This window comes from Pandoraea sp. B-6, from assembly GCF_000282835.1.
Taxonomy (GTDB): domain Bacteria; phylum Pseudomonadota; class Gammaproteobacteria; order Burkholderiales; family Burkholderiaceae; genus Pandoraea; species Pandoraea cepalis.
On sequence record NZ_KB290500.1, the window covers coordinates 36,670 to 78,450 of the forward strand.

The following is a 41,781-nucleotide window of genomic DNA, read 5'->3' on the forward strand; positions in this document are numbered from 1 at the left end:
CCACGGTGATGACATCGCTCTTCACATACGCCACGGAGAAGATCGATGCGGTCGCGATCACGGCGGCAATGCCGAAGAGGGTACGCATGACCTTGTTGGGTGAGCCGCCCGCGGCCTTCCACTTGTCGCCGACCCAGCCGCCGAACAGCTCGCCGATAAAGCCGCAGAAGAAGATGATGAAGCTGGCGCCGCCCATTTGCTTGATATCGAACCCGTGAACCTTGTGGAGGTAGTTCGGCATCCAGGTCAGCAGCCCGTAGAAGACCGTGTTGAAGCACATCCAGCCCAGCGCCATGCACCACACGGAACGGTATTTGAAGAAATCGAGCGAACGACCGGAGAGGTTGGCCGGTTCGGCGCGGTGCTCGTTTGCTTGCGCTTCCTCGATGTAGGTCGCCTCTTCGTCGTTCACGCCCGGGTGTTCGCGCGGGGTGTTGCGAATGTAGCGCCAGGCGACGTAGCCGGCGAGCACGGTGCCAACGCCCGCGACGACGAAGGCCAGACGCCATGAGCCAAGCATCGTGATGAGCCAGGTGATGATGATGGCACCCAGGGCGGCGCCCAGCGGCGCGCCGCCGTCGAGCAACGTGGCGCCGCGCCCGCGTTCATACTGCGTCATCCAGATGGCATTCAACTTGCCGCCTGCCGGATAGATCGGTGCCTCGGCCGCGCCGAGCCCGAAACGCGTGAGCAGCAACGACGTGGCATTGGTGCACAGGGCGGCCGCCGCCTGAAAGATGCCCCAGAAGACCGTGGCCAGCGCGATCACGATGCGCGGCTTGTGTTTGTCGGCCAGCATACCGCCCGGAATCTGCATGACGGCATACGTCCAGAAGAATCCGCTCAGGATCAACCCTTCCATCGCGGGCGTGAGGTCGAACTCCTTCGAGATCAGCGGCATGGCCACCGACAACGACGCCCGATCGATGTAGTTGATCGAGATCAGACACAGCATCAAGAAAAAAATCTTCCAGCGCACAGCGCTCTTCGTGCCTGCCATAGCGGCAACCCTGCCTGTCGACTGCATGGTGAATCTCCAGAGTAGATGACTTACATAGCTTTCGTCGCGACTTGAGAGTGAGTATAGAATCTGTAATCTGTAATTACAATATCGGTAAATAATTGATTTCATTGAAATCTATTCTAGGGATTTCCCTATATGGTAGGATGTTTATGACACTGATAAACACGCTCGAGACCGTGACCCTCCCCCTCCAGAAGTCCCTCAAACTCCGCACGCTAGGCATGGCGGCCGAGATTACGGCGCGCTTGCGCGTCATGATCGAAGAAGGCGAGCTGCCGCCGGGCGAGCGTATTGACGAGAAGGCGCTTTGCGAAATGTTCGACGTCTCGAAGACGCCGTTGCGTGAAGCGCTCAAGACGCTGGTGTCCGAGGGGCTGGTGCTGCACCGGCAATACATCGGCTACCGGGTCGCGCCACTCGATCTCGACGAGCTTCGCGCGACGTTTGAAGTCCTCCATGGCCTGGAGGGCATGGCGGGCGAACTGGCGTCTCGGCGATTGACCGAGAGCGCGCTGGCCGCGATCGAACGGAAGCACGAGCAGATGCTCGACGCGCACGGCAAGGGGCTTCGAACGGAGTACTTCCGGATCAACCAGCAGATTCACCAGATGATCGTGGACGGCGCGGGCAACCCGGTGCTCTCGTCGCTCTATGCCACATTAATGAGCAAGGTGCACCGCGCACGCGGCGCCGCGAACGCGGATCTTTCGCGTTGGCAGGAATCGCACGAAGAGCACGACCGGATCATGGCGGCCCTGCGCGAAGCCGGACGGCCGCACTTGGGCGAGGTGCTCAAGGCGCACTCCGAGAACACAGGGACCGAAGTGCTGAGCGTGGTCGCCGAGGCCATTCGGCTCGGCGAACCCCACCGTCGCGGACGCGAGATCGGGGCAAGCTGACGCGTCGCGCCCACGCATCGGCCGCAGGGACACTGGTGAGAAGGCACGTCGGGATGGCCTGAGCGTTGGCGCAAGCCAATCTTACGACCGGTGCCGGTGTACCGAACGCCCCTCTGTGCCACACCATCGACGCCATCGGCAAGATTGCCGATATTCTCGAACCCCAGACCTCCCGATCCTGACCATGACGCTCGATTCGACTCTCCTTGCCGCGTTTGCGCCGACTGGCGTGCTGCGTGCCTGCATCAACCTTGGCAATCCGATTCTGGCGGGGCTTGACGCCCAATCCAGGCCGGTCGGCATTTCAGTCGATCTGGCGGGTGAATTGGCGAAGCGGTTGGGCGTCGAGCCTGCGCTTGTCGTGGTCGATGCCGCCGGCAAATCGGTGGAGACGGTGACGAACGAGCAGGCCGACGTGGGCTTTTTCGCCATCGATCCGCGCCGCGCCACGACGATCGGTTTCACGGCACCGTACTTGCTTATCGAAGGCTTTTACCTGGTGCGCGACGCCTCGCCGGTGAAGACCAACGCCGAGGTCGATCAGGCGGGCACGCGCGTGGTCGTCGGTAAAGGCAGCGCGTATGACCTGTTCCTGACGCGCGAACTCAAGCACGCGGACATCGTGCGCGCGCCCACGTCGCCGACGGTGGTCAAGACGTTCATCGAAACGGGCTGTGAAGTGGCCGCTGGCGTGAAGCAACAGCTCGAACACGACGTGGCCGCACTGACGGGCTATCGGCTGCTCGACGAGCGTTTCATGGTCATTCAGCAAGCCATGGGTATGCCGATCACGCGCGGCGAGGCGGCTGTGGCATTTCTGAAGACGTTTGTGGAAGACATGAAACGCGAGGGTTTCGTGGCAGATGCCATGCAACGTCATGGTGTGACGGGGGTCAGCGTTGCGCCTGCGGCGTGAGGCGACTTACGCATCCACCACGAAGCCAAAGGCGGCGAACGAAAGTTGACCGATTCGTCATCGTCGAAGCTCCTTCTCCGAATCGAACATGCGTCGACGATGTGTGAAGTTCACACTTGCCGATCATCCCCGTCATGGACTGTCGCCACATGCAGCTGATTTGTTGCTCCATGAATGCTGACGGACATGCCTGGACCGGTCATGCTCCACAGCGATAATTTGCGGATTATCGCTGTGTTCACCGACAGCACGTGAGGGCAAAGTGTTGCCGGACGTATTATTTGCCAGCCGGTGCCGGCGCGTTCATCAAATCCGGCCGGCGATTGGCGCGATCTCGTTTTAATCCCCAGAAATAGGTAACCGCAAGACAGGGCACCAGTGACGCAATCGAATAGGTCACCCCTGCCAGTTGGTTGCCGGTCAGCGCTACCAGCGACAGGCTGATGAGCGGTAAAAATCCGCCGAACAGGATGTTGCCCAGTTGCTGCGCCAGTCCGAATCCGGTTGTCCGACTCTGAGGCGGAAAGCACTCGGCGATAAATGCGGGTAGCGGCGCCATGATCATGGCGGTCAACACGGCGAGTACCGTAATAAGTGCCGCGACCACACCCCAGGCCTCGTTGAGCACACCCGTGCGGATCCCAGCAAAGGTCGGATACGCGCTGGCCATCCATAGCAGTATGCCGATGAACATCACCCGTGCTCGTCCGATTCGATCGGATAAGCGGCCAAACACCGGGAACATAGGCGTCGCGATTATGATGCCAACCGCCACGCAAAGACTGGCGTGAGTCGGTTCCACCTTGAGCACGTTCTGCAGAAAGTACAGCATGTAGACAATCGACGTGTACAACGATACCGAAGTGCCCCCTTGGGCACCGAAAATCGCAACCAGAATGGCTTTCCATGAGGATTTGCTGGTCACCGTGTCGGACAGGGGCGCTTTCGACAAACGCCCGCTTGCCTGCATTTCCACGAACACCGGCGTCTCCTTCATGCCCAACCGAATCATCGTTGCAATCGCGACGATCGGTGCGGAGACCAGGAAAGGCACGCGCCAACCCCAAGTGGCGAATGCGTGGGCGTCAAGCGTCAGTCGCAATGCAGACACTATCGCCAGGGCGAGCAACAGGCCGACCCCGGCCGTGCTCTGCAAGACGCTCGTGAACATGCCGCGCTTGTCCTGCGGTGCGTATTCGACCACATAGACCACAGCTGAGCCATACTCCCCACCGAGCGCAATGCCTTGCGTAATGCGCAGCACCAGCAAGGCGACGGGTGCGGCCACCCCGACTGCGCCATAAGTCGGCAAACAACCGATGCCGACAGTCGCGACACCCATCAACACAAGTGTGATGACAAAGGTCTTTTTGCGCCCGATACGATCCGCCATAGGGCTAAAGATAATCGTGCCGATGGGTCGCGCGAGGTAAGCAATGCCAAAAGTCGCGACGCCCGCGAGCGCAGCGACGGTTCTGTCCTGCGACGGCAGAAACAATTGCGTCAGTGTGCCCGTCAGCGCGACGTACACGAAGAAGTCGTAGTACTCGAGCATCGTTCCCAAGCTCGAGGTTGTGATGATCTTCAACATTTGCCGTAGCGCCGCCGGTTGGCGATGATGCGTGTTCATGACTGTCTCCTTCCATTGATTTTTATTTGTATTACATAGCGCACGTCGTCTGCCAACGCTTCACTTGAGAAACCGGCGAACCGCGGCCTGTGCTCTTCACCGCAAAGAAGAATGGCCTGCATCGATGCGGCCATCTCCAAGGCTGTCGGCAACGATGCTTCCGCCGATTGGCGAACCAGTTGCTTGGCCATTCGCAAAGCGTGTGGAGGGCTGTTGGCGATTGTTTCAGCCAGTCGCTCCGCCTCCGCGTCCAATGCATCGACGGCCACGACTCGCGAGACGATGCCGGCATCAAGCGCTTGGAACGCATCGATGAATTCGCTGGTCAGCGTCAACTCCATTGTCTTGGCGACCCCGACAATCCGAGTAAGGAACCAGGCCCCGCCGATGCCAGAGACCAAACCCAGTCGCAGAAAGCTTTCCGAGAAACGGGCATTTTCCGCGGCAATGCGCAAATCGCACATCAATGCAACATCGAATCCCGCGCCCACTGCGGCACCATTGACGGCAGCGATAGATGGCACCGGCAACGCATGCAACGCGCGGGGAATGCGATGCAGGCTACCCGCGAGGCGCTCCCTGACCGCCTCGACAGAGCCTTGCATCAGATCGGCGCCAGCCTCCATGTCTTTCACGTTGCCACCCGTGCAGAAATGCTTGCCCGAGGACCGGAGCAAAACGCAGTGCACGTTCGAAAGCCCGCTCGCCCGCTCCAGGGCGTCTGCCAACGCTTCGGTCATCGCCACATCGAGCGCGTTACCGGTTTTCGGTTCATTCAGCGTGATTGTCATCACGCCGTTGACGACGCGGGTCAAGACCAATCCTTCGCTTTGAGCGTCGTCGGTCGTCATGACATCCTGTCTGGTGTTCATTGCGTAGCGATTCATACAGATACTCACTTATTGAGAAATTCCGGCGCTCGCTTCTGCAAGAACGCCGCCATGCCTTCCTTCTGATCGTGCAACGCGAAGCCAGCATGAAAAAGCCGTCGCTCGAATAACAGACCGTCGCCCAGGGACGACTCAACGGATGGGCATATGTCAGCGCCCGCTGCAAATGTGTTGTCTGAGCCAGTGATGAAAGTTGCATGCACTGGGTCGTCGGCATCGATCCGACCAAGCGCGTCAGTTAGCGGATTGCATGGATTGTCAGATGCCAGCCTGAGCAACGTGACCCGTCGATGCTTCTCGACAAGTACGGGAGCGCACGTCACCCCCACCTCCTACAGAGAGACCGGCGCATCTTGCGCAGCGGCGGTCTGAATCACGCCCAGGCCGATCAGCCTGGTGATCTCCTCGTGGGTAACACCGTATTCCGCGAGTACCTCAATTGAGTGCTGCCCGACTAGCGGCGCGGCGACATCCGCGGCACGCGTGTCGTCGCTTTTGCCGAGCGCAAAGCCAGGCAGCCGCACCTTGCCGGCAATCGGATGATCAACGCTCGAATCGATTCCGCTTTCGCGATACTCGCGAGAATCCACCACCTCCCTGTACGTCGAAACCGGAGCGCACAGAATGTCGCGAGCGGCCAACAGGTCGAGCCATTCGGATGTGGTGCGGGTCGCAAAGCATTCCCCCAGCGCGCGGCGCAGGGCAGCCCGATTGCGCACGCGATCCGTGTTGGTGACAAAGCGTGGGTCCGATTCGAGATGCGGCAAGTCAACCGCCTCGCAAAGCGACACCCATCTGTGCGGGTGATAAGCGGCAATCATCAGCCAGCCGTCACGGGTTTGGAAGGCTTCGTTGGGAGACGCATAAGGCGCGGCACTGCCGACCTTCTCCGGGTTGGTATCGGAGGCGAGAAACGACGTGAAGCCGACCTGCTGCAGCGCAATAGCTGCCGTAAACAAGCTGATGTCCAGATGCTGGCCTACGCCACCGCGATGTACCTCGTGCAGCGCTGCGAGCACGGCGATAGTGGCCATATAGCCGCCCACCATGTCAGCCACAGGAACCGGTACCTTCAACGGCGCCGAACCTGGCTCACCGAGCGTGCTCATCAGCCCGCTGGCGGCCTGAATGATGCCGTCCACGGCGGGACGACAGCGCGAGGCGCCGGTTTGTCCAAACGCGGAGATCGAGCAGTAAACAAGCTTGCCGTGAGTTGCTTCAAGCGACGCATAATCCAGACCCCACGTTGCCATGACGCCGGGCCGGAAGTTCTCGACAATCACATCGGCCTGCCGAACCATCTCCCTTATCGTTCGCTGGCCAGCCTCGGTTTTCAGATCTATCGCCAGACTGCGCTTGTTGCGATTGACACTGAGATTGGCGACGCTCTCGCCGTTGATCCATGGTGGCCCGATCTTGCGCCCCAGCTCACCGAACGGCGGCTCGATCTTGACCACGTCCGCACCGAAATCGGCCAGCATCATGGAGCAAACCGGCCCGGCCAGCACGTGCGAAAAATCCAGCACGCGTACGCCTCGAAGACTGTCTCTTATCATTTTTTCCTATCCGGTTCTGCGCTGCAAATGACATTCGTGTCACCGATTTGCAGCCATTGAGAACAGGATAGAGAGCGCGCGTAGCGCGGACAAACGACTTTATTGATCGTACCTTTTGACTTTTTGTAAAGTCATGTGCCCCGCCATCAGCGCTAGCTCTGCACCACCGTGGCAAGCCATTCGCGAAACGCGCGCAACGCCGCTGTCTGCCGCTTGCCCGAGGGCCATGCGAAATAGTAGGTGTATGCGCCGCGATCGAGTGTCGGCCCAAACGGGATGACCAGCGTGCCGTCGTTCAAATCCTTCTCGACCAGCGCCTTCTGTGCGATCGCCACGCCGTGCCCCTCGATCGCCGCCTGGTAGGCCAGCAGCGATGTCTCATAACGCATGCCGCGCAGCGCGTTGATTCTCGACACGCCCGCGGCGGCCAGCCACAGCCCCCAGTCGTCGGCGCGAGCGAGCGAATGCAGCAGTGTTTGACTTTCGAGCTGTCTCGGCCTTTTCAAGGTGAGTATGGGCGCAGCCACCGGCACCAGTTCGTTGGGAATCAGGCGCTGCGTGTTCATGCCGGGCCAGTCGCCATCGCCCAGTTGAATGCCCGCGTCAATGTCTTCGAGCGCGAAGTTCAGCGGCGCCGACGACGTGGTCAATTGCACATCGATGTTTTGATTTAGCCGGTGAAAGCTGGCGAGCCGCGGAATCAGCCAGCGCACCGCGAACGTGGCCGGCGAGCGGATGCGCAGCACGTTGTTGCTCTGGCTGCCAGACACGATCGCCTCCGTCGCTTCGCGCAGCGTGGCGAAGAGCGGCATCAACTCCGACAGATAACGAGCGCCCACCGCGGTCAACACGAGACCGCCGCGCACCCGTTCGAACAGCGGCGCCTTCAGAAAATCCTCGAGCGCCCTGACCTGCCGGCTCACCGCCGCTGGGGTGACGGCTAACTCGTCGGCCGCCTTGGAAATGCTGAGCAGACGCCCGGTCGCCTCGAAGGCGCGCGTGGGATTGAGTGGCGGAAGCGAGTCGCGGCGGGCCATGTTCGAGGATTGTCCAGAGAGTATGGGTTAGTGCGACGATACAAAAATCGACGGCGCGCCTTCGTCGGGCAGCGCAAAATTGCGCTTCATGCGCGCGATTTCCTGTAATGGGCTGCCGCCGAACAGCCGCTTGAACTCGCGACTGAATTGAGACGGACTTTCATAACCGACCTGGCTACTCGCCGCCGCCGCGGTCGTGCCGAGCCGCGCCATCAGGAGCCGCGCCTGATGCAAGCGCGTGGACTTGATGTACTGCAGGGGCGAGGTGTCGGTCACCGCCTTGAAGTGCACATGGAAAGTCGGCACGCTCATGCGCGCTTCGGCGGCGAGTTCCTCCACCGTCAACGGTTCCGCAAAATTTGTATGAATCTTGCGGATCGCGCGGGAAATGCGGCCGAAATTGCCTTGGCGACTCAACGCGGCGCGCATCGAGCCGCCCTGCTCGCCCAAGAAAACCCGGAAATAGATTTCCCGCACCAGCGCCGGCCCGAGGATCTGAGCCTCAAGAGGATTCAACATGGCCTGCAAAAAGCGCAAGACGCTCTGCCCCAGCGGTATATCGAGCGTGGTGGTTGCCATGCCGCGAGGTGGCATCGGCGTCATCGCTTCGTGCTCCTCGATCTGTAGCAGCAAATCGGCGGCAATGCCGAAATCCAGCCGCAAATAAATCGCCAGTAACGGCTCGGCTTCGCTCGCGTCGGTCTCCATCGAAAACGGCAACGGCACCGAGACCACCAGATAGCGCTGGGCATCGTAAAGATAGACCTGATCGCCCCAGAAGCCGCGCTTGCGCCCCTGGCACACGATCACGATGCCCGGCTCATAGAGCACTGGCGTTCTGGTCAACGACCGATTCGAACGCAGGAAGCGTATATCTGGCAGCGGTGAAAGGTTATAGCCCTCATTGGGCGCGAGCTCGAGCAACAACTCGATCATCTGTTGGCGCACGCGCCCCTGACGTTTCGATGCGGATTCCATGGCGGCGACAAAAAAAACTTAGCGATCGACGAGCGCAGTTTCGCATCGAGTCGGGAAAAGCACCAGCCACTCATAGGATCAGGCAAGAATCACAGACGAATGCGCGTTTTCCGCCGTGTCCCGCGCTCATAACATTTTCACAGGTTGTCGCATGCGGTCATGCCGAGGGCGCGTCATCGGTCGACGCGCGTCGCGCACTTCGCGTGCTTCGAGTGTATTTCCCGCTCACGACAATCACCCTTCCAACATGGACTCAAGGATATTTCATGATCGAAGTAAGGAATCCCGCGGACGGCAGCGTGGTGGGTCACGTCAAGCATCATACTGAGCAGGAGGTGCGTGAGGCGATTGATCGCGCCTGCGCTGCTTTTCCTCAATGGTCCCGGAAGCTGGCCAGGCAGCGCAGCGACTTGCTGCGCAAATGGTTCGAGCTGGTCAGGCAAGACAGGCAGGACTTTGCCGAACTGATCTCGCGCGAGAACGGAAAGTGCCTGACCGAAGCGCTCGGCGAAATCGACTATGGTCTAGGCTTTATCGAATGGTATGCGGAAGAGGCCAGGCGCGTGTATGGCGATACGATTCCATCGCACGCCGCCGATGCTGCAGTGCTGGTCACCAAGGAGCCGATCGGCCCGGTAGCGTCGATCACGCCTTGGAATTTTCCGTTCATGATGATTGCACGCAAGGTCGCTACCGCACTCGCGGCCGGTTGCACGATCATCATCAAGCCTGCCGAGGAAACGCCGCTGACCGCCTATAAGTTGCTTGAATACGCAAGGCGCGCCGGCATTCCCGAGGGTGTTTTTGAAATGGTGACGGGCGACCCTGCGTCCATCGGCGGCATGATGACCAGCGACTCGCGCATCCGGAAGATTTCGTTCACCGGATCGACCAAAATCGGCCGGCTGCTCGCTCGGCAAAGCGCAGATACGCTGAAAAAGCTGACGATGGAACTCGGTGGCAACGCGCCGTTCATCGTGTTCGATGATGCAGACATCGAACAGGCAATTTCAGGGCTCGTTGCGGCAAAACTACGCAACTCTGGACAGGTCTGTATCTCGCCGAACCGCATCTACGTGCAGGCCGGCATTCACGATCGCTTTGTGCAGCGCCTGACGGAAGCCGTCGAGCGAATCCGTGTCGACCAGGGATTACAGCCCGACTTCGTAGTGGGGCCTCTGATCAATCAGGCGGCACTCGACAAGGTGTCTCGGCTCGTCGAGCAGGCGCAAAAGAGCGGTGCGAAAACGTTGCTCGGTGGGCGGCGACACGACAACGGTGGTCTCTTCTATGCGCCGACCATCCTCACGAACGTCGCCGACGACATGGATATCTGCTCGACGGAACTCTTCGGCCCGGTATTCCCGGTTTACACATTCGCCTCCGAGAAGGAGGTGATTGCGCGTGCGAACGCCACCGAATACGGTCTGGTCGCTTACGCATTTACCCGCGATCTCGGGCGGGCATTTCGCCTCTCGCGCGACATCGAGGCAGGCATGGTGATCCTGAACTCAGGCTCGGTGGGTACGGCTTCCGTTCCGTTTGGCGGGGTCAAGCAGTCGGGCTATGGTCGGGAAGGAGGCTATTACGGCATCGAAGAGTATGTTCAAGTGAAGTATGTGCTGATGGCTGGGTTGGCGGAGGCCGCCCAATAGGTTCGATTGGGGGTGCGGACAAATACATGAACTATCGGGAGGTAGTTCATGTATTGACCCAGTGAGAACCCGCTCACGTCATTTTCGAGGTTCAGACGATGAGCTAGGCATTGGAAGAAGACATCAAAAGGTGGACGGCCGGGCGCGAGATATGGGTTCCCCCATCGTCTCGCCGAAAATCGAGCCATAGTCTGGCCGGCTTTATTCCCCCCTCACCAGGCGCCCTCGCCTCGTTGCTTCCCCTATTGAATGGGTGCGCATACATCGCTGGCGAATTCGGCCCACGAATATGTTTCATGCCCGGGTTGATCTTATGATGGGATCTGTTATCTCACGGGTGGCCAGATGAGTTCCCAGCATAGTGAAAGCGATTCGCCGGCATTCTGGAGAGAGCAGGAGATGCTCCTTCTCCAACAAATAATGAGCCTCGTAGGCAAAGGGCTATCGCCGGACGTCATTCTTCGTGAAACGCTCCATCTGATGTCCGAGCTCCTCGGGCTGAACCGTGGGCGCATCGTGCTTCTGGACGATGGTGCGACTGACAGTTGCAGAATCCAATATGCGTATGGCCTCAAGCCGGACGAAATCGAACGCGGGCGCTACAAGGTCGGTGAAGGCATAACGGGGCATGTACTGCGCCATGGCCAGTTGACGATCGTGCAGGACATCGATCGAGACGATGTCTTTCTTGCGCGGGCGGTTACACGAGACCGCCTTCCGCCGGGGCCCGTGTCGTTTATCGCGCTCCCCATCCGAATTGAGGATCGAAGCGTCGGCGTCCTGGCGTGCCATCGAATTCGTGTCCGCAATCGTGCATTATCGAGCGACGTGTCTATTTTGCGGATCTTGTCGACACTGGCCGGCCACCTTCTTCATCTTGATTCGATGATGAAGGCAAAGACTCGCGCACTCGAAGAGCAGAACGAGATGTTGATGCACGCGCTTGAGCATGAGAGCGCGAAGTACGGAATCGTGGGGACTTCGCCTGCGCTGCTTAAAGCGATTTCGGAGCTGGAGCGAGTCTCGAATGCATCGGCGAGTGTCTTGCTGCTCGGCGATTCAGGCACCGGCAAGGAGCTGTTCGCCAGAGCACTGCACTTGTCGGGTCAACGCCGTGACAAGCCGTTCATAAAGGTGAACTGTGCAGCAATCCCCGACACGCTTTTCGAATCCGAATTGTTTGGCTACGAGCGGGGTGCGTTTACGGGTGCGACCGGTGTGCGAGAGGGGCTGTTCGAACAGGCGTCTTCAGGGACGATCTTCCTTGACGAAATCGGTGAGCTGCCTCTCACGTTGCAGGGAAAGCTGCTTCGTACATTGCAGGAGGGAACGATAACCCGGCTAGGTGGGAAGCGTGAAATCAAGGTGGACGTCAGGCTTGTGGCGGCGACGAACAGAAGCCTGGAAACCGATGTTGCGAACGGCCTGTTCAGACAGGATCTGTACTACAGACTCAACGTTATTCCTATTCGGCTTCCGTCGTTAGCCGAGCGCAAAGGTGACATTCGCGCTTTGGCATTGCATTTTCTCAGCCGTACAAACCAGGCAAACCAGCGCAACGTCAATCTTGCGCCCGATGCACTCGCAAGGCTCGAGGACCATCAATGGCCTGGCAATATCCGCGAACTTTCGAATTTTATCGAACGCGTCGTGCTGCTCGCCGACAGGCCAATACTCCATTCGGACGATGTTGAACGGTTTCTACCCGCAGCGGAACCGGCGCCACTGTTCGAGACTCCCGGTTCGCCCCTGCAGCAGACGGTTCAAATTCCGGAAGGGGTGCGTCAGTACATGGCGAACGACTCACATTCGGCAGATGAACTGCGTCAGGCATTGCGCTCGGCTGGCGGCAACAAGTCGCGAGCAGCGCAACGCCTCGGGCTGACGCCCCGTCAGTTCTCGTATCGCTGGCAGAAAATTTGCAGCTAGATACGACTGACAATGTTCGACAAATTGTCGACATTGTCAACAATTTGGGATTGGGTGCTCATTGGGCTTGCAGCGTGGTCGGCCATAAAAAATATAACAAATACAGCACCCTATAGATTTTTACCCTGCCCTGGCACGGTCGTTGCTTTGATGGATGTGCGATCTCGCAGATCGTTTCATCCGGCTCATATGCCACGTCTGTCACCAGGAGAATTACCTTGAGTACCGAAACCGTCACCACGTACCTACGCCCCATCGACCGCGAAGGCCTTCTGAAGTTTGCCGCCGCCGGCCGTGAAAATCCCGAGCGCAAGGGCAGCAACAAGGTCCATACGGTCATGCAGGGGCAGTTCCGCTCGTGGAGCTATGTAGGCACCCACAACCCGGTCGTCGTGGACGAGCCGGTCCATCTCTTCGGTGAAAACACGGTGCCTGCGCCGGGCGAGATCGCGCTCTCGGCGCTGGGCGGTTGCCTGAGCGTCGGCATTACGGCGGTGGCGACCTACCGCCAGGTCAAGCTTTCGCGTCTCGAAATCTTCCTGGAAGCCGACATCGGCAATACCGCCGCGTGGGGCGCTGGTGGCGCCGAACGTCAACCCGCGCAAATGGGCTTCCAGGAAATTCGTGTGAAGGTCCTCATCGAGGGCGACGCCACGCGCGAAGCGCTGGACGACATCGTCAAGCACGCCAATCACTTCTCTCCCGTTGCCAACAGCATGCGCAATCCCATCCCGTTCAGCATCGCGCTCGCGGAGTAAGCCGCAGCACGCTCCATCACACTGAATAACGGGAGTATCGCATCATGAAAGCGGTTGAATTTCCTGGCGACCGGATCGATTCGACGTGGACCGATTCCCACGTCATGGCAAACGTGACGGCCATCTCCGACGGCCCGCTCGCAGAAGCCGCGCATCGTATTGATGAGGGTCATTACCCGCTCGAAATCCTGGGGTCGCTCGGCACCGCAGGCGCGTTCGGCGCGCACCTCGAGCGAGGCGGTCGTCGGGTTGGCCTGGCGCTGGACGCTATGCGCGCTGTGAGTCGCCGTTGTGGGTCAACGGGATTTCTCACATGGGCACATGACGTCTGTGGGCTTTACATGGAGCAATCCGGCAATCCTGCGCTGACTGGCGAACTGCTCGACGATCACACGATGGGGCGTACCTTCGGGGGTACGGCGCTTTCGAACCCGATGAAAGCAATTGCCGGCATCGAAAAGATACTGCTACGCGCAGTGAAGGTGCCCGGCGGATATCAAGTTAGCGGCGCACTGCCGTGGGTAAGTCATATCGCGCCGGGACATTACTGCGGCGCCATGGCAGGCGTGTTCCGCGACGATGGCTCAGTGTCGCACGAGATCATGTTCCTGCTGAAGCTGACGCCCGAGGTCGTATTGCGCCAATGCCCGGAATTTTCGGGCATGGAAGGAACCAGCACCTGGGGCGTGCGCCTCGACAACTACTTTGTCGGCGACGCCGCAATGATCGCAGATCCTGCTCGTCCTCTCATTGCGAAGATACGTGCTGTATTTGTGTTGCTGCAAGCCGGGATGGCAATGGGCATTGCACAGGGCAGCATCGACTCTATCCGCGAAGTCGAGCCAGTCCTTGGTCACGTCAACCAATTTCTGGAAGACGGTCCGGCCGAGCTTCAGGCGGAGTACGACGAGCTGTGGAGTCGCGTCGCCAAGCTCGCGCAAACGCCATACGACGGCAGCAAAGACTATCTACTTCATGTGCTGGACGCGCGCGTACAAGGCGCGCAACTGGCATTACGTGCTGCGAATTCGGCGCTTATGCATCAGGGCGCGCGCGGCTACCTTATGAGCGCTGCGCCGCAACGCCGTATTCGCGAGGCTCAGTTCGTCGCGATCGTAACGCCTGCCATCAAGCACCTGCGTTGGGAGATGGCTCGTCTGTCGAAAGAGGAGGTCCCCGAATGAGCACCCCGACGAATTTGCCGTGGCGGCAATTCCTCTGTCGCGCCTGCGGCTTGATTTACGACGAGGCATTGGGCGATCCCGATAGCGGGCTTGAACCGGGGACGAGATTTGAGGACATTCCGGAGGACTGGGCTTGTCCGCTCTGTGGCGTTGTCAAGGCGGATTTCGAGCCTTACGAACCGTTGGAGCGCACTGCACGCTCGGACGATGCCGCGGTCGTTACGCCGACACGTGAGCTCGGCGTCGTGATCGTGGGCGGTGGCATTGCCGGTTGGAGTGCGGCAGAGGCGTTGCGTGCGCTCGACCCCGCTGTACCTATTACGCTCGTGACCGCATGCAACGGCGACAGATACCTCAAGCCGGAACTGTCCGTCGCACTCGGGCGCAGCCTGAAGCCTGCCGATCTGGTTCGGGAGTCGGCCGTCAATGCAGCTAGGCGCCTTAATGTGCGTCTGATGACAGAAACGTTTGTCGTCGGCATTTCTCCGTCCATCAAACAGGTACGTACCACGCGAGGTGCGCTTCGCTATACGAAGCTCGCGATCGCGCAGGGCGCGCGCCCTGCACTACCGGAGCAAATGCCGGCCTCGCTATGTTGGCGTGTCAATGATTTGGCGGGATGGTCGGGGATTCAGGCACGCCTGGATGGCGCGAAAAAGACCGTTGCGATCGTCGGTGCCGGGATGATTGGGTGCGAACTCGCGGAGGATTTTGCGCGTGCAGGCCATGCCGTGTCGCTAATCGATATCAACCTCGGCCCGCTGGCCAGTCTGGTTCCAGCGGTCGTCTCTGACAGGCTCCTGACGGGCCTACAGGATGCGGGTGTCAGATTCTTGGGGGGGCGTCGCATCGAGAGGATCGAGAAAGCGGACAACGGCCAAAGGATCATTCAAATGCAAGGCGGCGAGCAAATTCGCGTTGATGAAGTCGTCGCTGCGACGGGGCTCGTCACTGAGACCCGCCTCGCGAAAATGGCCGGGCTCGCGTTTGATCGAGGCATCGTAATCGATCCGCACACGATGCAGACAAGCATCGAAGACATTTATGCGATTGGCGATTGCATCAGCGTTGCCGGCGTGCCATGCCGATTCATCGAGCCGATCGTGCGGCAAGCGGGGGCGCTTTCGCATCACGTGCTCAACCGCGAGCATGCCGGTTATGTTCACAGCACGCCGCTGATTCGTCTGAAAACGAAGGCATTCCCCATCGTTATCCACGGCGTCCCGAGCGCCAAGGGTACGTGGGGTGCTCCCGATGATCGAGAGGGTCAGATTCGGATTGAGCAGCGCCTCGATGGTCGAGTCATTGCCCGCATCGAAGCGGGTTTCGCACAGCAGCGGCTTGTCGCTTGAATGCCTTGCTGCCCGTAGGGCGGCTAACCCGAGTCCGAATCAAACCAGGTGCGTCGAACATGAAAGATGAAAATCCGTATCGTCCGTATAGCGCAGACCACTCGCTGGAGCGCTGCTCATGCGGCATGCACGCCAGTCAGGACGAACACGATGCCCGCAGCGGCGTTGTCGCTCGCCCCCCAGTGCACGATGAAGACGTCCAGTCGCGCCATTTCCTCGAAATGGTAGCTGTCAGGGCGCTGTTCCCCCACGACGCGCTGCGCCGGCGATTCCTTCGCGCGGTCGGCATCAACGCCGCGCGTGCCGCCATTGCCAGCGTGCTCCCATTGGCCGACCTTCAGGCGATGGCGGAAGAAAGGCGTCCTCTGGAGAAGAAGGACCTGAAGATAGGTTTCATCCCGATCAACTGCGCCACACCGCTGATCATGGCGGATCCCATGGGCTTCTATCGGGAGCAGGGTCTCAACGTCTCGCTTCGCAAGACGGCCGGTTGGGCGCTGGTTCGAGACCAGATGCTTAATCACGAGCTCGACGCGTCGCATTTCCTGGCACCGATGCCGCTCGCTATTTCCATGGGGCTTGGGTCTTCCGCCCAGCCCATGCGAGTCGCAGCTATTCAGAACGTCAACGGCCAGGCCATCACGTTGGCGCTGAAGCATAAGGACAACCGGGACCCGAAGCACTGGAAGGGCTTCAAGTTCGCCATTCCGTTCGAGTATTCCATGCACAACTTCCTGCTCCGCTACTACCTGGCGGAGCATGGACTTGACCCCGACCGTGATGTTCAGCTCCGCGTGACTCCGCCTGCGGAAATGATCGCCAATCTGAGGGCCGGCAACATTGATGGGTTCCTCGGACCGGATCCCTTCAATCAACGTGCTGTGTATGACCAGGTGGGTTTCATTCACATCTTGTCGCGCGACATCTGGGACGGGCACCCGTGCTGTGCGTTCGGTGTAGCGCAGGGCTTCATTGACCAGAACCCGAACACATTCGTGGCGTTATACCGTGCGTTGCTGAAGGCGTCCGCGAGCGCTCACAAGTTAGAGAACCGTCCTGCGATCGCGCGCGCCATCGCGACGCCAAACTATCTGAACCAGCCGGAATCGGTCATTCTGCAAGCGCTCAGTGGCCACTACGCCGATGGGCTCGGAAATGTGCGTGATCAGCCAGATCGAACGGATTTTCAACCGCTTCCGTGGTACTCGATGGCCACCTGGATGCTCACGCAAATGCAGAGGTGGGGCTACATCAAGAAGCAAATTTCCTACGATGACCTTGCCAAGAAGGTGTTCTTGCTTACAGATGCAAGTGCGCAAATGAAGGCACTGGGGCAGGAAGTCGACCACGATGCGTTGGCTGGCGGGATGCGGAAATTCTCAGTGATGGGCCGTGAATACGACCCTGCCAACCCGGCCAAATACCTTGCAAGTTTTGCGATCAGGCGGACCTGATTCAAAGGATATGAGATGAAGTCTTCAATTCGATTGCAAGCTGCACTGGTGTCACTTGCCATGGTTGCGATTTTTCTCGTTTGCTGGCAATTCGCGACAACGGCGGGGAAGCAGGCCCAGCACGCGCCAATGACTGCGGAGCAAAAAGAGTATGCACAGTTGATGGGACAGACGCCCGACGACCCATCGTCGGAGCCGAAGAGCGACGGTTTCCCCACACCCGCACAGTTCTTTTCCGTCGCGGCGCAGAACCTCGCGCACCCATTTTATGATCATGGTCCCAATGACAAAGGAATCGGCATTCAATTGGGCCATTCCCTTCTGCGTGTCGCCGGCGGCTATCTACTCGCCGTCATCGTGTCGATCCCTTTGGGTTTCTTGATTGGCATGTCTCCGCTGCTCTATCGCGCTTTTGATCCATTCATTCAGTTGCTCAAGCCGATCTCTCCGCTCGCGTGGATGCCAATCGCGCTATACACGATCAAAGACGCCTCTGTCTCTGCAATTTTCGTGATTTTCATCTGCTCGCTATGGCCAATGCTGATCAATACCGCGTTCGGCGTGGCGAACGTAAGACGTGAGTGGCTAAACGTTGCCCGCACTCTCGAAGTCTCGCCGTTGCGCAAGGCGATGCAGATTGTCTTGCCCGCCGCTGCACCGACCATCATCACCGGCATGCGTATCTCGATGGGGATTGCGTGGCTTGTCATCGTGGCTGCCGAGATGCTGGTCGGCGGAACGGGCGTCGGCTATTTCCTATGGAACCAGTGGAACAATCTTTCGCTGACAAATGTCCTGTTTGCGGTGCTCGTCATCGGCGTGGTTGGGATGCTGCTTGATCAACTTTTTGCCCGCCTGCAAAAGAAGGTGACCTATGCAGAGTAATGACAATCGCGCCGCAAGCGGCAGTGCTTTCATTGAGGTCGACAACCTCTCGAAACGCTATCGCGCAGATCTTCCGCCGGTCTTCGAAGACGTGACATTCAAGATTGATCGTGGCGAGTTCATTTGCGTAATTGGTCACTCCGGCTGCGGAAAGAGCACGATTTTGAACGTACTCGGAGGGCTTGAGCAGGCGAGCGGTGGCGGGGCCGTCATGGGCGGGAGAGAGATTGCAGGCCCGAGCCTCGATCGGGGGGTCGTGTTCCAAGGTCATGCGTTGCTGCCCTGGCTCACCGCGAAGCAGAACGTCGAATTCGCCGTTCGCTCCCGGTATCCGGATTGGACGCGTCAGCAAATCGACGAGTGCGCAATGCGCTTCCTCGATATGGTCGGCCTCACGCGCGCGATCGACAAAAAACCATCGGAGCTATCGGGCGGCATGCGCCAGCGAGTGGGGATCGCTCGCGCATTCTCCGTCGCACCAAAGATGCTTCTGATGGACGAGCCGTTCGGGGCACTCGATGCGCTGACGCGTGGTGTTATCCAGGATGAACTTCTGCGCATCTGTCTGGCGACTCATCAGACCGTTTTCATGATCACGCACGATGTCGACGAAGCGATCCTGCTTGCTGATCGAATCTTCTTGATGAGTAACGGGCCGCGCGCGCGCCTTGCAGAAATTGTGGTGAACACGATGCCACGGGAGCGAACGCGAGAGACGCTTGTCCACGATCCGCAGTTCTACAGGATTCGAAACTATCTTATCGATTTTCTGGTGAGACGCTCCGCCACGATTCAACAGGATATCGAACATGGTCGTGAAACGCATCAAACGACGCAAATTGTTCGTCCAGGCTTATCTCAGGACAACGTTACGGAGCTTGATCAAGGCCGCGCGCTCCGCATGGGCAATACGGCTTAATTTTCCAGTGGTAGTTTTTTTGAGGATAGTCACATGATTTCGAGTCGCACACAGGTTACCGAGATGATCGTCTCGGCGAAGGTACGCAAGGGCCTCAAGTGGGCAGATGTTGCGGATAAAGTCGGCATGGCCAAGGAGTGGACGACTGCCGCATGCCTCGGTCAAATGCAGTTGAGCAAGGAGCAAGCTGCCGTCGTCGGTGAGATCTTCGAGCTTTCCGACGAGGCCATCGCATGGCTGCAGATCGTTCCGTATAAGGGATCACTGCCGACGGCGGTTCCGACGGACCCGCTGATCTACCGCTGGTACGAGTTGGTGAACGTCTATGGCACGACCATCAAGGAACTGATCCACGAAGAATTCGGGGACGGCATCATGAGTGCCATCGACTTCTCGATGGACATCCAGCGTCAGGCGGACGCGAAGGGCGATCGCGTCAACGTGGTGCTTTCCGGCAAATTTCTGCCATACAAGGCCTACTGACCGGCTGGCGGAAATGCCTATGACGCTCACCGGGGCCATCTAAGGCCTGGCCATCGGCGCCGTGCCCGGCTTGACTGGAACTGGCGCGTGATGGCCGGGCACTAAGTGCGCAATCGACGCTGCGATAAAGCGAAGTCCACGAAGTGAATTTTGCGGAACAAGAATACGGCGGATTTCCGGAACGCAAAATCGCTGAAAGCCTTGTGGCGGAAAGCAGCCGGAGTCGAACCGACCTGGGAGCGGCTGACGCCCCCAACCGGGTTTGAAGCCCGGCCGCATCACCGGATACGGATGCCTTCCTTCGGACAACGCAATGTGACTGACTAAATCGTCGTGCACGCGCTCAGGCATCGCTTGAATCACCTGAGTTCGGCATCCCGACTACTTTACGCCGCGCCCCATTCCGCCCCGGGGCGGCGCACATGCCAATCGCCAACGCGGCGAGTATATCCCGCACGATCGAAGAACTCCAGAATCTGGATCGCACGCTTGCGCCCCAGGCCCGTCGTGTCGCGAAACGCAGCGGCTTCCACCTTGCCGCCGGCGTCGGCGATCATGCCGGCGAGTGTCTGGACACAAGCGTCGTCGTAGAACAGATCCTTCACGATCTGATGCACTCGTCCCTGTCTCGCAAGCTTGCGCAATACCGCACGCACCCGCTCTTCAGGCACGTTCAGCGAACGCCCCATGTCCCTCACCCACGGCGGATCGAAACGACCCTGCACCACCAGCGGCAGCAGCGCGTCTGCCAACGCCGTCTCGTCATCCGTCATTTCCACACGGTGCGCCGGCAGATGCCACCACGCCCCGGTACGGGCCAGCGCTCCGTCGCGCAACATGGCCTGCACGAAGGCGCGCCAACGCCACGCATCCATCGACGGCCACGTCATGCGGCCCAGCCGTGCAGCATCGAGTCCCGGCTCGTCCGGCTGGCGCGCGTGATAGTCGCGCAGCACATCGAGCACGCGTGTGCGCACGGTGTCCCACGCCTGAGGGGCAAACGCGAGCGATTCCCCCTCCCCTCCCGCCAGCACCACCGCATTCGCCGGCCACTGCCATTGCCCCGCCGGCAACCCGGTGAGCGCAATGACCTGCTCGCTCGTCAGTCCAAACGCGGCCTGCGCGAGTAGTGCATCCAATCCTTCGCCATCGAGCGCGCGCGCCACGGCGTCGAGCCACGCCAACCGCGCCGCCGACCGACGCCTGCGCTCCGGCGCCGCAGGGTCAAGCACCCGCCCGCCACCCACCGTTGCCGTCGCCTGCGGATTGCGCACGATGAAGCGGTCGCCCGGCATCGTGCACACCGGCGTATCGAAGACCAATTGCACGCGCATCGCGCCACCGGGGGCCAGCGTGTCCCCTTCCAGCAATACCGTGCGGGCCTGCCCATGCGTCGTGCCCGCATGCACATGCAGCGGAAACCATTGCGTGAGTGGCGCACTGTCTTCAAGCCAGTGCAGTTCGACATCCACATGCGTCGACGGCCCCGGCAATCCCGCCGCCACGATCCAGTTGCCCCGCCGAAGCTGGTCGCGCTCCACCCCCGCCAGATTCAGCGCACAACGCTCCCCGGCGCGCCCCGCCTCCACCGAACGGTTCTGCGCATGCACGCTGCGCACCCGCACCGGCAATCCCTGCGGCATCACGGTGAGGTTGTCCCCCACGCGCACCGTGCCAGCGAACGCCGTGCCGGTCACGACCGTACCATGGCCTGCCAGCGTGAAGACACGATCGACGGCGAGACGAAACAATGCGTCCTCGCGACGCGCCGCATTGCCGGACGAGTGCAATGCCTGCGCCGCCTGCGTGAGCTGCTCGCGCAGCGCCGCCACGCCCGTGTCGCCCGGCGTCGTCGCTGACACCGGCACCGTCTCGGCCTCGGCGAACGGCGTGTTCGCGAGCCATTGCGAAATCTCCTGGGTCACAGCGGCCAGCCGCGCCGCGTCGACGCGATCCGCTTTCGATAGCGCGACCACGCCACGCCTCACCCCCAGCATCGAAAGAATGGCGAGATGCTCGCGCGTCTGCGGCATGATGCCGTCGTCCGCCGCAATCACGAGCAGCGCGAAATCAATGCCGACGGCCCCCGCGGCCATCGTGTGAATCAGCTTTTCATGGCCGGGAACATCGATGAACCCCAACACCTCGCCATCCGGCAATGGGGTGTAGGCGTACCCCAATTCGATGGAAATGCCGCGCGCCTTTTCTTCTTTCAGACGATCCGTGTCGACCCCGGTCAACGCGCGAACGAGACTCGTCTTGCCATGATCGATGTGACCGGCGGTGCCCACGATCATGCGCGAAGCTCCGCAAACTGCAACGCCAGACGCGCTTCGTCAGTCGCTTCGAGACATCGCAGATCGAGCCATAGCCTTTGATCGGCAATCCGGCCGATCACCGGATACGGCAGCGCGCGCAATGCCGCTTCAAGCGCCGCCAGCGCGCGTCCGCTGCCGCGTTTGCCGCCGCCAGCCGGCACGATCGCCAGGCCATAACTCGGGAGCTGCTCGACCGGTAGCGCGCCGCTGCCGATCTGGCTCACCATCGGCGCGGCGCTCACGGTATAGGCATCGCCCAACGACTGCGCGAGCACCGGCGCCAGACGTTGCGCCTGCGCCATCATGTCGTCGCGCGTACGCGTGAGCAGCCGCAATGTGGTGAGCCGCTCGGCCAGATGATCGGGATCGCGATAGAGCCGCAGCACGGGTTCCAGCGCCGCAAGCGTGAGCTTGCCCACGCGCAGCGCGCGCTTGAGCGGATGCTTCTTGATCCGTGCGATGAGATCCTTGCGCCCGACGATCATGCCCGCTTGCGGACCGCCCAGCAGCTTGTCGCCGGAGAACGTCACGAGATCGGCGCCGGCGGCGATCGTCTCCTGCACCGTGGTCTCGTGCGGCAGCCCCCAGCGCTCCAGCGGCGTCAGGGTGCCGCTGCCGAGATCGACCGCCACCGGTACGCCATGCGGCTTCGCAATCTGCACGACCTCCGCGACGTCGACACTCTTGGTGAAGCCGGTGACCGCGTAATTGCTGCAATGGACCTTCATCAGCAAGGCCGTCTTCTCGCCGATGGCATTACGATAGTCGGCCGCATGCGTACGGTTGGTCGTGCCCACTTCGACAAGCTTCGCGCCCGCGTGCGTCATGATGTCGGGAATCCGAAACGCACCGCCGATTTCCACCAGCTCGCCGCGTGACACCACGACGTCGCGACGCTTGGCAAGCGTCGCCAGCATCAGCAGTACTGCCGCCGCGTTGTTGTTCACCACCGTCGCCGCCTCACCGCCCGTCAATTCGCACAGCACGGGCGCGACGAGATCGTCGCGGTCGCCGCGTCCGCCCGTTGCGAGATCGAATTCGAGGTTGGCCGGCGCCGTGAGCGCTTGCATGACCGCTTCCACGGCAACCTCGGGCAGCAACGCTCTCCCGAGGTTCGTATGCAGCACCGTGCCAGTGAGATTGAAGACGGGACGCAGCGTCGCCCGGTTGCGCTCGGTAAGCGCGCGGGTCACACGTGCCCCGAAACGAGCCGGGACCAGGGTGTCATGTGTCAGCGTGCCCGCAAGCGCCGCCGCGCGGCACGCGTCGAGATCGCGACGCAACGCGTCGGTCACCTGCGTGCGACCGAAGTCGGCCAACGCTGCCTGAAAGTCGGGCATCCCCAGCAGCCGGTCTAGCGACGGGAGATCCGCCGCCCCTGCAAACTCAAGATCGTGCTCGGCCATCCGCACCCCCGCAATCCCTTAAGCCGTTTCGGTGTTCTGCCAGAGCAACGGATTGCCATTGGCGCGCGCGTACCCCGCTTCGCCCATCAGCACGTCGAGGGCCAGGCTCGCGAGATCGTCGGCAACCGGCTCCACGAAAGGATCCTTGTCCTGGTAGAAGATCTTGCGATAGCTATGACAGTCGTCGCACGACTCTGCCCGGATCGGGGATGACGCCACGCGTTTGGCCGCGTCGTCGAGCGCCGGACGACCATCGGCACCCCTGACAACGTCCCCTCCGACATGCGCCGCCTGCAGGTCCGCCCCCGATGCCGCCGCATCCCCTGTTTTGTCGAGCACGTGATAAGCGACATGCTGGCTCGCTTCGCAATGTGTGCATTTCACGCGAACCATATGCCACTCGGTCGAGCATAGCCCGCACGCGAGATAACGATAGCCCTCATGCGCCCCGCCAATGCGCACGACGCTCGCCACCGGCAGCGTGCCGCACATGGGACAGACGTTGGGGACGTCGAGCATCGGCACGTCGCCCGCGTCGAACGTGCTTGCCACGCCCGTCCAGAGCACTTGCAGCGCCGCCGTCAGGAACGGCGCGCTGGCGGCATCGACGCCCTTGCCATGCCCGGCGAGCAACGATTGCGCCGCCGAGTCGAGCGCGGCCGGACTGGAGGCACGAACCCGTTCAAGCACAGCGCGTACCGGTGCGGGCAAGTCCGGCTGTGCCGACATGGCATCGAGCAACCGCGCGAGCAGCGGCTGCCATCGGCCCGCGTCGTATCCCCCGTTCGCGGGCACGAGCGGCATGCAGTGCAATTGCGCCTGCTCGATCGACTCGGCCGTCGGACGCTCCGCCTGAAAAGTGTCGAGCACACGCTGCTGTGCGTCGACCAGCGAGGCCATGAGGCGCAGGTAGTCGCCGAGTGGATGGCCGTCGGCCAGTTGACGCAGTCGTGCCGCGCGCGCCGAGAAAACTTCGGCGCGTTGCGGCATGCGTAGACGGGGGATGGCGGTCCGATCGAGCGACTCGATCTGTCCGGGTTCAAGGATGCGTTGCAAGGTAGCCGGCCTCGTAAGAGCGCCCGGCCACCGGGGCCGGACTCATTTGTTGAGCTGCTTGTACCAGGCGCGATGGTGCTTCCACGCCCAGCCGCGGGTGACGGTGCCGCGCGTCATCGCGCGCACGGAACCCTTGATCCAGATCGCGGCATAGATATGCGTAATGATGCCGCAAATCAACACGAATGCACACACCGCATGCACGTCGGAAGCCAGACGAATCACCCCGATCGGGAAGTAGAACGCGAAGTAGGCGCGCCAGATCACGATGCCCGAGAGCAACAACCCGATCATGCACAACACCATCACGTAGAAAAGCAGCTTCTGGCCGGCGTTGTAGCGCCCGACTTCCGGCAGATTCTCTTCGCGATTGTTCAGCACGTCGCCGATTTTCTTCATCCACTCGGTGTCGCGCGATTCGAACCGGTTGTAGCGCGCGAGCCGCAAGGCGAGGCACACGAAGGTGACGAACATCACCAGCCCGACAAACGGATGCAGAATCCGCGTCCACGATCCACCACCGAACAGCGTGGCCAGCCAGAACATCGACGGATGGAACAGCGCGAGCCCCGAGAGCGCGAGCAGAATGAACGTGCCCGCGACAATCCAGTGGTTGATGCGCTGCCCGGCACTGTAGCGCTCGATCAGATCGTCCTTGTCCGCCTGACGATCACTGCGTTCGTTCGACATGGTCAGACCTCCTCGTGCGTGGCGACGCCCTTCTGGCCATCGGGACCGTTACCCTTGCGGGATGCGTCGTAGCGGCGGGCCGCCGCCTCATCGTCCTCGGTCGTCTCGTTCGGACCGGTCTTGATGTAGTGGAAGAACCCGGCGAGCGCCGTCAGCGCCATGGCGGCCACGCCCAACGGCTTGGCGATGCCCTTCCAGAGCGTCACCATCGGACTGATGCGCGGATTGTCCGGCAGACCGTGATACAGCGACGGCTTGTCGGCGTGATGAAGCACATACATCACGTGCGTGCCGCCGACCCCCGCCGGATCGTAAAGCCCGGCGTTCTCGAACCCCCGCGACTTCAGGTCTTCGATGCGCTCGGCCGCCTGATCTTTCATGGCGTCCTTGGTGCCGAACAGGATCGCGCCGGTCGGGCACGTCTTCACGCACGCCGGCTCCAGCCCCACCGACACCCGGTCGGAACACAAGGTACATTTGTACGCCTTGTGATCCTTCTGCGAGATACGCGGGATGTTGAACGGACATCCGGTGATGCAGTACCCACAGCCGATGCACGCCTCTTCATGAAAGTCGACGATGCCGTTGGCGTATTGCACGATGGCCCCCGGCGACGGGCACGCCTTCAGGCAGCCCGGGTCCTCGCAATGCATGCAGCCGTCCTTGCGGATCAGCCACTCGAGGTCGCCCTTCGGGTTCTCGTACTCGGTGAAGCGCATGAGCGTCCAAGAATCGGCCGTCAGGTCCGCCGGGTTGTCGTACACGCCGACGTTCGTGCCGACCTCGTCGCGCAAGTCGTTCCATTCCATGCACGCCGTCTGGCAGGCCTTGCAGCCGATGCATTTCGACGTATCGATGAGCTTGGCAACGTCTCCCGTGTGCGACTCGCGCACGGAGGGCGAGGGCAGCGTGGTGGCTGAGCGCCGTTTGATATCCAGTGATTGCAATGCCATGGCGCCCCCTTATGCCTTCTCGACTTTCACCAGGAACGACTTGAACTCGGGTGTCTGCGAATTGGCGTCGCCCACAATGGGCGTCAGCGTATTCGCGAGGAACCCGGGCTTGGTCAGTCCCTTGAAGCCCCAGTGAATCGGAATGCCCACATGGTGAATCGTCTTGCCGTCCACCTTGAGCGCGCGAATGCGCTTGGTCACGACCGCCCGGGCCTTGATGAAGCCGCGATTGGACGAGACCTTGACCGTGTCGCCCGCCACCACACCGATCTCCTTCGCGAGCGCCTCGCCGATCTCGACGAATTGCTCGGGCTGGATGATCGAATTGAGCAGCGCGTGCTTGGTCCAGTAGTGGAAGTGCTCGGTCAGACGGTATGTCGTGGCCACATAGGGGAACTTGTCGGCCGTGCCCATCACGGCCAGATCGTCCGGGAACACACGAGCGCCCGGATTGCTCGTGGCCTTCGGTTGCTTCGGATGCAGCGGGTTGTAGCCCAGCGGCGTCTCGAACGGCTCGTAATGTTCGGGGAACGGCCCTTCGGCCATGGCTCCCTTCGCGAAGAAGCGCGCCACGCCCTCAGGGTTCATGATGAACGGACTCATGCCGAGCGCCGGATCCTCGTCGACCTTGAAGTCCGGCACGTCCGCCCCGGTCCAGATCTTGCCGTTCCACCACACCAGCTTGTGCTTCGGATTGAACGGCTTGCCCGCAAGATCGGACGACGCGCGGTTGTACAGAATGCGACGGTTCGCCGGCCACGACCATGCCCAGTTCAGCGTCTGCCCGATGCCGGTCGGATCGCTGTTGTCGCGCCGCGCCATCTGATTGCCCGCCTGCGTCCACGCGCCGGCGAAGATCCAGCAGCCCGACGACGTACTGCCGTCGTCCTTCAGTTCGGCGAAACCCGCCAGTTGTTCGCCGGCCTTGCGGGTGACCTTGGTCGGATCCTTCGGATCGACGAGGTCCCTGAGCGCCCGACCGTTGTACTCCTTGGCAAGTTCTTCGGGCGACGGGCGCTCCGGCTGGGCGTACGGCCACGACAGGTTGACGATCGGATCGGGGAATTTACCCCCCTGCGTCTTGTACATCTCCCGCAGGCGCAGGAACAGTCCCGTCATGATCTCGATGTCTGTGCGCGCCTCGCCCGGCGGCTCGGCACCCTTCCAGTGCCACTGCAACCAGCGCCCCGAGTTGACCAGCGCACCGTCTTCCTCAGCGAAGCACGTGGTCGGCAAGCGGAACACTTCCGTCTGAATCTTGCTGGAGTCGACGTTGTTGTGCTCGCCGAAGTTCTTCCAGAACTCCGACGTTTCCGTCGCCAACGGATCCATGATGACGAGGAACTTGAGCTTGGCGAGTGCCTGATCCCACTTGAACTTGCCCGGCGCTGCCGCGAGCGGGTTGAACCCCTGTGCGAGGTAGCCCGTCATCTTGCCCTGGTTCATCAACTCGAGCACCTGCAGCAGGTCGTAGGGCTTGTCGAGCTTGGGCAGATAGTCGTAGCCCCAGTGGTTCTCGGCCGTGGCCGCGTCGCCCCACCACGACTTCATCAGGCTTACGTAGAACTTCGGATAGTTCTGCCAGTAGCTGAGCTGGTTCGGACGCAGCGGCTTTTGCGTGCGTGCCGTCAGGTATTGCTCCACGGTCTGCTCGGCCTGCTTGGGCAACGTCATGTAGCCCGGCAGCAAGTCGGTCATCAGCCCCAGGTCGGTCAGGCCCTGAATGTTCGAATGACCCCGCAGCGCATTCATGCCGCCGCCCGCCACCCCGATATTGCCCAGCAACAGTTGCACCATCGCGCCGGTACGAATCATCTGCGAGCCGATCGAGTGCTGCGTCCAGCCCAGCGCGTACATGATGGTCATCGTGCGCGTCGGAGTGGAACACTCGGCGATCTGCTTGTAGATCTGGTCGATCTTGTCGGCGGGCGTGCCGCACACGCGCTCGACCATCTCGAGGGTATAGCGCGAGTAGTGCTGCTTCATCAACTGAAACACCGTGCGCGGGTGTTGCAGCGTCGGGTCGGTGAGAACGTATCCGTCCGCGCCCTTCTGGTAGTCCCAGGTGCTGCGGTCGTACGTGCGCTTCTCGGCGTTGTAACCCGAGTAGATGCCGTCTTCGAACGCGAATTCGTCTTTCACGAGGAACGTGAAGTCGGTGTAGTTCTTGACGTATTCGTGCTGGATCTTGTCGTTCGTGAGCAGGTAATGGATCAACCCGCCGAGGAAGACGATATCCGTGCCGGAACGGATCGGGGCGTAGACATCCGCGACCGATGCCGAACGGTTGAAGCGCGGGTCGACCACGATCAGGCGCGCGTTGTTGTGCGCCTTGGCCTCGGTGACCCATTTGAAACCGCATGGGTGCGCCTCGGCCGCGTTGCCGCCCATGATGAGAACCAGATCCGCGTTCTTGATGTCGACCCAATGGTTCGTCATCGCACCGCGGCCAAACGTCGGGGCAAGACCTGCCACCGTCGGGCCGTGTCAGACACGTGCCTGGTTGTCGAATCCCAGCATCCCGGTACTGCGGATGACTTTGTGCGTGATATAGCCGACTTCGTTGCTCGACGCGGACGCCGCCAACATGCCCGTCGTGAGCCAGCGGTTGACGGTCAGGCCGTCATCCGTCTTCTCGACGAAATTGGCGTCGCGATCGTCCTTCATCAGCTTGGCGATGCGATCGAGCGCATCGTCCCAGGAAATCCGCTCCCACTTGTCGGAACCGGGCTTGCGGTACTCCGGGTGCGTGAGACGGTTCGGGCTGTGGATGAAGTCGATGAGGCTCGCCCCCTTCGGACACAAAGTGCCGCGATTGACCGGGTGGTCGGGGTCGCCTTCGATGTGGAAAATACTCTTCCGCGCATTCTTCGCCCCGTCGCCATAGCTGTACATCAGCAGGCCGCAGGCCACGGAACAGTAGGGACAGGTATTGCGGGTTTCCGTCGCTCGCGCCAGCTTGAACTGGCGGACTTCCGCCAGTGCCGCATCGGGCGCGAACCCGAGCATTGCCAGGCTGGACCCGGCCAATGTTGCGCCACTCACTTTCAGGAACTGGCGCCTCGACATATTCAGCATGGGGGAAATCTCCTCAAATATTCGAAAACTTTGCGGGAGTTCGTTGAGTATAGAGCAAACCATTGCGGTTTTCCGTGACTTAGCACAAACCATGCCGAATGTTGCGCCGCAGCGCACAATGCAGGAACTTCCTCAACAATTTGGTATTCTGAGCGTCACTTTGGTCACCGTCCCCGGGAATGAACCCCTTGCCCCCTGAAGATGACGTGACAAACCTGATGGCATGTCCCAACTGCGACACGCTGCACCGTCGCACGGACGTGCCCCCGCGAGAGGCGGCCCGCTGCGTGCGCTGTCATTCGGTGCTTTACCGCGCCCCCGATCTGCGCCTGTCGCGCGTGCTGGCGCTCACGCTGACTTGCCTGATCGTGTTCGCCATCGCGAACGCGTTTCCCATCGTCGAGATCGAGGTGCAGGGCATCTACACGCGCACCACGCTCATCGGCGCCGCCTGGGCGCTGTATCGCGAAGGCATGTGGCTCGTCGCCTTGCTGGTGTTTACCACCACCGTGCTCTCGCCGCTCTCGCAATTGCTCGCACTGGTCCATCTGATCGGCCCGCTTTCGGTCGGGCGGCGGCCGTACGCCGTCTTCCATGTGTTGCGCGCCATCGAGTTCTGCCGGCCCTGGGGCATGATCGAAGTGTTCATGCTGGGCGTGCTGGTCTCTGTGGTCAAACTCTCGTCCATGGCCAGCGTTTTGCCCGGCATCGCGTTATGGGCCTTCGGGGCGCTCACGGTGTTGCTGGCGATGGTGTTGTCTTACGACCTGCGCAATCTCTGGCTCGTGATCGACCACACACCGAATGCGGACGCGCCCGACGCCTCGCCATCGCGCAGGGTGCCAAGATGAAATACCTCACCGCCAAAGACGCCGGACTGGTCGCGTGCACGGCGTGCGGACGGCTCTCGCGCTATGTCAAAACGCTCGAGACCGCGCACTGCCCGCGCTGCGGCGCGGCCCTGCATCAACGCAAGATCGACAGCCTCACGCGCACCTGGGCCTTGCTGATCGCCGCCGCGATCCTGTACATTCCCGCCAACGTCCTGCCCATGATGCAGACGCGCTCGCTGCTCGGGAATTCCAGCGACACGATCATGAGCGGGGTGATCTATTTCTGGGTCAGCGGCGAGTACGATCTGGCCATCGTCGTCTTTACGGCGAGCATTCTCGTGCCGATGCTCAAGCTCATTGCGCTGTCGCTGCTATGCCTCACCGCGCAGCGCGGCGCCCGTTGGAACCCGCATCAACGCACCAAGCTTTACCACATGATCGAGTTTATCGGCCGCTGGTCGATGCTCGATGTCTTCGTCGTCGCGCTGATGGTCGCGCTCGTGAACATTCAGTCGCTGGCCGTGATCCAGGCCGGTCCCGGCATCGTGGCGTTCGGCGCGGTGGTCGTGCTCACGATGCTCGCCTCGATGCAGTTCGACCCGCGGTTGATCTGGGATCAGATCCGCGACGACGATACCGAACAGGACGATCATGACTGACCCGAAAGATCCGCAAGCCCCCAACGCCGCGCCGCCGCCCGGCGCCGGCGAGCTGCCCACGCCGGTCATCGAGCCGCGCAAACGCTGGGCGCCGTCGCTCGTCTGGCTCATTCCGCTGGTGGCCGCCGTGATCGGCCTGTCGCTCGTCGCCAAGGCGATCATCGAGCGGGGCCCCAGCGTCGTCATCGACTTCAAGACGGCCGAAGGCCTCGAAGCCGGGAAGACGAAGGTCAAGTACAAGGAAGTCGATATCGGCACCGTCAAGAACATCGAGCTGTCCGACGACCTGTCGCACGTGCGCGTGACCGTCGACCTCACGCAGAACGCCAAGCGGTTCGCGGTCAAGGATTCGCGTTGGTGGGTGGTGCGACCGCGCGTGGCCGGCGGCAGCGTCTCGGGTCTGTCGACGCTGCTCTCGGGCGCCTATATCGGCGCCGACGCCGGCAAGTCGAAGGAATCGTCGGAGCATTTCGTGGGCCTCGAAGTGCCGCCGGTGGTCTCCAGCGGCCAACCGGGCAAGCCCTTCGTGCTGCATGCGGCCGACATCGGCTCGCTCGACATCGGCTCGCCGATCTATTACCGTCGCATTCAGGTCGGTCAGGTCGAAGCCTACTCGCTCGATCCGGATGGCAAGGGCGTCACGCTGCGCGTGTTCGTCCAGGCCCCCTATGACCAGTATGTCGGCTCCAACACGCGCTTCTGGCATGCGAGCGGCATCGATTTGCGGCTCGATTCGAGCGGCTTTCAGGTCAATACGCAATCGCTGGCGTCGGTGGTCATCGGCGGCATCGCCTTCCAGGCACCGAACGAGTCGGGCGCCGGCGTGATGGCCAAGGCTGGGCAGGAATTCCGCCTGGCCCCTGATGAAACCACCGCCATGAAGGCCCCCGACACACATCCGATGACGGTCGTGTTCCGCTTCCAGCAGTCGCTGCGCGGTCTGGCAGTGGGCGCACCGGTGGATTTCCGCGGCATCACGCTCGGTGAAGTCACGTCGATCGGCGTGGAATTCGACCAGGCGACCAAGCAGATCAACATGCCGGTGACGGTCGAGGTCTATCCGGACCGTCTGCGCCGCCGCGATCCGAAGAACAACCTGCCGCCGGACGAACTTGCCAGCCGCCAGATTCTGAATTCGCTAGTGGCGCGCGGTCTGCGCGGTCAGTTGCGCACCGGCAATCTGCTGACGGGCCAGTTGTACGTGGCACTCGACTTCTTCCCGAACGCCAAGCCCGCCCGTGCCGAGGAAGTCGACAACGTTGTCGTCATGCCGACGGTGCCCAACACGCTCGACCAGTTGCAGCTCCAGATTGCCGACATCGCGACCAAGCTCGACAAGATTCCGTTCGACAGCATTGGTCAGAATCTCGATTCGTCACTGCGCAAGCTCGACAAGACGCTCGACAGCGCGCAGGGCCTGTTCCGCCAGCTCGACGGCGAGATCGCGCCCGAGGCGAAGGCCACGCTCAGCGAGGCGAAGAAGAGCTTCGGCGCCGCCGAGCGCACCCTCTCCGAAGATGCCCCGGTACAGCAGGATGTTCGTCAGGCCATGCAGGAACTGACGAAGACCTTGCGCTCGCTGGGCACGCTGGCCGATTATCTGCAGCAGCATCCCGAGGCGCTGCTGCGCGGCAAACCCAAGGATCCGCAACCATGACGAGCCCGCCTGACATGACCCGTAGCCCGCGCCGCTGCGCGACGCCGATGGCCCGCGCCGTGCTCGCCGCGCTGACCCTGGTGCTCGCCGGCTGTGCATCGCCGCCGTCGCGCTTCTACACCCTGACCGACGACACGGGAACGCCCGCGGGCAGCGCCGCCACGAGTGGCGCCAACGTGCCGGCGGCGCGCTATGCGGTCGAAGTCTCGCCGGTCGCCGTGCCTGAGCAGGTCGACCGGCCGCAGATCGTCGTCACGCGCGGCGGCGGTCGCGTCGACATTCTGGAGGAATCGCGCTGGGCCGCGCCGCTCAAGACCGAACTGACGTCGACGATCTCGCGCAAGCTCACGCAACATCTCGGCGCGATGGACGTGTATGGCCTGCCCCGCGCCGATGGTCTGACCGTGTACCGCGTCTCGACGTCGGTACAGCGTTTCGAGTCGGTGCCGGGCGAGCAGGCCGCACTCGCCGCCGTGTGGAGCATTCGCCGGGTACCGGGCGACGTCGTGCTCACTTGCCGCTTCGCCGGCACGGAGACGGCGTCGGGTAGCACGGGTGGCATCGATGACGTGGTCGCGGCGCAACGCCGGCTCGTCGACCGGCTGGCATTGGGCATCGGCAACGCCATTGCCACCAGCGCGCAGGGCGCCACGCCGCACTGCGAGCGCTGAAGGCCGTTGCCGCCTTGCATACGCCGTCTCCCGGGCAGGCGAAACCCCAGGGAAATCCCGATACGCGCCAACGCGATTACGGATTGCGCAAGCAATTACGGGATGTTTAATATGTTCGAGACCTAACGACCCCTGTCGTCCGACGGCGGGGCGTCATCACGCGAACATTGGAGACACCCCATGCCCAGCCTCACCGGCCACTTGCGCCGCGCGATTGCCGTTGCCGCTTCGTTCACCCTTACCGCGCTGGGCCCCGTTGTCTGCGCCGCCCAACCCGCGGCCGGCGGAGGCATTTCGGACGGCGTCGTGAAGATCGGTGTGCTCACCGATCTGTCCGGTGTGTCGAGCGACAATGCTGGCAAAGGCAGCGTGGTCGCCGCCACCATGGCGATCGACGACTTCGCGCACGATCACAAGGTGCTCGGCGCGCCGATCGAATTGATCTCGGCCGACTCTCAGGGCAAGACCGACACCGGCGCCACGATCGCCCGCGAGTGGTACGACCGCGACAAAGTCGACATGATCACCGACCTGACATTCTCGAACGTCGCGCTCGCCGTCGATCGCATCGCCGAGGAAAAGAAGAAGATCGCGCTGGTGACCGGCGCGGGTTCGTCGGCCATCAGTAATGAACAATGCACAGCGCACAGCGTGCAATGGATGTACGACACGTACGCGCTCGCGAATTCCACGTCGCAGGCGTTGCTTCGCCGAGGCCTCAAGTCGTGGTACTTCATCACCGCCGACTACGCGTTCGGTCAGGCGCTGGAGAAGGACGCCAGCGAGATTCTCACGCGCCAGGGCGGCAAGGTCGTGGGTTCGGTGAAGCATCCGGTGAACTCGCCCGATATGTCGTCGTACCTGCTGCGCGCGCAGACGTCCGGGGCGCAGGTGATCGCGCTGGCGAACTCGGGCACGGACACGCTCAACACCGTCAAGCAGGCGTCGCAGTTCAACATGATCCAGGGCGGCAAGCAGGTCTTCACGCCACTGTTGTCGTTGATCACTGAAGTGCACGGCATGGGCCTGAAGAACGCGCAGGGCATGATCCTCACGAACGGCTTCTATTGGGACCAGGACGACCGCTCGCGCGCCTTCGCCCAGCGCTTCTTCGCGCAGCACAAGAAGATGCCGACCATGATGCAGGCCGCCGTCTATTCCGCCGTTTTCAATTACCTGAAGGCGATTCAGGCGGCGCGCACCGACGACGCCGACACCGTCATGGCCAAGCTCAAGTCGATGAAGATCGACGACCCGGTGATCCGCAACGGACACATTCGCGCCGATGGCAAGCTGGTGCACGACATGCTGCTGGTGCAGGTCAAGACGCCGGCCGAATCGAAGTCGGCGTGGGATCTGTACAAGATCCTGGAGACGATCCCGGCCGACAAGGCGTTCGCCCCGTTGGCCGATTCGAAGTGTGCGCTGGTAAAACGGTAACCCGCGCGCTCAGCGCCTGAGATCGGTGGCAGACGCGGGTCGCGTCTCGCTGCCGCCTTGGGCGCCCCCTGCCGCGGGATCCTCCACGCGGCGGAAAATGATCGCCGACGCGAGCGTAATCAGCCCGACACATACGAACGTCAGTCGAAACCCCGCCACCGTACCGCCCATTCCGCCCTCGCCTGCCTGCCCGGCCAATTGACCGAACAGTGCCAACAACTGGCCGCCGATGGTCACGCCCAGTCCCAACGCAAGCATCTGCGCCATCGAGAACAGGCCATTGCCCGCGCTCGCGCGGCGCGTGCCAAGATCCTTCAGGGTGACACTGTTCATCGCGGCGAACTGCATCGAGTTCGCGCCGCCGAAGATCGCCAGTTGCCCCAACCCTAGCCACATCGGCCACCCCGGCCCGAACAGCGCGAAGCTCGCGATCGCACCGCCGACCACCGCCGTGTTGACCATCAGAAAACGCGTGTAGCCGAAGCGCGCCACCAGCGGCGTCACCATCCGCTTGACCACCACGCCCGCCAGTGCAACCGGCAACATCATCAGTCCCGACGCAAGCGGGCTATACCCCATGGCCACCTGAAGCAGCAACGGCAACAGGAAAGGCACGGCGCTACTGCCAATCCGCGCGACGAGATTGCCCAGCAGCCCGAGGCGGAAACTCCGCGTCGCGAAGAGTTCGAGCGGGAACAACGGCGCGGCGCGACGCCGGGCATAAGGCCAATATCCCAGCGTCGTGACGACGCAAAGCAGCGCCAGCCCGGCGGACACCCCCCATCCCCGGTCGGAGAACGGATGATCCAGCGCCAGCGTAAACGACACCATCGCCATCGAGAGCAGCGCGAAGCCCGCCCAGTCAAAGTCGGCATCGATGACCTCGTCACGCGCCGGAGGCGGCAAGTAGCGCCGTACCGCCAAGCTGCCGGCGATGCCGATCGGCACATTGATCAGGAAAATCCAATGCCATGAGGCAACCTGAACCAGCCAGCCGCCCAGCACCGGGCCGATCATCGGCCCGACCTGCCCGGCAATCGACACGAACGCGAGCGCCGCCAGATATTGCCCCGCCGGGAAGGTGCGCAGCACCGCGAGACGCCCGATCGGCAAGAGCATCGAGCCCCCCGCCCCCTGCAACACGCGCGCGAGCACCAGTTGCGTCATCGTGTGCGCCATCGCACAGAAGATCGAACCGATCACGAACAGCAAAATCGCAACGAAGTAGACGCGGCGCGTGCCGAACCGGTCGGCCAGCCAACCCGACGCCGGGGTGAGCATGGCCATTGTCAGTGAGTAGGCGACCACCACGGGCTGCATGCGCAGCGGGTTCTCGCCAAGGCTCGCCGCCATCGCGGGCAGCGCCGTATTGACGATGGTCGTATCGAGCGCCTGCATGAAAAAGCCCGCCGCTACGATCCACAGCAGCGCGGTGAGTGTTTTGTCTTGCGTCATGCGGCGTGGTGACGAGACGCGGCGGCCAATCCCGTCCCTCAAAAGAATTAAGCGAAATCAGAATTCTAGCCCGCTTCAGGCGGGCCGACCCTGTTGCGCCGCGCGCTCCACCTCAAACCCCGATCGCGCGATACCCCACATGTTCGAACCGGTCCTCATCATCGGCATTTTGTTCGTCAGCCGAATTATCCGCGCGGTCGTCATCGGCAAGCGCTTCGAGTCGGATGGCCGCGTGCACGAGCGCGATGTGCGAAAACGCCTGCGGGAAGTTGCCGACCTGACGCGCATGATGCGTGTCGTACTCCTCGGCCAGCAGACCGACGTCGTTGCGCAACGACAGCAACCGCTCGAACAGGGCACGGGCGTCGCGCTGACGGCCGATCATCACCAGGCAATCGACCATCCAGAAGCTGCAGGCGAGAAACGCGCCCTCGCCCGCCGGCAGGCCGTCGTCGACCCGGCTCGTGCGATAGCGTTGCACCAGCCCGTCGTGCATGAGGTCTCGCTCGACCGCCTCGATGGTGCCTATGATGCGCGGATCGTTCGCCGGCAGGAAGCCCACGAGCGGAATCATCAGCACGCTCGCATCCATCTCCGCGGAACCATAGGCCTGCATGAACGCATTGCGCGTCGTGTCGAAGCCGTGCGCGCAGACGTCCGCATGAATCTCCTTGCACAAGTCGCGCCAGTGATCGATCGGCCCCGGCAAGCCGAAGCGCTCGGCCGACTTGATCGCCCGATCGAACGCGACCCAGGCCATGACCTTCGAGTAGGTGAAGTGCTGGCGTCCGCCGCGCACCTCCCAGATGCCCTCGTCCGGCTTGCGCCACACCGTCTCGAGATGCGCCACGAGCTTCGTCTGCACCTCCCACGTGGCCTCGTCCGGCGTCAATCCGCCCAGACGCGCCTGATGCAACGCGTCCATCACTTCGCCATACACGTCGAGCTGCAACTGCCCGACCGCGCCATTGCCCACGCGCACGGGCTTCGCCCCTTCGTAGCCGGGCAGCCAATCGACCTCCCACTCGGGCAAACGCCGCTCGCCCGAGAGTCCGTACATGATCTGCACCTGCGACGGCGCACCGGCCACGGCGCGCACCAGCCAATCGCTCCAGTCGTTCGCTTCGGTGTAGTAGCCCCCGAGCATGAGCGCCTGCAAGGTGAGCGTGGCGTCGCGCAACCAGCAATAGCGATAGTCCCAGTTGCGCTCGCCGCCAAGCTGTTCGGGCAACGACGTCGTCGGCGCGGCCACCACGCCGCCCGTCGGCACGAACGTGAGCGCCTTGAGCACGATGAGCGAGCGGCGAATCGCATCGGCCCAGCGGCCGTCGAGCTGGCAGCGGTGAGCCCAGGTGCGCCAGTAGCGCTCGGTATCGGCGAGGGCGGCGAGCGGATCGATCTCGCGCGGATCGGCGTGATGCGACGGCACGCGCGAAAGCACGAACGGCACGGTGTCACCGGCCGTCACATCGAAGCGCGCGCGCAGACTGCCCGGCACATCCTGAATCTCGATGGGCGTGCGCACCACGACCTTGTCGGGTCCCGCGATGAGACGCATCCCCGGCCCGGTGGGATCGTCGCCGTCGAGCGGACGCGACCACGGCACCGACGCCCCATAGTCGAAGCGCAGGATCAACTCCATCGACATGGTCACCGTTCCGTGGATGCCCTTGACCAGCCGCACAAGGTCGGCCGCGCCGTCGCGCAACGGCATGAAGTCGATCACGGCGACGCAGCCCTCCACCGTCTCGAAGCGGGTCTCGAGAATCAGCGTGTCGTCGTGATAACGACGCGTACAGGTCACGCGAGGATCGTCGGGGGCGAGCTTCCATCGGCCATGCTCCGGGCCGCCAAGCAGCGCCGCGAAACACGCGGGCGAATCGAAATACGGCCAGCAGAGCCAGTCGATCGAGCCATCGCGCGCGACGAGCGCAGCGCTTCGGCAGTCGCCAATCATTGCGTAATCTTCAATACGTGCCGGCATGCTCACCTCGCGAAGGGAAGAGGAACAGCGCGCCCATCGGCAGACGATGGAGCGCAAGCGAGTGAAGCCCTATGTTACGCGCGTGGTCAAGACGCGACCATCGGGCCGGCGACGGGCCGAGACGATTGTCGGAGATACTGCCAGAAGTCATGCGCTCCCTCCTGTCGACGTTGGGCGTCGGGTCGGATTGATCGGTGGCCTGTCATGCGCCAGTCTAAAACCGACCGGCCACCGGGAGGGAAGTTCTGCGCTGCGCGTCAACACGCGGAGAATCCGCATCGCCGACGGTCGGCGTACGTCATGCACTCACGCGTGCCGGTCCTCCAGCGCATGCACCGCCCCCTGCGCGATCAAGTCGCGAATCCGCGTCGTGTCGAAGCCATACTCCATCAACACCTCGCACGTGTGTTCGCCAAGCCGCGGCGCGGGACCACCCGTGCGTTTCGGCGTCTCGGAAAAGCGGATCGGCAGACCGATGCTCCGTGTCGGGCCGTCCAGCGGGTGCACGGTTTCCACCACCATCTCGCGCGCTACGATCTGCGGGTGCGTCACCGCTTCGGAGATCGGCAACACCGGGCCGACCGGCAAGCCCACGGCGTCGAGCCGTTCGACCCAGCGCTCGGTGGTGTCGCGCATCAGGTACGCCGTGAGGCGCTCGACGAGTTCGGCACGGTGCGCCGTGCGCCCGGCGTTGGTGGCGAAACGCGGATCACCGGCGATCTCGGGGGCGTCGAGCACCTGCAGCAACCGTTCGTAGTTCGCCTGATTGGCCGCGCCGATATTGATCCACCCGTCTTGCGTTCGAAACGCCTGATAGGGGGTGCTCGTCGGATTCGCCGAGCCAAGCTTCGGCGGATTCTCGCCGCTCGCGAAGAAGTTGGCCGCCGCCCAGTACATCTGCTGGAATCCCGCTTCGAGCAGCGACGTGTCGACGATCTGTCCTTGCCCCGTGCGCAGTCGATGCGCGTACGCCGCCGAGATACCGAGCGCCGCCAGAATGCCCGCGTTGATATCCGCAATCGGCGAGCCCGCCTTGATGGGCGCCTGGCCCGGCTCGCCCGTCACGCTCATCAGGCCTGAGAGCCCTTGCGCAATCAGATCGAAGCCGCCTTTGTCGGCGTACGGGCCAGTGCGTCCATAGCCGGAAATCGAGCAATAGATGAGCGCCGGATTGGCTGCGCGCAGGGTCTCGTAACCCAGGCCGAGCTTCTCCATCGTCCCCTTGCGATAGTTTTCGGTGACGACGTCGGCGCTCGCCAGCATCTCGCGCAACACCGCGCAGCCGCCCTCGGTCTTGAGATTGAGCGCGATGCCACGCTTGTTGCGATTGAGCATCATGAACGACGCCGATTCGCCGTGCGGGAGGATCGGCGCAAAACGACGGGCGTCGTCGCCGTCCATCTTCTCGACCTTGATGACGTCGGCGCCCATGTCGGCCAGCATCATGCCGCACGCCGGGCCGGACATGATGTGCGACAGCTCGATCACCTTGACACCCTGCAACGGCCCGCCGGCCGGTTTGACGGTATCGGTCATGTCACCGCCCCTCGAACACGGGCGGCGTCTTCGCGAGGAAGGCGCGATAGCCCGTCTGAAAATCGGCCGTGCCGAAGCACGCGAAACCTTCGTCGATCTGCGCGGCGCTGAGCGGCTGGCCGCTGGCCAGTTCGCGCACGAAGCGCTTGTGCCAGCGTGCCACCAGCGGCGCGCCGGCAGCGATGCGCGACGCGCTCTCCAAGGCCTCGCGCGTGACGTCGCCGTCGGCCACCACGCGGGTCACGAGCCCGATGCGCAACGCCTCCTGCGCATCGAAGATCCGGCCTTCGAGCAAGATCTCGAGCGCGCGCGAGGGACCGAGCAGACGGACCAGGCCCGATAGCTCCGCGTGCGCCATCACCAGGCCCAGCTTGTTGATCGGCGCCCCGAAACGGCTCGTTTCGCCGCAGATGCGCACGTCGCACGCCGCCGCGATCTCCATGCCGCCGCCGACGCAAATGCCGTGAATCATCGCGACGAGCGGCACAGGGCATCGGGACAAGGCGTCGAGCGTGCGGTGCATGAGCGCGCCATACGTTCTTGCCTGCTCGACGTTGGCGCGATCGGTCTCGAACTCCGCAATGTCGTTGCCCGGCGCGAAGGACTTCTCGCCCGCCCCTCGCAGCACGATACAGCGCACGTCGGGCGTTTCGGACAACGTGAGGATTGTGTCCCCCAACGCCTGCCACATCGACTTGGTCAACGCGTTGAGCTTCTCAGGACGATTGAGCGTGACCCGCGCGATGGCGCCGTCTCGCTCGGTCAGAACGGTGGATGTCACATAGCCTCCTTCCAACGCCAGCACGCACCCGATGTCGGCCAGCCTTTCTTTTTGGTATACCAATTTTTTGTAAACGATAAGATCTTCGAGATGGGATTGGCAAGCGGCAATCGCAAAATTCAGGGTTAACGTGGAAAAAGCGCGCATTCTCGATTGACGACGGATGACATCCCCATCAAAATTGGCATTCCATTTTCCCGATCATTGCGCATGAGCACGTCCGCCTCGCTGAACGCCGCCGCTTACGAAGCCCTCAAGGCGCGCATCGTGCGCGGCGAGCTTCGTCCCGGCGCGCCCCTCTCGGAACGCGCGCTATGCGACGCGCTGGCTGTCTCGCGCACGCCGCTGCGTGAAGCGCTCAAGCGACTGGCGAACGAAGGGTTGGTGGAAATCTCGGAAACGCGCCGGGCACGCGTGGCGCGTGTGAGTGTCGACGAAGTCGTGAATCTGCTCGCCGTGATGGCAGTCCTCGAAGGACTCTCGGGCGAGCAGGCGTGCGAAAAAGCGTCGGAGGCCGATCTTGACGCCCTCACGCAACTGCAAGCCGACATGGAATCGGCTTACGCCCGCGCCGATCACGCCGCCTACTTCGCCCTGAATCAGCAGATTCACCTGAGCATTCTGCGCATGGCGGACAACGGGCCGCTGGCCGAGTATTTCCACAATCTCAACGCACGCCTGCGGTATGTACGCGAGCGATTGACGCCAACGCCCGAGCGCTGGCGTCAGGCCGTCGATGAACATGCGGAAATGCTCGCGCTGCTACGCCGACGCGATGGCAAGCGACTGCGCACGCTGATGGAAGCGCACCTGCGCAGCAAGACCGACGCCTATGTCGCCGCCATGCTCAACGAAGGATTGGTGAGTCTGGGGCGCGCGGCGTGAGCCTGTGAACGCATGAATGTGTGAGCGTGTGAACACGCCAGCGCATTCCGACGCCTGCGCCGCGCCGGCGTGTCACGCGGCGGCGAGTCGATGGGCGAGCACGGTGGCACACTTGGCCATCAGATGCCCACGCAATAGTCGGCCAAGCGCGGCACCGTCGCGCGCATGCAGGGCGCGCAGCATCGCAACATGCTCGTCGACGGCTTGCTCCCATTTGCCGGCATGCAGATTGGAGCGGAATCGCAGCGCCTGCAGCCGTTGATTGACCGATTGGTACATTTGCGTGAGGGCGGGATTACGCGCCGCCGCATTGATACGATCGTGAATCCGCTGATTGCAGTCGAAATAGCCGGGAAGGTCGCCGTTCGCGTGACACGTCATCATTTCGCTGTGCAACGCCTGGATATCGTCGATTTCCGCGGACGTGATGCGCTCGCAAGCCAATTCGCCAGCCAGCGCTTCGAGGCCGCTGAGCAGTTCGAAGGCATCGGCGATATCGCTGGCCGACAACGTCACGACACGCGCGCCGCGATTCGGCAGCAGTTCGATCAGCCGCTCGACGGCCAGCATCTTGAGCGCCTCGCGCAGCGGCGTGCGCGACACACCGAGTTGCTCGCACAGGGCGCGCTCGTTCAGATGCGCGCCCGGCGGCAGGGTGCCTTCGATCATCATCTTGCGCAGGCGGTCCATCACGGCAAGATGCAGCGCCTGCCGGCTGATGGGCGCCGCCGTCTCGCCGTCCGGCGGATGAATGACAGGGTCACGCAGGACGTTCAGGGTCACAGAGTGCATAGGCTTGGCCAGGGCGTTCGCTTGGAGAAGAAGGGCAT

The 41,781-nt window shown here is 62.2% G+C and carries 35 protein-coding genes, 1 tRNA gene and 1 pseudogene; 17 read left to right on the forward strand and 20 right to left on the reverse strand.

Going from position 1 to position 41,781, the window contains the following annotated elements; genetic code table 11:
• Nucleotides 1–1,027 (reverse strand): MFS transporter (locus A985_RS24385; RefSeq protein WP_232424531.1); only part of this gene is annotated, 1,027 nt, incomplete at its 3' end.
• Nucleotides 1,028–1,173: 146 nt separating this feature from the next.
• On the opposite strand from A985_RS24385, the gene A985_RS24390 reads away from it, so the two are divergent.
• Together A985_RS24390 and A985_RS0105650 are read left to right on the forward strand one after the other, a co-directional pair.
• Nucleotides 1,174–1,923 (forward strand): GntR family transcriptional regulator, encoded by a 750-nt coding sequence (locus A985_RS24390; RefSeq protein ID WP_369751549.1) that lies wholly within the window; start codon nt 1,174–1,176, stop codon nt 1,921–1,923.
• 184 nt (nt 1,924–2,107) lie between these two features.
• The gene (locus A985_RS0105650) at nt 2,108–2,839 is read left to right on the forward strand and encodes an ABC transporter substrate-binding protein (protein WP_017232429.1); all 732 of its coding nucleotides are present in this window, start codon (nt 2,108–2,110) and stop codon (nt 2,837–2,839) included.
• 277 nt (nt 2,840–3,116) lie between these two features.
• Here the strand turns inward: A985_RS0105650 and A985_RS0105655 are convergent, their stop codons facing one another.
• The 6 genes and pseudogenes from A985_RS0105655 to A985_RS0105675 all read right to left on the reverse strand — a co-directional run bounded on the left by A985_RS0105655 (nt 3,117) and on the right by A985_RS0105675 (nt 8,888).
• On the reverse strand, nt 3,117–4,430 hold the full coding sequence (locus tag A985_RS0105655; protein WP_232424532.1) for an MFS transporter: 1,314 nt from the start codon (nt 4,428–4,430) through the stop codon (nt 3,117–3,119).
• Nucleotides 4,431–4,465: 35 nt separating this feature from the next.
• On the reverse strand, nt 4,466–5,320 hold the full coding sequence (locus tag A985_RS0105660) for an enoyl-CoA hydratase-related protein (protein ID WP_051060073.1): 855 nt from the start codon (nt 5,318–5,320) through the stop codon (nt 4,466–4,468).
• Between the two features lie 44 nt (nt 5,321–5,364).
• Nucleotides 5,365–5,493 (reverse strand): annotated as a pseudogene (locus tag A985_RS28995) (enoyl-CoA hydratase); the annotation flags it as partial.
• 198 nt (nt 5,494–5,691) lie between these two features.
• Nucleotides 5,692–6,915: a CaiB/BaiF CoA-transferase family protein gene (locus A985_RS0105665; protein WP_039829928.1), complete on the reverse strand. Its 1,224-nt coding sequence runs from the start codon at nt 6,913–6,915 to the stop codon at nt 5,692–5,694.
• Between the two features lie 152 nt (nt 6,916–7,067).
• Nucleotides 7,068–7,952, reverse strand: a complete 885-nt coding sequence (locus A985_RS0105670) for a LysR substrate-binding domain-containing protein (protein WP_017232433.1) — start codon at nt 7,950–7,952, stop codon at nt 7,068–7,070.
• Between the two features lie 27 nt (nt 7,953–7,979).
• Nucleotides 7,980–8,888 (reverse strand): AraC family transcriptional regulator, encoded by a 909-nt coding sequence (locus tag A985_RS0105675; protein ID WP_157211363.1) that lies wholly within the window; start codon nt 8,886–8,888, stop codon nt 7,980–7,982.
• A gap of 308 nt (nt 8,889–9,196) precedes the next feature.
• On the opposite strand from A985_RS0105675, the gene A985_RS0105680 reads away from it, so the two are divergent.
• The 9 genes from A985_RS0105680 (at nt 9,197) to cynS (ending at nt 19,549) form a co-directional block, all read left to right on the forward strand.
• Entirely contained in the window at nt 9,197–10,585 is a 1,389-nt protein-coding gene (locus tag A985_RS0105680; RefSeq protein WP_017232435.1) for an NAD-dependent succinate-semialdehyde dehydrogenase, read from the forward strand.
• Nucleotides 10,586–10,984: 399 nt separating this feature from the next.
• Entirely contained in the window at nt 10,985–12,514 is a 1,530-nt protein-coding gene (locus tag A985_RS0105685; RefSeq protein ID WP_017232436.1) for a sigma 54-interacting transcriptional regulator, read from the forward strand.
• Nucleotides 12,515–12,732: 218 nt separating this feature from the next.
• On the forward strand, nt 12,733–13,272 hold the full coding sequence (locus tag A985_RS0105690; RefSeq protein ID WP_017232437.1) for an OsmC family protein: 540 nt from the start codon (nt 12,733–12,735) through the stop codon (nt 13,270–13,272).
• A 44-nt stretch (nt 13,273–13,316) separates the two neighbouring features.
• Entirely contained in the window at nt 13,317–14,456 is a 1,140-nt protein-coding gene (locus A985_RS0105695; protein ID WP_017232438.1) for an acyl-CoA dehydrogenase family protein, read from the forward strand.
• Nucleotides 14,453–15,808, forward strand: a complete 1,356-nt coding sequence (locus A985_RS0105700; RefSeq protein WP_017232439.1) for an FAD-dependent oxidoreductase — start codon at nt 14,453–14,455, stop codon at nt 15,806–15,808. Before A985_RS0105695 ends, A985_RS0105700 begins: the two co-directional genes overlap by 4 nt.
• A gap of 59 nt (nt 15,809–15,867) precedes the next feature.
• Nucleotides 15,868–17,262: a CmpA/NrtA family ABC transporter substrate-binding protein gene (locus tag A985_RS0105705; protein ID WP_026131681.1), complete on the forward strand. Its 1,395-nt coding sequence runs from the start codon at nt 15,868–15,870 to the stop codon at nt 17,260–17,262.
• A 15-nt stretch (nt 17,263–17,277) separates the two neighbouring features.
• Complete coding sequence (ntrB, locus tag A985_RS0105710) at nt 17,278–18,147, forward strand: nitrate ABC transporter permease (RefSeq protein ID WP_017232441.1); 870 nt, start codon at nt 17,278–17,280, stop codon at nt 18,145–18,147.
• Complete coding sequence (locus A985_RS0105715; protein WP_017232442.1) at nt 18,137–19,066, forward strand: ABC transporter ATP-binding protein; 930 nt, start codon at nt 18,137–18,139, stop codon at nt 19,064–19,066. The genes ntrB and A985_RS0105715 overlap by 11 nt, the downstream gene beginning before the upstream one ends.
• Nucleotides 19,067–19,099: 33 nt before the next feature.
• The gene (gene cynS / locus A985_RS0105720; protein WP_017232443.1) at nt 19,100–19,549 is read left to right on the forward strand and encodes a cyanase; all 450 of its coding nucleotides are present in this window, start codon (nt 19,100–19,102) and stop codon (nt 19,547–19,549) included.
• Between the two features lie 204 nt (nt 19,550–19,753).
• Here the strand turns inward: cynS and A985_RS0105725 are convergent.
• The 7 genes from A985_RS0105725 to fdnG all read right to left on the reverse strand — a co-directional run bounded on the left by A985_RS0105725 (nt 19,754) and on the right by fdnG (nt 29,050).
• Nucleotides 19,754–19,849 (reverse strand) — tRNA-Sec (locus tag A985_RS0105725).
• Between the two features lie 86 nt (nt 19,850–19,935).
• Entirely contained in the window at nt 19,936–21,846 is a 1,911-nt protein-coding gene (gene selB, locus A985_RS0105730; protein WP_017232444.1) for a selenocysteine-specific translation elongation factor, read from the reverse strand.
• A complete protein-coding gene (selA, locus tag A985_RS0105735) occupies nt 21,843–23,273 on the reverse strand; it encodes an L-seryl-tRNA(Sec) selenium transferase (RefSeq protein WP_017232445.1) in 1,431 nt (476 codons plus the stop codon). Before selA ends, selB begins: the two co-directional genes overlap by 4 nt.
• A gap of 18 nt (nt 23,274–23,291) precedes the next feature.
• A complete protein-coding gene (gene fdhE / locus A985_RS0105740) occupies nt 23,292–24,329 on the reverse strand; it encodes a formate dehydrogenase accessory protein FdhE (RefSeq protein WP_026131682.1) in 1,038 nt (345 codons plus the stop codon).
• 42 nt (nt 24,330–24,371) lie between these two features.
• Complete coding sequence (locus A985_RS0105745) at nt 24,372–25,019, reverse strand: formate dehydrogenase subunit gamma (protein ID WP_017232447.1); 648 nt, start codon at nt 25,017–25,019, stop codon at nt 24,372–24,374.
• A gap of 2 nt (nt 25,020–25,021) precedes the next feature.
• Nucleotides 25,022–25,972: a formate dehydrogenase subunit beta gene (gene fdxH / locus A985_RS0105750; protein ID WP_017232448.1), complete on the reverse strand. Its 951-nt coding sequence runs from the start codon at nt 25,970–25,972 to the stop codon at nt 25,022–25,024.
• Between the two features lie 9 nt (nt 25,973–25,981).
• Nucleotides 25,982–29,050, reverse strand: coding sequence for a formate dehydrogenase-N subunit alpha (fdnG, locus tag A985_RS0105755; protein ID WP_157211364.1), 3,069 nt, complete (start codon nt 29,048–29,050; stop codon nt 25,982–25,984).
• A 218-nt stretch (nt 29,051–29,268) separates the two neighbouring features.
• Here fdnG and A985_RS0105765 point away from each other — a divergent pair, with 218 nt between their 5' ends.
• From A985_RS0105765 to A985_RS0105785, 5 genes are all read left to right on the forward strand, one after another.
• A complete protein-coding gene (locus tag A985_RS0105765; protein ID WP_017232451.1) occupies nt 29,269–29,901 on the forward strand; it encodes a paraquat-inducible protein A in 633 nt (210 codons plus the stop codon).
• Nucleotides 29,898–30,542: a paraquat-inducible protein A gene (locus A985_RS0105770; protein ID WP_017232452.1), complete on the forward strand. Its 645-nt coding sequence runs from the start codon at nt 29,898–29,900 to the stop codon at nt 30,540–30,542. The genes A985_RS0105765 and A985_RS0105770 overlap by 4 nt, the downstream gene beginning before the upstream one ends.
• Entirely contained in the window at nt 30,535–32,199 is a 1,665-nt protein-coding gene (locus tag A985_RS0105775; protein WP_017232453.1) for an intermembrane transport protein PqiB, read from the forward strand. Before A985_RS0105770 ends, A985_RS0105775 begins: the two co-directional genes overlap by 8 nt.
• Entirely contained in the window at nt 32,196–32,870 is a 675-nt protein-coding gene (locus A985_RS24395; RefSeq protein WP_017232454.1) for a membrane integrity-associated transporter subunit PqiC, read from the forward strand. Before A985_RS0105775 ends, A985_RS24395 begins: the two co-directional genes overlap by 4 nt.
• Nucleotides 32,871–33,050: 180 nt before the next feature.
• The gene (locus tag A985_RS0105785) at nt 33,051–34,310 is read left to right on the forward strand and encodes an ABC transporter substrate-binding protein (RefSeq protein ID WP_017232455.1); all 1,260 of its coding nucleotides are present in this window, start codon (nt 33,051–33,053) and stop codon (nt 34,308–34,310) included.
• 9 nt (nt 34,311–34,319) lie between these two features.
• On the opposite strand, the gene mdtD is transcribed toward A985_RS0105785, so the two are convergent.
• From mdtD to A985_RS0105805, 5 genes are all read right to left on the reverse strand, one after another.
• Complete coding sequence (mdtD, locus tag A985_RS0105790; protein ID WP_017232456.1) at nt 34,320–35,765, reverse strand: multidrug transporter subunit MdtD; 1,446 nt, start codon at nt 35,763–35,765, stop codon at nt 34,320–34,322.
• Between the two features lie 112 nt (nt 35,766–35,877).
• Nucleotides 35,878–37,749 (reverse strand): glycoside hydrolase family 15 protein, encoded by a 1,872-nt coding sequence (locus A985_RS0105795; RefSeq protein WP_017232457.1) that lies wholly within the window; start codon nt 37,747–37,749, stop codon nt 35,878–35,880.
• Entirely contained in the window at nt 37,733–37,900 is a 168-nt protein-coding gene (locus A985_RS28095; RefSeq protein ID WP_157211366.1) for a hypothetical protein, read from the reverse strand. Before A985_RS28095 ends, A985_RS0105795 begins: the two co-directional genes overlap by 17 nt.
• Nucleotides 37,901–38,055: 155 nt before the next feature.
• Nucleotides 38,056–39,285 (reverse strand): CaiB/BaiF CoA-transferase family protein, encoded by a 1,230-nt coding sequence (locus A985_RS0105800; protein ID WP_017232458.1) that lies wholly within the window; start codon nt 39,283–39,285, stop codon nt 38,056–38,058.
• 1 nt (nt 39,286) lies between these two features.
• Nucleotides 39,287–40,066 (reverse strand): enoyl-CoA hydratase-related protein, encoded by a 780-nt coding sequence (locus A985_RS0105805; RefSeq protein ID WP_026131685.1) that lies wholly within the window; start codon nt 40,064–40,066, stop codon nt 39,287–39,289.
• Nucleotides 40,067–40,276: 210 nt separating this feature from the next.
• On the opposite strand from A985_RS0105805, the gene A985_RS0105810 reads away from it, so the two are divergent.
• Entirely contained in the window at nt 40,277–40,951 is a 675-nt protein-coding gene (locus A985_RS0105810) for a GntR family transcriptional regulator (protein ID WP_039829942.1), read from the forward strand.
• A gap of 72 nt (nt 40,952–41,023) precedes the next feature.
• Here the strand turns inward: A985_RS0105810 and A985_RS0105815 are convergent.
• Nucleotides 41,024–41,781, reverse strand: a 758-nt coding sequence (locus A985_RS0105815; protein WP_369751550.1) for a GntR family transcriptional regulator, incomplete at its 5' end; no start/stop codon positions are given.

What these genes read in the sequence shown, in the direction of transcription:
- A985_RS24390 (WP_369751549.1), top strand. Translation starts at nt 1,174, where the DNA reads ATGACACTGATAAACACGCTCGAGACCGTGACCCTCCCCCTCCAGAAG.
- A985_RS0105650 (WP_017232429.1), top strand. Translation starts at nt 2,108, where the DNA reads ATGACGCTCGATTCGACTCTCCTTGCCGCGTTTGCGCCGACTGGCGTG.
- A985_RS0105655 (WP_232424532.1), bottom strand. Translation starts at nt 4,430, where the DNA reads ATGTTGAAGATCATCACAACCTCGAGCTTGGGAACGATGCTCGAGTAC.
- A985_RS0105660 (WP_051060073.1), bottom strand. Translation starts at nt 5,320, where the DNA reads ATGACGACCGACGACGCTCAAAGCGAAGGATTGGTCTTGACCCGCGTC.
- A985_RS0105665 (WP_039829928.1), bottom strand. Translation starts at nt 6,915, where the DNA reads ATGATAAGAGACAGTCTTCGAGGCGTACGCGTGCTGGATTTTTCGCAC.
- A985_RS0105670 (WP_017232433.1), bottom strand. Translation starts at nt 7,952, where the DNA reads ATGGCCCGCCGCGACTCGCTTCCGCCACTCAATCCCACGCGCGCCTTC.
- A985_RS0105675 (WP_157211363.1), bottom strand. Translation starts at nt 8,888, where the DNA reads ATGATCGAGTTGTTGCTCGAGCTCGCGCCCAATGAGGGCTATAACCTT.
- A985_RS0105680 (WP_017232435.1), top strand. Translation starts at nt 9,197, where the DNA reads ATGATCGAAGTAAGGAATCCCGCGGACGGCAGCGTGGTGGGTCACGTC.
- A985_RS0105685 (WP_017232436.1), top strand. Translation starts at nt 10,985, where the DNA reads ATGCTCCTTCTCCAACAAATAATGAGCCTCGTAGGCAAAGGGCTATCG.
- A985_RS0105695 (WP_017232438.1), top strand. Translation starts at nt 13,317, where the DNA reads ATGAAAGCGGTTGAATTTCCTGGCGACCGGATCGATTCGACGTGGACC.
- A985_RS0105700 (WP_017232439.1), top strand. Translation starts at nt 14,453, where the DNA reads ATGAGCACCCCGACGAATTTGCCGTGGCGGCAATTCCTCTGTCGCGCC.
- A985_RS0105705 (WP_026131681.1), top strand. Translation starts at nt 15,868, where the DNA reads ATGAAAGATGAAAATCCGTATCGTCCGTATAGCGCAGACCACTCGCTG.
- ntrB (WP_017232441.1), top strand. Translation starts at nt 17,278, where the DNA reads ATGAAGTCTTCAATTCGATTGCAAGCTGCACTGGTGTCACTTGCCATG.
- A985_RS0105715 (WP_017232442.1), top strand. Translation starts at nt 18,137, where the DNA reads ATGCAGAGTAATGACAATCGCGCCGCAAGCGGCAGTGCTTTCATTGAG.
- cynS (WP_017232443.1), top strand. Translation starts at nt 19,100, where the DNA reads ATGATTTCGAGTCGCACACAGGTTACCGAGATGATCGTCTCGGCGAAG.
- selB (WP_017232444.1), bottom strand. Translation starts at nt 21,846, where the DNA reads ATGATCGTGGGCACCGCCGGTCACATCGATCATGGCAAGACGAGTCTC.
- selA (WP_017232445.1), bottom strand. Translation starts at nt 23,273, where the DNA reads ATGGCCGAGCACGATCTTGAGTTTGCAGGGGCGGCGGATCTCCCGTCG.
- A985_RS0105745 (WP_017232447.1), bottom strand. Translation starts at nt 25,019, where the DNA reads ATGTCGAACGAACGCAGTGATCGTCAGGCGGACAAGGACGATCTGATC.
- fdxH (WP_017232448.1), bottom strand. Translation starts at nt 25,972, where the DNA reads ATGGCATTGCAATCACTGGATATCAAACGGCGCTCAGCCACCACGCTG.
- A985_RS0105765 (WP_017232451.1), top strand. Translation starts at nt 29,269, where the DNA reads ATGGCATGTCCCAACTGCGACACGCTGCACCGTCGCACGGACGTGCCC.
- A985_RS0105770 (WP_017232452.1), top strand. Translation starts at nt 29,898, where the DNA reads ATGAAATACCTCACCGCCAAAGACGCCGGACTGGTCGCGTGCACGGCG.
- A985_RS0105775 (WP_017232453.1), top strand. Translation starts at nt 30,535, where the DNA reads ATGACTGACCCGAAAGATCCGCAAGCCCCCAACGCCGCGCCGCCGCCC.
- A985_RS24395 (WP_017232454.1), top strand. Translation starts at nt 32,196, where the DNA reads ATGACGAGCCCGCCTGACATGACCCGTAGCCCGCGCCGCTGCGCGACG.
- A985_RS0105785 (WP_017232455.1), top strand. Translation starts at nt 33,051, where the DNA reads ATGCCCAGCCTCACCGGCCACTTGCGCCGCGCGATTGCCGTTGCCGCT.
- mdtD (WP_017232456.1), bottom strand. Translation starts at nt 35,765, where the DNA reads ATGACGCAAGACAAAACACTCACCGCGCTGCTGTGGATCGTAGCGGCG.
- A985_RS0105795 (WP_017232457.1), bottom strand. Translation starts at nt 37,749, where the DNA reads ATGCCGGCACGTATTGAAGATTACGCAATGATTGGCGACTGCCGAAGC.
- A985_RS28095 (WP_157211366.1), bottom strand. Translation starts at nt 37,900, where the DNA reads ATGACTTCTGGCAGTATCTCCGACAATCGTCTCGGCCCGTCGCCGGCC.
- A985_RS0105800 (WP_017232458.1), bottom strand. Translation starts at nt 39,285, where the DNA reads ATGACCGATACCGTCAAACCGGCCGGCGGGCCGTTGCAGGGTGTCAAG.
- A985_RS0105810 (WP_039829942.1), top strand. Translation starts at nt 40,277, where the DNA reads ATGAGCACGTCCGCCTCGCTGAACGCCGCCGCTTACGAAGCCCTCAAG.